Origin of the sequence: Paenibacillus sp. FSL R7-0179, from assembly GCF_038002265.1 — a bacterium.
Classification (GTDB): Bacteria; Bacillota; Bacilli; order Paenibacillales; family Paenibacillaceae; genus Paenibacillus_AQ.
This window is the reverse complement of sequence record NZ_JBBOCC010000001.1, coordinates 460452-518122: the sequence shown is the minus strand read 5'-3', so window position 1 is coordinate 518122 and position 57671 is coordinate 460452. Positions and strand designations below refer to the sequence as shown.

44 protein-coding genes, 1 tRNA gene, 1 pseudogene and 2 riboswitches (2 of these 48 cut by a window edge) are annotated in these 57671 nt (G+C 55.0%); of the genes and pseudogenes, 29 read left to right on the top strand and 17 right to left on the bottom strand.

Annotated features, from left to right (window positions below; genetic code table 11):
• From MKX63_RS02160 to MKX63_RS02150, 3 genes are all read right to left on the bottom strand, one after another.
• Positions 1 to 465, bottom strand: the 5' end (the start) of a protein-coding gene (locus tag MKX63_RS02160) for an L-lactate dehydrogenase (protein ID WP_341014964.1). Its footprint begins 498 nt before the window's first position; only the first 465 of its 963 coding nucleotides appear in the window; it begins with the start codon at positions 463 to 465; its stop codon lies beyond the left edge, outside the window.
• Between the two features lie 382 nt (positions 466 to 847).
• Positions 848 to 1354 (bottom strand): CcdC family protein, encoded by a 507-nt coding sequence (locus tag MKX63_RS02155; RefSeq protein WP_036702077.1) that lies wholly within the window; start codon positions 1352 to 1354, stop codon positions 848 to 850.
• A 168-nt stretch (positions 1355 to 1522) separates the two neighbouring features.
• A complete protein-coding gene (locus tag MKX63_RS02150) occupies positions 1523 to 1783 on the bottom strand; it encodes a GlsB/YeaQ/YmgE family stress response membrane protein (RefSeq protein ID WP_036702079.1) in 261 nt (86 codons plus the stop codon).
• Positions 1784 to 2042: 259 nt separating this feature from the next.
• On the opposite strand from MKX63_RS02150, the gene MKX63_RS02145 reads away from it, so the two are divergent.
• Positions 2043 to 3095 (top strand): lactonase family protein, encoded by a 1053-nt coding sequence (locus MKX63_RS02145; protein ID WP_341014960.1) that lies wholly within the window; start codon positions 2043 to 2045, stop codon positions 3093 to 3095.
• A gap of 102 nt (positions 3096 to 3197) precedes the next feature.
• On the opposite strand, the gene MKX63_RS02140 is transcribed toward MKX63_RS02145, so the two are convergent.
• On the bottom strand, positions 3198 to 5522 hold the full coding sequence (locus MKX63_RS02140) for an alpha/beta hydrolase family protein (RefSeq protein ID WP_341014959.1): 2325 nt from the start codon (positions 5520 to 5522) through the stop codon (positions 3198 to 3200).
• 378 nt (positions 5523 to 5900) lie between these two features.
• On the opposite strand from MKX63_RS02140, the gene MKX63_RS02135 reads away from it, so the two are divergent.
• The 4 genes from MKX63_RS02135 (at position 5901) to MKX63_RS02120 (ending at position 9236) form a co-directional block, all read left to right on the top strand.
• Positions 5901 to 7022, top strand: coding sequence for a sulfate ABC transporter substrate-binding protein (locus MKX63_RS02135; protein WP_341014958.1), 1122 nt, complete (start codon positions 5901 to 5903; stop codon positions 7020 to 7022).
• Positions 7023 to 7133: 111 nt separating this feature from the next.
• Complete coding sequence (gene cysT / locus MKX63_RS02130) at positions 7134 to 7982, top strand: sulfate ABC transporter permease subunit CysT (protein WP_341014957.1); 849 nt, start codon at positions 7134 to 7136, stop codon at positions 7980 to 7982.
• Between the two features lie 67 nt (positions 7983 to 8049).
• A complete protein-coding gene (gene cysW / locus MKX63_RS02125) occupies positions 8050 to 8913 on the top strand; it encodes a sulfate ABC transporter permease subunit CysW (RefSeq protein WP_341014955.1) in 864 nt (287 codons plus the stop codon).
• Positions 8914 to 9014: 101 nt separating this feature from the next.
• Positions 9015 to 9236, top strand: a complete 222-nt coding sequence (locus tag MKX63_RS02120; RefSeq protein WP_036702087.1) for a YezD family protein — start codon at positions 9015 to 9017, stop codon at positions 9234 to 9236.
• Positions 9237 to 9289: 53 nt separating this feature from the next.
• On the opposite strand, the gene MKX63_RS02115 is transcribed toward MKX63_RS02120, so the two are convergent.
• Entirely contained in the window at positions 9290 to 9598 is a 309-nt protein-coding gene (locus MKX63_RS02115) for a hypothetical protein (RefSeq protein WP_036732747.1), read from the bottom strand.
• A 224-nt stretch (positions 9599 to 9822) separates the two neighbouring features.
• On the opposite strand from MKX63_RS02115, the gene MKX63_RS02110 reads away from it, so the two are divergent.
• The 3 genes from MKX63_RS02110 to MKX63_RS02100 all read left to right on the top strand — a co-directional run bounded on the left by MKX63_RS02110 (position 9823) and on the right by MKX63_RS02100 (position 13472).
• On the top strand, positions 9823 to 10236 hold the full coding sequence (locus tag MKX63_RS02110; protein ID WP_341014953.1) for a GNAT family N-acetyltransferase: 414 nt from the start codon (positions 9823 to 9825) through the stop codon (positions 10234 to 10236).
• 60 nt (positions 10237 to 10296) lie between these two features.
• The gene (locus tag MKX63_RS02105; RefSeq protein WP_341014951.1) at positions 10297 to 10929 is read left to right on the top strand and encodes an NAD(P)-dependent oxidoreductase; all 633 of its coding nucleotides are present in this window, start codon (positions 10297 to 10299) and stop codon (positions 10927 to 10929) included.
• 506 nt (positions 10930 to 11435) lie between these two features.
• Positions 11436 to 13472 carry an NAD(P)H-hydrate dehydratase gene (locus MKX63_RS02100; RefSeq protein WP_341014949.1) on the top strand — a complete coding sequence of 679 codons (2037 nt, stop codon included), beginning with the start codon at positions 11436 to 11438 and terminating at the stop codon, positions 13470 to 13472.
• A gap of 696 nt (positions 13473 to 14168) precedes the next feature.
• Here the strand turns inward: MKX63_RS02100 and MKX63_RS02095 are convergent.
• The gene (locus tag MKX63_RS02095) at positions 14169 to 14624 is read right to left on the bottom strand and encodes a hypothetical protein (RefSeq protein ID WP_341014947.1); all 456 of its coding nucleotides are present in this window, start codon (positions 14622 to 14624) and stop codon (positions 14169 to 14171) included.
• Between the two features lie 67 nt (positions 14625 to 14691).
• Positions 14692 to 14984: pseudogene (locus MKX63_RS02090) on the bottom strand (SDR family oxidoreductase); the annotation flags it as partial.
• Positions 14985 to 15110: 126 nt separating this feature from the next.
• Between MKX63_RS02090 and MKX63_RS02085 the strand changes: the two are divergent.
• The 3 genes from MKX63_RS02085 to sdaAA all read left to right on the top strand — a co-directional run bounded on the left by MKX63_RS02085 (position 15111) and on the right by sdaAA (position 17263).
• Complete coding sequence (locus tag MKX63_RS02085) at positions 15111 to 15521, top strand: GNAT family N-acetyltransferase (protein ID WP_341014945.1); 411 nt, start codon at positions 15111 to 15113, stop codon at positions 15519 to 15521.
• 150 nt (positions 15522 to 15671) lie between these two features.
• Positions 15672 to 16388, top strand: a complete 717-nt coding sequence (gene sdaAB, locus MKX63_RS02080; RefSeq protein ID WP_341014944.1) for an L-serine ammonia-lyase, iron-sulfur-dependent subunit beta — start codon at positions 15672 to 15674, stop codon at positions 16386 to 16388.
• Positions 16385 to 17263 carry an L-serine ammonia-lyase, iron-sulfur-dependent, subunit alpha gene (gene sdaAA / locus MKX63_RS02075; protein ID WP_341014942.1) on the top strand — a complete coding sequence of 293 codons (879 nt, stop codon included), beginning with the start codon at positions 16385 to 16387 and terminating at the stop codon, positions 17261 to 17263. The genes sdaAB and sdaAA overlap by 4 nt, the downstream gene beginning before the upstream one ends.
• 38 nt (positions 17264 to 17301) lie before the next feature.
• On the opposite strand, the gene MKX63_RS02070 is transcribed toward sdaAA, so the two are convergent.
• Entirely contained in the window at positions 17302 to 17604 is a 303-nt protein-coding gene (locus MKX63_RS02070; RefSeq protein ID WP_209877347.1) for a hypothetical protein, read from the bottom strand.
• Between the two features lie 72 nt (positions 17605 to 17676).
• On the opposite strand from MKX63_RS02070, the gene MKX63_RS02065 reads away from it, so the two are divergent.
• A complete protein-coding gene (locus MKX63_RS02065; RefSeq protein WP_036732721.1) occupies positions 17677 to 17874 on the top strand; it encodes a YwbE family protein in 198 nt (65 codons plus the stop codon).
• Here the strand turns inward: MKX63_RS02065 and MKX63_RS02060 are convergent.
• Positions 17861 to 18646, bottom strand: coding sequence for an HNH endonuclease (locus MKX63_RS02060; RefSeq protein WP_341014940.1), 786 nt, complete (start codon positions 18644 to 18646; stop codon positions 17861 to 17863). The two genes, MKX63_RS02065 and MKX63_RS02060, sit on opposite strands and share 14 nt — an antisense overlap.
• A 295-nt stretch (positions 18647 to 18941) precedes the next feature.
• Between MKX63_RS02060 and MKX63_RS02055 the strand changes: the two genes are divergently transcribed.
• The 11 genes from MKX63_RS02055 to MKX63_RS02005 all read left to right on the top strand — a co-directional run bounded on the left by MKX63_RS02055 (position 18942) and on the right by MKX63_RS02005 (position 35408).
• The gene (locus tag MKX63_RS02055; protein WP_341014939.1) at positions 18942 to 19955 is read left to right on the top strand and encodes a LacI family DNA-binding transcriptional regulator; all 1014 of its coding nucleotides are present in this window, start codon (positions 18942 to 18944) and stop codon (positions 19953 to 19955) included.
• A gap of 109 nt (positions 19956 to 20064) precedes the next feature.
• Entirely contained in the window at positions 20065 to 21408 is a 1344-nt protein-coding gene (locus tag MKX63_RS02050) for a glycoside hydrolase family 30 protein (RefSeq protein ID WP_341014936.1), read from the top strand.
• A gap of 471 nt (positions 21409 to 21879) precedes the next feature.
• Entirely contained in the window at positions 21880 to 25107 is a 3228-nt protein-coding gene (locus MKX63_RS02045) for a cellobiose phosphorylase (RefSeq protein ID WP_341014934.1), read from the top strand.
• Between the two features lie 469 nt (positions 25108 to 25576).
• Complete coding sequence (locus MKX63_RS02040) at positions 25577 to 26284, top strand: hypothetical protein (RefSeq protein WP_341014932.1); 708 nt, start codon at positions 25577 to 25579, stop codon at positions 26282 to 26284.
• 161 nt (positions 26285 to 26445) lie between these two features.
• The gene (locus tag MKX63_RS02035; protein WP_341014930.1) at positions 26446 to 27435 is read left to right on the top strand and encodes an ABC transporter permease; all 990 of its coding nucleotides are present in this window, start codon (positions 26446 to 26448) and stop codon (positions 27433 to 27435) included.
• Between the two features lie 18 nt (positions 27436 to 27453).
• Positions 27454 to 28344, top strand: coding sequence for a carbohydrate ABC transporter permease (locus MKX63_RS02030; protein WP_340757437.1), 891 nt, complete (start codon positions 27454 to 27456; stop codon positions 28342 to 28344).
• Positions 28345 to 28443: 99 nt separating this feature from the next.
• Positions 28444 to 30126: an extracellular solute-binding protein gene (locus tag MKX63_RS02025; protein ID WP_341014928.1), complete on the top strand. Its 1683-nt coding sequence runs from the start codon at positions 28444 to 28446 to the stop codon at positions 30124 to 30126.
• Between the two features lie 65 nt (positions 30127 to 30191).
• Positions 30192 to 32090: a cache domain-containing sensor histidine kinase gene (locus tag MKX63_RS02020; RefSeq protein WP_341014926.1), complete on the top strand. Its 1899-nt coding sequence runs from the start codon at positions 30192 to 30194 to the stop codon at positions 32088 to 32090.
• A complete protein-coding gene (locus MKX63_RS02015) occupies positions 32087 to 33670 on the top strand; it encodes a response regulator transcription factor (protein ID WP_341014925.1) in 1584 nt (527 codons plus the stop codon). Before MKX63_RS02020 ends, MKX63_RS02015 begins: the two co-directional genes overlap by 4 nt.
• 205 nt (positions 33671 to 33875) lie before the next feature.
• Positions 33876 to 34679: an aminoglycoside N(3)-acetyltransferase gene (locus tag MKX63_RS02010; RefSeq protein WP_341014923.1), complete on the top strand. Its 804-nt coding sequence runs from the start codon at positions 33876 to 33878 to the stop codon at positions 34677 to 34679.
• Between the two features lie 93 nt (positions 34680 to 34772).
• The gene (locus MKX63_RS02005) at positions 34773 to 35408 is read left to right on the top strand and encodes a histidine phosphatase family protein (protein ID WP_341014921.1); all 636 of its coding nucleotides are present in this window, start codon (positions 34773 to 34775) and stop codon (positions 35406 to 35408) included.
• 776 nt (positions 35409 to 36184) lie between these two features.
• Here MKX63_RS02005 and MKX63_RS02000 read toward each other — a convergent pair.
• The 4 genes from MKX63_RS02000 to serS all read right to left on the bottom strand — a co-directional run bounded on the left by MKX63_RS02000 (position 36185) and on the right by serS (position 45798).
• Complete coding sequence (locus MKX63_RS02000; protein WP_341014919.1) at positions 36185 to 37453, bottom strand: MFS transporter; 1269 nt, start codon at positions 37451 to 37453, stop codon at positions 36185 to 36187.
• Between the two features lie 5 nt (positions 37454 to 37458).
• Entirely contained in the window at positions 37459 to 38364 is a 906-nt protein-coding gene (locus tag MKX63_RS01995; protein ID WP_341014917.1) for an ArsR/SmtB family transcription factor, read from the bottom strand.
• A gap of 255 nt (positions 38365 to 38619) precedes the next feature.
• Complete coding sequence (locus MKX63_RS01990; RefSeq protein ID WP_341014915.1) at positions 38620 to 43749, bottom strand: S-layer homology domain-containing protein; 5130 nt, start codon at positions 43747 to 43749, stop codon at positions 38620 to 38622.
• Positions 43750 to 44517: 768 nt separating this feature from the next.
• Positions 44518 to 45798, bottom strand: coding sequence for a serine--tRNA ligase (gene serS, locus MKX63_RS01985; protein ID WP_341014914.1), 1281 nt, complete (start codon positions 45796 to 45798; stop codon positions 44518 to 44520).
• A 406-nt stretch (positions 45799 to 46204) separates the two neighbouring features.
• Between serS and ssuE the strand changes: the two genes are divergently transcribed.
• Entirely contained in the window at positions 46205 to 46774 is a 570-nt protein-coding gene (gene ssuE / locus MKX63_RS01980; RefSeq protein WP_341014913.1) for an NADPH-dependent FMN reductase, read from the top strand.
• An 89-nt stretch (positions 46775 to 46863) separates the two neighbouring features.
• Here the strand turns inward: ssuE and nrdG are convergent, their stop codons facing one another.
• Both nrdG and MKX63_RS01970 read right to left on the bottom strand, forming a co-directional pair.
• Positions 46864 to 47391: an anaerobic ribonucleoside-triphosphate reductase activating protein gene (nrdG, locus tag MKX63_RS01975; RefSeq protein WP_341014911.1), complete on the bottom strand. Its 528-nt coding sequence runs from the start codon at positions 47389 to 47391 to the stop codon at positions 46864 to 46866.
• Entirely contained in the window at positions 47388 to 49373 is a 1986-nt protein-coding gene (locus tag MKX63_RS01970; protein WP_341014909.1) for an anaerobic ribonucleoside triphosphate reductase, read from the bottom strand. Before MKX63_RS01970 ends, nrdG begins: the two co-directional genes overlap by 4 nt.
• A gap of 308 nt (positions 49374 to 49681) precedes the next feature.
• A riboswitch (cobalamin riboswitch) is annotated at positions 49682 to 49912 on the bottom strand.
• 341 nt (positions 49913 to 50253) lie between these two features.
• On the opposite strand from MKX63_RS01970, the gene MKX63_RS01965 reads away from it, so the two are divergent.
• From MKX63_RS01965 to MKX63_RS01955, 3 genes are all read left to right on the top strand, one after another.
• Entirely contained in the window at positions 50254 to 50562 is a 309-nt protein-coding gene (locus tag MKX63_RS01965) for an MTH1187 family thiamine-binding protein (RefSeq protein WP_341014908.1), read from the top strand.
• A gap of 48 nt (positions 50563 to 50610) precedes the next feature.
• The gene (locus tag MKX63_RS01960; RefSeq protein WP_341014906.1) at positions 50611 to 51390 is read left to right on the top strand and encodes a sugar phosphate isomerase/epimerase family protein; all 780 of its coding nucleotides are present in this window, start codon (positions 50611 to 50613) and stop codon (positions 51388 to 51390) included.
• Positions 51391 to 51478: 88 nt separating this feature from the next.
• Positions 51479 to 51550 (top strand) — tRNA-Thr (locus MKX63_RS01955).
• A gap of 188 nt (positions 51551 to 51738) precedes the next feature.
• Here MKX63_RS01955 and MKX63_RS01950 read toward each other — a convergent pair.
• Positions 51739 to 52452: a hypothetical protein gene (locus MKX63_RS01950; protein ID WP_341014904.1), complete on the bottom strand. Its 714-nt coding sequence runs from the start codon at positions 52450 to 52452 to the stop codon at positions 51739 to 51741.
• Between the two features lie 668 nt (positions 52453 to 53120).
• Between MKX63_RS01950 and MKX63_RS01945 the strand changes: the two genes are divergently transcribed.
• Positions 53121 to 53543 (top strand): ASCH domain-containing protein, encoded by a 423-nt coding sequence (locus MKX63_RS01945; protein ID WP_341014903.1) that lies wholly within the window; start codon positions 53121 to 53123, stop codon positions 53541 to 53543.
• A 376-nt stretch (positions 53544 to 53919) separates the two neighbouring features.
• On the opposite strand, the gene MKX63_RS01940 is transcribed toward MKX63_RS01945, so the two are convergent.
• On the bottom strand, positions 53920 to 54297 hold the full coding sequence (locus MKX63_RS01940; RefSeq protein WP_341014901.1) for a hypothetical protein: 378 nt from the start codon (positions 54295 to 54297) through the stop codon (positions 53920 to 53922).
• 748 nt (positions 54298 to 55045) lie between these two features.
• Positions 55046 to 55138: riboswitch (cyclic di-GMP riboswitch) on the top strand.
• 81 nt (positions 55139 to 55219) lie between these two features.
• Between MKX63_RS01940 and MKX63_RS01935 the strand changes: the two genes are divergently transcribed.
• Positions 55220 to 57671: the 5' portion of a choice-of-anchor A family protein gene (locus MKX63_RS01935; RefSeq protein WP_341014900.1), read on the top strand. 458 nt of this gene lie beyond the right edge of the window; 2452 of the gene's 2910 nt are visible here — the first part of the coding sequence; it begins with the start codon at positions 55220 to 55222; the stop codon falls past the right edge of the window.

The window sequence follows — 57671 nt, the reverse complement described above, 5'->3', positions numbered from 1 at the left end:
TAGCCGGGAGGAGTCGATGGAGGTGCCTGTGCCGATCACCCGGTGCCGCGGCAGGCCGGAGATCTGCCAGACCATATAAGTCACAATATCTACAGGGTTCGCCGCGACGACGAAGATCCCATCGAAGCCGCCCGCCATAATCTCGGTGATGATCTCCCGGGTAATTACAGCAGCGGCATCCAGTACATCCAGCCGGGTCTGCCCCGGCTTGGGATTGGCGCCTGCCGTCAGAATGACGACATCCATCCCCGCACAGTCGCTGGCGGTGCCGGCATAGACCTTGGTGCGTGTTCCGGTGAAGTCCATGCAGTGCGAGAGATCAAGTGCTTGCGCCATGGCGCGGTCGTAGGTGCGGTCGATCATCATGATCTCATCGCATACGGCCTGATTCACCATGGAATAGGCAACACTTGAGCCAACCATGCCGGAGCCGACGATTGCTACTTTTCTCGATTTACTTTTCAATTGCCCCGTCCCCACTCTCTACAAGTATGGTACTATTCTAACTGATCTCATCGCAAGTTACCTGACATAGCACCGAAAATATCCGCTGTCCCCGTCCGTTATTTAGCCACAATTTACATGGAAGGTAAGAGTATCAGGGTTCTTATGGGTTCTTATGAACTATAATATGCAGCTGATGGGCGTTTGGGAAGGCAGAAGGAAAGGGTGCCTCCGGCAGTCATCGCTAAGGCTGCCGGGGACACCCCCCCTTGTACAAATATAAGAATGTATATGTTTCACACGTTAAATTATCCTTCTATTTCTCGCTGAAACGGTACCGTCCTTTAAAAGGACGGCAAAGCCGTTTCCACTTGATGAAATGAATGTCTTAACCCGCTTCTCCCTAGACCCGGGGCTGCGGAATCTGCGGCTCGGCAGGCAACATTCCGGTATAGTGCTTATACATGAACAGTCTCCAGTGGAGGATCATGCCAAAGGCCAGAATGAAGAATAATCCGCCGGACTGCGGAACGGATACATACCGGTTGATGAACTCATGGAGCAGGGTGCGGACCAGCAGCAGTCCAAGCAGAATGAACGCGAAGCTCTTGGAGCGCTGGGCATAGATCAGCCCTTCACGTTCTTCGAACCGTGTACTGCGGATTAGCGGATAGGCAAAAATAAACCAGCCGACCAGGAAAGCTGCGGCCGCCCACCACCAGGGGAAGCGCACTTCCGGTACTACGAACATGGCGAAGCCGGTGGACATGCCTAGCGGCGGAATCCATATTTTGCGGATGGTTACCGGGCGGGCACTGGCCTTCATGCGGATAAAAATCACCATCAGCGCCATGAATACGGCCCCCAGCGTGGAGCCCACATGCAGAAGCGAGGGGTTGATGTTACCCATAATTCACTGTCCTCTCTGTGATTTCGGTCACTATTGTCTTCATTATAGCAGATAATGAACGGATTTCAGAATGAGCAAACACAGCAAACCCGCCTGGGGTCTAACCCCCGGCGGGTCTGCTTGCGAAGTATAGTTCAGCAGCTTCAGGTAAGAATGCTGCCATAGAGCTTAAGAACGGCTACGTCCGCCAACCGAACGCAGGATCAGGCTAACGATAAAGATCAGAATTACAGCACCGATCAGTGATGGGAAGACATAGAAGTCGCTGACCTTAGGTCCCCAGCTTCCCAGCAGCATGCCGCCCAGCCATGAACCGAGAATACCAGCGATAATATTGCCAATAACTCCGCCCGGAATGTCCCGGCCCATAATCAACCCGGCCAGCCAACCTATTACGCCACCAACAATCAACATCCATAGTAAACTCATTTACTTTCAGCTCCTTTTGTGTTTGTTGTCTTCGATGGTTACTATTAACCTCATGCTCAGCGTTTAAACCAGTGTTAAATTTTGCCGGCACACATTTATTTAGTATTCCAGTCTGTCCAAATTTATGCTGTTTAACCCTAATAATGAGGTGGGTACATAAAGATGTTATAGTGAATTAAATGGAGGACCTGCTGAGTAAGAATAGGGCTGTACAGGTTATATAAGATTATATACTTTAGAACAAAAAGGAGCCGCAGCCATGCACCAGCCTAATGAAGTATTATTCTATATTGGAACGTACAACAGTAAGGAGAAAGAGGCCATCCTGCTCGGTGCGCTGGATAAGGAGACCGGAGAAATGAGGCTTATGGGCGGTACCCGGGGGACCCATAATCCCTCCTATCTGGCGGTCAATGCGGCGCAGACTGCATTATATGCCGTGAGCGAGCAGGATGAGGGTGAGATTCATGCCTATGCGATTGAACCCGGCAGCAAAGCCCTGCATCCGCTGGGCAGCAGAGCGACCGGAGGCGGCGCACCTTGTTATGTCTCGGTGGCTCCGCAGGGAGATTACATAGCCGTGTCAAACTATACGGGGGGCAACGTCAATGTGTTCCCGCTGAACCCGGACGGGTCCTTGCAGGAGATGTCTTCCCAGGTGAAGCATGAAGGCTCGGGAATCCGCAGTGACCGTCAAGAGGCGCCCCATCCCCATTCGGTGATTCCGGACAAGACAGGTGAGCATGTGCTGGTCTGTGATCTTGGTCTTGACCAGATCGTGTTCTACCGAGTGGAGGAAGGGAAGCTGGTCACTCACCGGGAGGTGAATCTTCCTCCAGGCTCAGGACCGCGCCATCTGGCAGTGCATCCTTCACGGCAATGGATCTATCTGGTCAATGAACTGAATAATACCGTAACCGTGTTCGCTAATGATGAGCCTCAGGGTAATCTGAAGCTCCTGCAGAGTATCAGTTGCCTTCCGGAGCATTATACGGCGGGAAGTGATGATACGGCTGCTGATATTCATGTATCGCCATGCGGGCGCTACCTCTACGTATCCAACCGTGGACATGACAGCATCGCACTATTCCACATCGATAATGCTACAGGTCTGCTGGAAGCGGAGGACTGGGTGATCTCCGGCGGCCGGACACCGCGCAATTTCGCTCTGATCGGCGGCATGCTGCTCGCCGCTAACCAGAACAGCGGCAATATTGCCTCCTTCCGCATAGACGCTGAGACCGGGCGGCTGATTCCTACCGGCAATGAGCTGGAAGTGACGGCCCCTGTCTGCCTTGTAGCCCTGGATTAACCTGGACAAGTATCTTTGTGCAGGAACAGCAAAGCCCCCTGAACGCCGGAGTATGGCGGGCAGGGGGCTATTTGGGCTTTTTATAGATAGAATGATGTCCGGTTAATACACGCCTGTCAGCGGCTCCTCCCGCTCATAGAAGCCAATGTCGTCCAGCATAATCTTGTCTTCTGAGCCTTGTAGATAAAAGGTGATACCCTTCAGACTGTCCGGATCAAGCTCCGGCTCTTCCTCAAGGAACAGCTCGAAGGGCAGCTTGTACGTCTGGTAGACGGCCTCCGAGAGGTTGCTGAATTTGCCGTCACTGATCCGCTCCTCCAGCCATGGGCTAAGCGTGAATTCCGTCTGCGGCAGGGGCAGAATATCCATCACCTCGTCCAGGGGGATTCTTGCGGCGGTGTCGTTGCTGTCCGTCAGCTCCACCTCCACATCGGGGGAGAGCTCAGCTTCCGGCAACGGCCCGGAATCGCCGTCCTCGTTAGGATCGGAATTATGGTTCGCCAGGGAGAAGGTCAGTCCCTCTACGGCAGGAGATTCCGCAAGCGTCTGAGTCAGCGTGTCACTGAGCCTAATGCTGTAAGCGGCCTCGGCGGCCGCAGGCTCCTGATCCGGGCTTGCGCTGCGCTCCAGCAGAATACCGTAAGAGGGCTTACTGTTCCGCTCGCGGTCCTTCGCGGCCTCTTCGCTCCATTGAAGCCCGGTAGTTGAGACGGTCCCGCCTTGAACGATGCCTCTGTTGCGGTCTTCATCATAGTCCGCCACCGTAATATAGCTCCCGCTCTGGAAGCGGTTATAGTAGGCGGTATCCGGCAGCCAGCTGGCACCGCTGCGGTAATCGCGGAACAATTGCCGGTACTCGCTCCTCCCGTGCAGCGTGGTCTCCAGGAAGGCGGACACATAGACCTTGGCAATTCTCCGCTGCTCCTCCCCGTCCATGATCCGGGAACGCTTCAGGAACAGACCGGTCGGCAGCGTCTGGTCATACAGCCCCCAGTCTGTATTGAACTGGCTGTGGTTGGCGTCGGCAATGTAGAGCGAGCTTTTGAAGCCGGGGGTATTGCCGGTGTACGAAGAACGCATATATTGCCGGTCCCCGTAGAAATCATGCACATCGCCGTCACGGGCGCCCTGCAGCGTCAGATAGCTCACATCCGTTAGGCGGGCCTGCTTGCTGTCGATCATTTTATCCGTAGGAGCTAGAGCAATGACTGAAGTAATATGAAACTGCTGAATAGCGTTCAGAGCCGGATCACTGCTGAACCAGAGCGATGCATCCGCAGCCATGGCTACTGCCTGGCCGCCGCGGCTGTGGCCGAGCAGCGCAACAGAATCGTAATCAACCTTCTGGTAAAAGGGGTTGCCAGGCTGCTCCGCGAAGCTGCCGATCTGCTGCAGATGCTTCAGAATCATCCAGGTCCGCGCCTTGAAATCGTTGTCCGGAATACCCGACCAGGCTGAATAATTCAGGAAATTCTCATCCAGGGTGACCGCGATGAAGCCCCGGCTGGCCAGTAATTCACCAAGATAAGCGTAGCCGCCCTCGGAGAAGTCCTCCATCATATGGTTGCCATGCACCATGAGCACCAGCGGGTACGGCCCGTCCCCGTCCGGCATCCATACTCTGGCATTCAGCGGGAGGGAAGCGGGATCGAAGCCCCAGAACAGGGTCCGCAGCACAGGCCAGGAAGAGATATACCCTGTAGCATCCACGGAAGCAGAGGTTAGCAGGACATCCTTGCCATACGCCTTGCGCTGCAGATCCTTGCCGCTGCCATAGGTGAAGCTGTGGAACGTATAGCCTCCCGGCTGGGCGGGATCATCTGCAAGTAAGTGAGGCACCTGTCCGTCCGCCGCCAGACTCTGAAGCGGGGGTACAGGTACCGGGCTGCTTCCCGATCCAGTGCCATAGGCCAGTGCGAACGGGGAGAGGAGGAGCGCCGCAGCCAGCAGACTGCCGCTGAGCATTCTCCGGGTCCGCAGCAGGCCGGCCGCAAGTCCCCCTATGCCGCAGGCTAAGGTTGCGATACAGGCAATTACGGCTGCTGCTTCAAGCTCCAAATCGGAAAAATACAAGATTAGCAATACAGTCCCATAGGTGCTGAGCAAAGAGCCCGCGAACAGATGCGGACAGCGGAGTCCGGTAAGGGAGAGCAGCACAGCCAGCAGATTGCTGGCCAGCGCCATAACAAGCGTTCCGGCGCCAACTGCCAGCATAATATCCGCTGCGCTTCCGAGTCCGGTAGGAATACCCATAATAACTATAGAAAAAGCAAGAATACATAGTGTCCAAGGGCCGCTGAGCGCAGTCCTCCATATAGTAGTATCATACCTGTACGTTTCCAGAATGCGTCTGCCCAGTTCTTTGAGTACGCGCCTGTGCAGCCGCGGTCCTTGCGGCGCGGGGCCATACTCCAAATCCATTCCCATGATTATTTCCCCCGGTGCTTTTTTCACTCTATTTCACTCTATTTCACTCTATTAGATGTAAGCAATGATATTACTTTGGGGCAGCAATAACAAGTGGAGCTTACAGGAACGGACGCCACTTCCTGCCCGCCTCCCGTCGATCGTAGTCTTTCATTCAAATTGAAAAAAAGGTTTGACAGCGCGGGAAGCGTTCAGTATTATATCTGTATAACCTACTAAATGGGTAGGAATAATCAAATAAGTTCTTACCGTACAGACGGAGGAACGCCTGCTTCAGGCTCGCAGATACGTGTCTATAAGACCGGTTTGACTTGCCGCAAGCGGGCTTTCCTGCGTCTATTGCTTGTTACAAGACTATTATGGGGGAGTGGACTAAGGATGACACAAGGGATCAAGAAGGGGCTTCTCGCCGGGTTTGCATTGATATTGACGGCAGGGCTTACAGCTTGCGGGAACAGTAACACAGGAAACAGTGCGGGTGCAGGAACAGCGGCCCCGGCCGTGACAGAAGCGGCGGCGAATGCGTCTTCAGCACCGGAAGCCACCCAGACACAGGCTAAAGAGCCCATCGAGCTGCTGAATGTATCCTACGATCCAACGCGTGAGTTATATGAGAACTACAACAAGGCCTTCGCCGCCTATTGGGAGCAGGAGACCGGCCAGAAGGTAACAGTCAAGCAATCACATGGCGGATCGGGCAAGCAGAGCCGGGCTGTGCTGGATGGCCTGGAGGCAGATGTCGTTACGCTTGCACTTGGATATGACATTGATGCCCTTCAGGAAGCCGGGCTGATCGGTGCGGACTGGCAGAGTAAATATGAGCATAACAGCTCCCCGTATACCTCCACCATCGTCTTCCTGGTCCGCAAAGGCAACCCGAAAGGCATCAAGGACTGGCCCGATCTGCTGAAGGAGGGCGTAGAGGTCATCACCCCTAACCCCAAGACCTCCGGCGGTGCCCGCTGGAACTATCTGGCTGCCTGGGGCTATGCGCTGGACCACAATAATAATGATGAAGCCAAGGCCCAGGAATTCGTGCAAAAGCTGTTCAAGAATGTACCTGTCCTGGATACCGGAGCGCGCGGCTCCACCACTACCTTCGTGGAACGCGGCATCGGGGATGTGCTGATTGCCTGGGAGAATGAGGCCTATCTGTCCATCAAGGAGCTGGGTCCAGACAAATTCGAGATTGTGAACCCTTCAGAGAGTATTTTGGCAGAGCCGCCGGTTGCTGTGGTAGATAAAGTAGTCGATAAAAGAGGAACCCGCGAGGCAGCAGACGCCTATTTGAAATATCTCTACACCGAGGAAGGCCAGAAGATTGCTGCCGAGAACTATTACCGTCCGACGCTGGATAGCGTGAAGGCTGAGTTCAAGGATCAATTCCCGGAGATCAAGCTGTTTACCCTGGCGGAGAAATTCGGAACCTGGAAGGAGACCCAGGCGAAGCACTTCAATGACGGCGGGATTTTCGACAAAATTTACGTACCGGGCAGCTGACAACAGAGTTCGTGAACGTTGCTGCAGAAGCGGCAAGAACATACTGACAGGCGGGATTCCGCCAGAGGCTGATCGGCCATATGCCGAAGGCAGGAAAGGATGAATGGGCAGATGAGTGTCATGACCAAAGCTGCTGCAAGGACGGTACGGCGCAGGCTGCTGCCTGGGTTCGGGATTACGATGGGGTTCAGCGTACTCTATCTGAGCCTTGTGGTCCTGCTGCCGCTGTCCGCGCTGCTCTTCAATTCAACGGGGCTGAGCTGGACGAAGTTCTGGGATGTGGCTACGGATGCCCGCGTCCTGGCCTCCTACCGTGTCAGTCTAAGTACGGCGGGTGCTGCGGCCCTGATCAATGTTTTTCTGGGACTGCTGTTGGCCTGGGTGCTGGTGCGGTATGAATTCCCCGGTAAAAGAATCTTCGACGCCCTGATCGACCTGCCGTTCGCGCTCCCGACAGCCGTGGCAGGCGTATCGCTGACCGCCCTCTATTCCCAGAACGGCTGGATCGGCTCCCTGCTGATGCCGCTGGGCTTCAAGGTAGCCTTCACTCCGCTGGGCATTACGCTGGCGCTGATGTTCATCGGCATTCCCTTTGTCGTCCGCACGGTGCAGCCGGTGCTGGAGGATCTGGAGCGGGACATGGAGGAAGCCGCCGCTACGCTGGGGGCAGGCCGGGGGCGCACCTTCCTGCGGATTGTCCTGCCGGAGCTGCTCCCTCCGCTGCTTACGGGCTTCGCCCTGGCGTTCGCCCGGGGCATCGGCGAGTACGGCTCTGTCGTGTTCATCTCCGGCAATATGCCGATGCGCACAGAGATCGCCCCGCTGCTGATCATGTCCAAGCTGGAGCAGTTCGATTACGCCGGAGCCACTGCCGTGGCGTTGATTCTGCTGCTGCTCTCCTTCCTGATGCTGCTGGTCATCAACAGCCTTCAGCACTGGGCGCGGAGGAGCTCGCGTTAAAGGCGGCGAGTTTTGTCCGGAGCGGATTCATGATGCATATACTAACAAAACTTTAGGAGGAATAAATATGGCCGGTACGGTTCCCCTGCATGTCCCCGGGCCGCGTACAGGCGCGTCATCGCCTTCTACGACGGAGTCACAGGCGGTGAAATGGGTGCTCATCTCCCTGGCCGGGCTGGTCCTGCTCTGGCTGATTGCGCTGCCGCTGATCATTGTGCTGGTGGAGTCGCTGAAGCGGGGGCTGGATGTCTACTGGGCAGCATTGACCGACCCGGACGCCGCCTCGGCGCTGAAGCTGACGCTGCTGGTGGCCGCGATTACGGTTCCGCTGAATACGATCTTTGGGGTAACGGCGGCGTGGGCGGTGACCAAGTTCCGTTTTCGCGGCAAGGGCTTTCTGATTACGCTCATCGATCTGCCCTTTGCGGTATCACCGGTGATTGGCGGGCTGATCTTCATTCTGGTCTTCGGCTCGCACGGCTGGTTCGGCCCCTGGTTAAGCGACCATGATATCAAAATCGTCTTCGCCCTGCCGGGCATCGTGCTGGCTACGCTGTTTATCACGTTCCCGTTCGTAGCCCGCGAGCTGATTCCGCTGATGGAGGAGCAGGGCACACAGGAGGAGGAGGCTGCGATTACGCTCGGTGCGCACGGGTGGCAGATCTTCTGGCGCGTAACGCTGCCGAATATTAAGTGGGGCCTGCTCTACGGCATTATTCTCTGTAATGCACGGGCCATGGGCGAGTTCGGGGCCGTCTCGGTGGTGTCCGGGCATATCCGCGGGGAGACGAATACGCTGCCGCTGCATGTCGAAATTTTGTACAACGAATATCAGTTTTCGGCATCCTTCGCGGTGGCTTCTCTGCTGCTCCTGCTGGCACTGGTGACGATGATTGTAAAAAGCGTACTTGTACGCAAAAATGCTCATTGACAGCTATTGGGAGCCGTGCTAAGTTAATTCATAGTATACAAGGTGGTAATAACGGAATTTGGGTGAAGTTACTTCCCTAACCGGGAAAGGGAGGCTTGCGAATGGCTAAACCACTGAAGGTGGATGAGGTATGGCTTGCGCGGATAACGGAACTGCTCGACGATATGGAATTCGGCTCCTTGCACATCGTAGTGCATGAAGGCCAAATCGTACAGATGGAGCGCACGGAGCGCAAACGTTTCGAGAACAGCACAGCAAATTCACGCGGTAGTGGAGAGACCGGAAGCCGGCGGACCGATACCCGTACTGGAGGACGGGGATAATGCAGAAAGACCTTCCATTGGGGAACCAATCGAAGGTCTTTTAGGTTTGACTGTCAGTAACGCGGATTGCGCCGTGATCCGCTCAGCCCTTCTACAAGCAGAATGATAGCGGTAATGGCATGCATCACCCAGCCGACAAAAGGAATCAAGGCAACCACCGAGGTGACCACGCCCACGGCATTCCCGATAATCGGACCGCGCTCTCTCAGCAGAATGATTATGGCTACGGCATGCAGCAGAAAAGCGATCCCGAGCGGCGCCCAGGCATTTGCGACAACAAAGCTTCCCCCGATAATCGGCAGCGCCAGAAAAGCCTCATAAGCGAAAGTTCCCCATTTAAACAGTTTCCCTGTAGGAGACATAATTACTTCACCAACCTTCCACAATAATAGTGTTGCTTGTCTATCCACAGTTTACCCAAGGACACGGGGTAAGAATAACCTGCCACCCGCTAGAGAGCAAGTGCTGTGCTTTGAGTTATTGTACGCCGGAGGAGGCGGGGCGTTTCAATTTTGAACAAATACATATATATTGGTATCAGTATGGCAGCGGGGCTGCGTGTAGATTGCATGACAGGAGGAGAATTATGACCAATTCAGTACAGCCGGAGATCCGGCAGGAGCTGCCCTCAGTTGAGGATTATCTGGCGCTGCGGCTGGAAGCCGGGCTTAGTCCGATGAGCATAGAGGGGGCGTCCGCCGGACTGCCTAACTCCGCTTTTGCCGTGACGGTGTATGCGGGGGAGCAACTGGTGGGCATGGGCAGGGTTATTGGGGACGGGGGATGTTTTTTTCAGGTCACAGATATTGCTGTGAAGCCTTCCTTCCAGGGACAGGGTCTTGGAAAAAGCATCATGCGGGAAATCCGCGCATTCCTGGACAGTGTCCCGGAGAAGGCGTATATCAGTCTCATTGCTGACGGGGAAGCGGCCAAGCTGTATGCCAAGTACGGGTTCGCGCCGGTAATGCCTGCTTCACAGGGAATGTTCCTGCGGCGATAAATAGAGTAAATTCGTGTAATGATAAAGGAAAGCAGATTAGGAAAGTGAGGCAGCGGGAGAATGGATATTGTAGTATTTGGAGCATCGGGCAGAGTTGGAAGTGCCATCGTTCAGGAAGCGTTAAAAAGAAAACACGAGGTCACGGCTGCGGTACGCAGACCGGAAGCCTTCGGCCTTCAGCATGAGCGGCTGCAGGTAGTGGCTGCTGATCTGCTGGACCCGGCCTCGGTAACGGCAGCGGTACGCGGGCATGAAGAGGTAATCAGTGCGTTCGGTCCGGCGGCGGGGCATGAGAATGATCTGCTGCGGGTAGCGGATTCATTGCTGGAAGGGATGCGGGCGGCCGGACTTGAGCGTCTGATCATTGTCGGCGGAGCGGGAAGCCTGAAGACGGAATCGGGAGAATGGCTGATGGACACCGCCGGATTCCCGGAGGACTACCGAGCGCTGGCTTCGGCTCATGCCAATGCCTATGAGATCTATAGAGGGTCGGAGCTGGACTATACGTATCTTAGTCCGCCTGCCGCTCTGGTAGACGGGCGCCGCACCGGCCAGTTCCGTATCGGCCTCGACCGGCTGATTGTAGATGAAGACGGCCGGAGCAGCATCAGCATCCAGGATTTCGCCGTGGCGGTCATCGATGAGCTGGAGGAAGGGAATTTCAGCAGAGCCAGGTTTACTGTAGGGTATTGATGGGGCGATTGTGCAGATCGCAAGGTGAGGAGTTGCGCGCAGTGCTTGGGGTGCGCGTGTGCGTGTGCACGGAGGAGGATGCGGGCGAGGAAGAGGAGGAAAGGACAAAGGCAGCGGCAGGTTTAATCGCATTCTGTACAACTAAAACGCCTGATTTTACAAGAATTATGCGTTTAGTTGTAGTTTGTACATTTAAAAATCCCTATGTGCCGGGATTCTCCCCAATCGGGCAGATTTAGTTGTACAAACTACAGCTAGAAGAGGCGGGCTTTGCTTTTAGTGTTTTTAGGTGTATGAAATGCAACTATGCTTATTTGATCCTCAGGACTACATAGTGGGGGTCATTACCTATCTAACATAGAGGTCCTCTTCGTAGCGGGAGGACTTTTTGCTGTTTAAGCAGATTGTTACTCGTCACTGATTGGCCGCCATGGGCTGCCTTGGTTATTTGCTTGCTGAAACGGGACTTAGTACAATCGAAGCAACTATGAAGGAGGTCTGGACCCATGGATGTAGTGACAGCGGAGGAGATGCGGGAACTTGACCGCGACACGATTGAGCGGCTGGGCATCCCGGCCATCGCTCTGATGGAAAATGCCGGACGGGCCATTGCCGAGGAGGTCATCGGCCTATGCCGCCGCCGGGCAGGCGTAGCTGGTGTGGCTGGCGGCGGGGCGTGGTGCGCTGGTGCGGGAGCGGTTGGTGGCGGAGTGTGGAGCATTAAAGCGGGAGTGCTGGGTAGCGAAGTGCAGCGTGGTGGAACAAGATCGGCTGGTGGTGAAGCACTGAGTACTGGAGCGGGTGCAGTTGATGGTCAAGCGGGGAGTAATGAAGCACGGTGGAACGGGGCAGGCGTGGCTGGGGCGGGAGCGGGAGTGAGTGTTGATGGTGCATGGAGTGACGGGTTCAGTGCCGCTGGAGGTGGAGTGCGGAGTAGCGGAGCGGTAATACCAGGAGGTGGAATGCGGTTGGACGGAACGGGAGCGATTGTTGATGGTGCACAGAATGATGGGTTCGACACGGTTGGAGATGGAGTGTGGAGTAGCGGAACGGGAGCAACCGGTGGCACAGCAGATGCGTCAAGCGGGCGTAGGGCGCCAGGCTTCGGCGCTGCGGGCTTCTCCGTCAGCGTAGATGCAGCGCTGACGCTTGCCGGTGCCGGCGGAGAGCATTGGCTCGTCCTCGCCGGCAAGGGCAACAACGGCGGCGATGGCCTCGCCGCCGCCCGGCACCTGCGTGAGGCGGGCATCGCCGTCACGCTGGTGTACGCGGCCGCGCCGGAGTCGCTGGCCGGTGAAGCCGCGCTGCAGCGTGATGCCGCTGCAGCCATGGGCATTCCTGCCGTAGTCTACGGCAGGGACGCCCTGGACCTTGCCGCATGCAGCGGCATCGTGGATGCGCTGCTCGGCACAGGCAGCGCGGGAGCGCCGCGCGGTGCCTATGCGGAGCTGATTGCCGCTGCGAACGCCAGCGGCAGAGCCATTGTGTCCGCGGACATCCCCAGCGGGCTGGATGCGGACACGGGGGAGACGCATGAGCCCTGCATTCATGCGTCAGTGACCGTCTGCCTCGCGTTCCTGAAGCGGGGGCTGCTGCAATATCCCGGCGCAGAGGCCGCCGGGCGGGTCGTGGTCCGCTCCATCGGCATACCCGCTGCCCTTGCCCGGGAGGGCGGCGTCCGAGTCAGCCTGCTGACGCCGGAAGTACTGACGGCGCGCCTGAAGGTTGACCTGGCGCGCCGCCGTTCGCCCGAGGGCCACAAGGGCACCTACGGGCATGTCCTGCTTGCAGCAGGAAGCCTGCGCATGAGCGGCGCAGGTCTGTTGTCTGCCCGCGCTGCACTACGTGCAGGCTGCGGGCTGGTAACCTGGGCGCTGCCGGAGAAGCTGCTGCCCTATGTGATCGGTTCTGTACCGGAGCTGATGCTGGCCCCGGTCACCGGAGGTGACGGGGAGTGGAACGCAGGTACAACCGCTGAAGTGCTGCGGCTGAGCACCAGCCGCGATTGTACAGCCATCGGCCCCGGCCTGGGCCGGTTCGAAGGAGATACGGAGTGGCTCCGCAGACTGTGGGAGGAGACGGAGGGTCCTATGGTTATCGATGCGGATGCGCTGAATATACTGGCAGATGCCGATTACCGGAGCTGGAGCCGCCGACATCCGGTTATTCTGACTCCTCATCCAGGCGAGATGGCCCGTCTGGCGGGGATATCTGCAGCAGAGGTGCAGCGGGACCGGATCGGGCTGGCATTGTCTTACGCAGTTCAGCATGGGGTAATCCTTGTACTCAAAGGAGCCCATACCGTAATAGCAACGCCTGAAGGGCAGGCCTATATTAACATCACCGGGCATCCCGGTATGGGAACCGGCGGTGCGGGAGATGTGCTGACGGGCATCATCTCCGGTCTGCTGGCCCAGGGTCTGGAAGCGGATCAGGCCGCAGCATTCGGAGTATATTTGCATGGGCTGGCCGGAGAACGCGCCGCCCGGAAGCGGGACCATCCTGCCGCCCTGATCGCCGGTGATATTATCGAAGCGCTGTAAGTGTAAGCACCAGCTTGATGTCTCCAACCAACATCCCTTTAACAAATTCAAGCTCGTGCTCGCTCTGGCGCACGGCCCTGCTTCGAGGTCAAAGTTTATATTAGTCCGCTGTCTGCTTTAGCGGATAATAGGTGGATTTTGTCCATCTGCTGATGAGCGGATGAGCGCTGGCGGGACGTTAGTTGGATAAACGACAATTAATTTGGCACATTTCACCCCAGGCGGCGGTACTAACTCTATTAGTTGTAGTTTTTCCACCTGCTTGCGTGTAATCGGCAGAAACGGATGAATTAAGACACATTTCTCCAATTGTTTGCTGCGGGCATACAATAGCGCGCGATGCGCCGGAGGATAGGCGTTAACACGCTATGCTTGAGGAAGGTCATCGAACCCAACGTATGCGAAAAACCGAACACAATTTGCCCGCGCGAGGTCATCGAACCCAACGTATGCGAAAAACCGAACACAATTTGCCCGCGCGAGGTCATCGGGCCCAACGTATGCGAAAAACCGAACACAATAGTCTGTGGTGTCCTCTTACTGAGCCAACCTATAAATTTAGAGGTTACTTTACTCCGTTAGCCTGGATACCAGCCTACTCAATGTTACAGCCCTAGCTGGTATACCAGCCCTCCGGCTATCCGAGCCTTACCCGCTCTCCAGCCCAGTACCCCGCCTCCCCTGAAACCGTCCAGGTCAGAATAGAACCAGATAGACCAGCGGAATGAACAGGGCGAAGAAGGGAAGCAGGATCGGGAAGCGTTCGCCCGCGATCTGGGCGATGCGGAACAGCAGCAGGATTGCGAGTCCGGTAAGGCCGGAGACGAGGGCGTCGCCGCCCTGCTCCGCAGCGAGCCACAGGCCGGCGCCATAGCCGGCAATGGCGTACAGGGCCAGCGCCGGGCTGAGCGAGGTGGAGCGGAACATGCGCAGCAGCGCATCGGCCAGGATGGCAGCCGGCAGGCCGTAGGCGTAGATGGCATAAGGCACCGATACCGGCCAGCCGGACGGAATTCCGTTCTCATAGCCATGGATCAGCATGAACAGGGAGAGCAGGATGAAGGTCAATCCGGCGGCCGACAGCTTAGCTAGAGCGTACATGCCCGCATTCAGGCGGACAGAAGGCAGGTTGAAATCGTTGTGTTGATTCATCGCTATACATCCTTTCGGGGTGGGGGATGAACACGGCCGGAGTGACCGGCTGAAGCCTGGACATAGATCAACTGGCAACCATGTCCCCGCCGTTAACATGAATGCAGGTGCGGGTTACATAAGAAGCATCGCCGCTGGCCAGGTACACATAGGCTCCTGCCAGTTCGTAAGGCTGTGCCGCACGCTTGAACGGAATCTCTGTGCCGAAGACACTGACCTCCTCCGCAGAGAAGCTGGCAGGAATCAGGGCGTCCAGACCGGACCGGGAGCTACGCTGTTGACGCGGATGCCGCTGGCGGCGAGGGACAAGGCGAGAGAACGGGTGAAGGAGACGATAGCGCCTTTGGTGGACGAATAGTCATACACAGGGTTGATCGGGGGTTACTCCTCCTTGCTGGCTCATCTCTTCCGTATATGGGTATGCATGCGCCCAGAAAAGCGTGCGGCGTGAAGCGGAGTCATTAACATAGAAATGGGGGAGAATGCATGATATATAGAGCAATGACAGGGGACGATTACGAGGCGGCTTACCGGTTATGGGAGAATACGGACGGAATGGGTCTCAGTGAAGCCGACTCGCGTGAGCATATTATCCGTTATCTGGAGCGGAATCCGGGGATCAGCCAGGTGTGCGTGAAGGAGGACGGCACCCTTATGGGCACAGCAATGTGCGGGCATGACGGACGCAGAGGCTATATGTATCATGTGGCAGTCGACAGTGGCAGCCGGGGAAGCGGTACAGGCCGTGAGCTGGTGAGGCGTTGCCTTGCGGAACTTAGGGAAGCAGGCATAACGAAATGCCATCTCATGGTGATCGAAGATAATGCCCTTGGCCGCAGCTTCTGGACAGGTATCGGCTGGCAGGAGCGGGACGGGCTATTGCTTTTCTCAAAATAAAAGAACAGCGGATAATAGATCACAATTCATGTAATAGTGTAGCTTTGGTGCGGACGCAGTATAATATATAGGTGCTGTATAATGAACAGATGTACATCAATACATCATTCGCTGTACATGGCCGAATTTAGATAGCGGGAGACCAGAACTATGAGATTTAAAGATGTATTCTCAATTATAGGTCCGGCCATGGTCGGGCCTTCCAGTTCTCATACAGCGGGAGCCGCGCGGATCGGACGGGCGGCAAGGCAGGTGCTTGGCGAGCTGCCGGGAGAGGCCGAGGTTACGTTCTTCGGTTCTTTTGCCGCGACTTATCAGGGACACGGGACAGACCGGGCGATCGCCGGGGGGCTGCTTGACTTCGCCACGGACGACCACCGGCTGCCGGATTCCATTGAGCTTGCGGCCGAAGCCGGGATGAGTATCTCCTTCGGTCAGGGAACGGGGCTGTTTCCCCATCCCAATACGGTCCGTCTGCGTCTTACAGGCAGGGAGAGCGGGACGGAGATGACCCTTACCGGCACATCCATCGGCGGTGGCAATATTGAGATTGTGGATATTGACGGCTTCAGTGTGAAGCTGACCGGCATGTACCCGACGGTACTGATTCAGCATATGGATTATCTGGGTGTGCTGGCCAGTGTTACGGATGTCATGCGGGAGGGACAGTTCAATATTGGACATATGTCACTCGACCGGAAGAACCGCAGCGGGGCGGCCTTGACGGTGCTGGAGCTGGATGAGTCAGCCACGGCGGAGCTGCTGGAGAAGCTGCGGGCGCTTCCGGCAGTGAAGAGCGTCAAGGTAGTCGATTTGAACGGCAATAGACAAGAACAGACACAGAAGGGGAAGGACATCACAACATGAATTTTCAAACACTCAGCCAGCTGGCTGTACTATGCGGGGAGCGGGAGCTTGGGATCGGCGCTCTGATGCTTGAGGAGCAGAGCGCCGAATCCGGCCGTTCCAAGGAGCAGGAGTTCGCCACCATGCGCGAGTATTACGGGGTGATGAAGGAAGCGGTGCAGCGCGGCATGACCGAAGACACCACCTCACGCAGCGGCCTGACAGGCCTGGATGCCCAGCGGGTGGCCGCCTATAATGCAGCGGAAGAGCCTTGTCTCGGGGGGCCGGCAGGCCAGGCGATGGCGTATGCCCTTGCCGTCTCTGAAGTGAACGCCTCTATGGGCCGGATTATTGCGACACCGACTGCCGGCTCGTGCGGAATTATCCCCGGTGTGTTCCTGAGCTGTCAGGAGCGCTTCGGCTGGGACGATGACTATATGGTTTCCGGTTTGTTCGCGGCCGGAGCAATAGGGTATGTTATTGCTAATAATTCTTTTGTATCGGGTGCGGAGGGCGGCTGTCAGGCCGAGGTGGGTTCAGCGATCGGCATGGCCGCAGGAGCGTTGACCGAGATGCGCGGCGGGACTCCGGCACAGGCTGTACATGCGGTAGGTCTCGCGCTCAAAAATACACTGGGGCTGATCTGTGATCCGGTAGGCGGACTCGTGGAGATTCCATGCATTGTCCGCAACGGCTTCGGTGCCGTTACGGCGCTTGCAGCGGCGGATATGGCCTTGGCCGGCGTCCGCAGCGTGATTCCGTCCGATGAAGTGATTAAGGTTATGCTGGAGGTCGGCTCTGCGATGCCTGAGAAGCACCGGGAGACGGCCGGAGGCGGGCTGGCCCAGACCCCGACCGGCCGCCGGATTATGAAGGATCTGCGGAACCCGAAATAACCGACCGGTCACAGGCGCTCCGCAGTCTGTCGTTGAATTCAGAGCATGCGGAAACGTTCCAGGTGCTCCCATAGGCCCTCCTGCCGGAGAATCTCTGCCTGCTTCGGGCCCATGAGGTCGAAGTGGGGGAACGGCTGGCGGTTATGAATATACCGCGCCGGGAGACCGTGCTTCCTGCACCACTCCCGCAGGCGGGGCAGATCGCTGCAGCCCACCTTGGTGACTGTTGTGATCTCAGGGTAGCGTTTATCGATCCAGTAATGGGTCAGGAATGCAATTTCCCCTGCGGAGACGGCCTGTTTCCAGCGGGTTAATTCCGCCCGGTTGATTCCAAAAGCCATGGCTATTCATCCTTATCTGTAAGAGTAAGTAGACGATATATTACGCAAATATTAACGGAAGGAGAGTGTATTATGAACGGACAAGTAAGAGCGGATATCCGCCCCGGCATTCAAGTAGACATCGTGCTGAAGCAGGATCAGGCGACCGGCAAGCTCACGCACGGCACAGTGAAAGACATCCTGACCAACTCGCCCCGCCATCCGCACGGGATCAAGGTGCGGCTCTCGGACGGCCAGGTTGGACGGGTCAAGAACATTACCGGCTCATGAATTGCTCCACCGACTGGTCGGCCTTCGTCTGATTGCATAAATTGCAGGCGCAGACGCAGTTATCCGGCGTAGTATGCCCGCCCTTGGCGCGGGGAAGCAGATGGTCGATGGTATCCCCGTATTGGCCGCAGAAATAACAGGTATAGCGGTCCCTCGTCAAAATATAGACGCGGAAGTCCTTGTTGCTGTACAAGCGGCGGATCGTACGCCGGTTCACGACGACGGCCGCATGCTCCTTGACCAGCGTCACGGCAAGCTCAAGGTCGATCTCCTGATGCCAGCGGCGGCCTTTATCGCTGTGTCCGCGCATGAGAATCATGCCCTTGGCCGAAGGGATCAGGGCAGAGGCATCCTGCGGATCGGGCTTCGGCCCGCGCTGCTGTGGAAGGCTGCGCCCGGTCTCGGCGGCATGCCGTGGCCGTGGCTTGCCCTTAAGGCCGGCCGCGCCCGCGCTGCCTCTGGCGTCCCGGGTACGTTCCGGCCGGGCGGCATGCCGTGGCTGGGCCATGGGCGGCTGTGCCTTCCCGGGCACAGCTGCCCCGGAGCCAGCGGCCGGTCCGGCCTGGCGCTCCGGCAGGGCAGGCTCTAGGCTTGCCCTCACCGGCGGCAAGGAAGCCTCGGCCTCGCGGAGCTTGCGGCATTCCCGGCAGGCTCCGCGCCGGGACAAGCCCTTGGCGCGCTTGCCTGTGCGCCTGCGGAATTCAGCGAGCGGCTTAAGCTGGTGGCAGTACGCGCATTTTTTGGATGGAGGTAGAGCTGTCGTCTCAGTCATAAGTGTACTTGGCAGAAGCAGCCTTAAGCCGCAACCGTCCAATCCCTTCTGTATTGTGAATGATAAATGATTCAGTAGTTGTCCTAATTGATACTAGTATAGCGTAAACCGCAGACATTCACACAGGCAGGCACATCATGCGGATTTATCGGAGGGTGAACTGGGCTGCTGATTCAGACTGTGACGCTGCTGCCTGAGGTCCAAGGATATTTTATGCTGGACGGCCGTGCCGAAAGAAGTTAGAATGTCAGTGAACATAAAAGGGCTTTCATTGAGCTGCGGGAGTGAACCGGAAATGACCACAATATACGATATTGCCAAAAGGACCGGCTACTCGCCAACCACAGTGTCCAAGGCATTCAATAACTATTCCGATGTGCGGGAGAAGACGCGTGAGGAGATTCTGCGTACCGCCCGGGAGATGGGGTATCTTCCCAATGCGCATGCACGTACACTGACGACCAAGAAATCCTGGACCATCGGTGTGCTGTTTGTGGAGAATACGGGGGCGGGGATCCGCCATCCTTTTTTCAGCGCAGTGATTGAGAGCTTCAAGCAGGTTGCCGTAGCCAAGGGCTATGCCCTCATGTTCATCTCGAAGGATGTCGGCGGCAAACAGAGCGGATATCTGGAGAACTGCCGGATTCGTGGCGTCGACGGGGTGGTAGTATTCCTATCCGATTACGATGACCCGTATTTCCGGGAGCTGCTGGAGAGTGATATTCCGACCGTGGTGCTCGATTTCGAGACAGAGCTGTCGCATACCGTCTGCTCGGATAACATGACCGGTGCCCTGCAGGCTGTGGAGTATCTGGTCAGTCTTGGACACCGCCGGATTGCCCACATCTCGGGAGGCGGGAACACCTATCCGGGACAGCAGCGGGAGCTGGGGTACAGAACGGCGATGGAGCAGCAGGGACTTGAGGTGCCGGATGAATATGTGGCAGAGGGAGCCTTCTACGCGCTGGAGAATGGTTATGGTGCAATGAAGCGTCTGCTGGCGCTGCCTGAGCGGCCGACGGCTGTTTTTGCTTCGGGTGACTTGCTGGCCTTGGGTGCGGTGATGGCGGCTAAGGATCAGGGGCTTGCGGTACCGGAGGATGTCTCGGTGATGGGCTATGACGACATTGAGCTTGCCGGATACGTCACGCCTGCGCTGACCACTGTGCGCCAGAACACCGAACTTCTGGGGACCCGGGCGGCGGAGCTGCTGCTGGCATCTATGAACGGTCCAGGTACGGCTCAGGAAGCACTTGTGCTGCCTGTAGAGATTATCGTGAGGGATTCCTGCGCACCGCCGCGCATGTGATGAAGATGCGTTCATTCAGGAATACCTTTTTTTTCGGCAAAATCGAAACCGGTTTCGATTTCTTTCGTCCCTGATGCCGCTTGGCCAAAATAATAAAGGAGCGATGAACATGACAACAGTACAAACAGTAGTGACCGCCAAAGATACAGGGGATCGCCTGAGTCCCAAGGAAGGCATTCAGTTTAGTGCAGAGGGCGCCGCGGCAAAAGCAGATATCGTGCTGCGGCCGGAGCAGGCGTATCAGACCATTATTGGTTTTGGCGGCGCATTCACAGAAGCAGCGGCGTATACCTTGTCCCGGATGAGTCCGGCGAAGCGCACAGAGGTCATCCGGCGGTATTTCGACCCGGTGGACGGGCTGAATTACAGTATGGGCCGTGTGCATATCCATAGCTGCGACTTCGCACTCGGTAATTATACGTATGTGGAGGATGGGGATACGGAGCTTAAGACCTTCGATATCTCGCGTGATCATAAGTGGGTTCTGCCGCTGATTAAGGATGCCATGGAGGTGCGGGGCGGACCGTTCACCATGCTGGCCTCCCCGTGGAGCCCGCCTGCCTGGATGAAGACCAACGGAGAGATGAACAACGGCGGCTCACTGAAGCCGGAGTATGCGCAGGTCTGGGCTCGGTATTACACCAAATTCATCGAGGCTTACCGCAAGGAAGGCGTTCCGGTCTGGGCGGTCTCTGTGCAGAATGAGCCGGCAGCGGTGCAGACCTGGGATTCCTGTGTGTATAGTGCTGAGGAAGAGCGTGATTTTGTCAAAAACCACCTCGGCCCCGTGATGCACGAAGCCGGAATGGACGATGTGAACATCGTGATCTGGGATCATAACCGCGACATTATGGTTGAGCGCGTGACCCCGATTCTGTCGGACCCGGAGGCTGCCAAGTATGTCTGGGGGACCGGTATCCACTGGTACGGCGGCGAGGAGTTCGGGAAGGTGGAGCAGGTGCATGAGCTTTTCCCGGATAAGCATATTCTCTTCACGGAAGGCTGCCAGGAGGGTGGCGTGCGTCTAGGCGAATGGTTCACGGGCGAGCGCTACGGCCGCAATATGATCGGTGATCTGAATGCCTGGACCGAAGGCTATCTGGATTGGAATCTGGTGCTGGATGAGACGGGCGGGCCGAACCATGTGGGCAATCTCTGCGATGCTCCGGTGATTGCGGATACAGCTACGGACGAGGTCCACTACAACAGCTCGTATTACTACATCGGGCATTTCAGCAAATTTATTGCTCCGGGTGCGGTGCGGATCGGCCTGGACTCGGCAGCGGCAGAGGTGCTGTCGGCAGCGTTCCGCAATCCGGATGGCAGCCTTGCTGTGGTGCTGATGAACGAAGGCGGGGAAGCCCGTACGCTGACGCTGGGACTGGGCGCTGAAACCGCCGAATGCACGCTGCCTGCGCACTCTATTGCGACCCATGTGATTACACAGGCTTAGGCCTGCGGGCTTGTGAAAAGGAGGAGTGGAGGGTGGGAGCGGTGGCTGCACCAGTGTATAGCACCAGTGCTATCACATCGCACCTGTGTCACTTACCTGTGCACTTCTTACCTGCGCCGCTCACCACACTCGCATCTTTGAATCTACGAGCAATCCCTTCCTGTGGCTGTATGAACTGTTGTACTTTGTACACTAGATGAACGCTGATTATGCCGAAATGAGTAATCTAATGTACTTTGTACAGCAGAATGTGGCGGAAGGGGCGTTTTTGGGCTGTAACCTGGAAATCTGGTGTACGAAATACAACAGAATGGTGTACGGGGCAGAGAATAGCACCTTCTGTTGTATGTAATGCAATTGCCCTGCAAGTTAAATCCCATAAGCAAGCTCCGCACTTAAGCATTGGTTGCTATAGCAGATCGATGAAGCGGAGGCACATAAGTATTCATAGATATTTTAGGAGGAGTAAAGATGAGCCATTATACTTTTGATTCAGGGAAATTTATTATTGAGCAGTTCCACGAAGGTAAGCCGTTCGCCAGCTTCCTGCCCGGCCTGGCCGGACTGAAGGGAATCCCGATGTGGACGTTCTATGTGAACCGCGGCCAAGGGATCAGCAGCTTCGGCGTGCGGGACAAAAACTCGCCGATCATGGAGTTCTCGCCGGCCAATATCTCCTACAAGAATGTAACATCGACCGGCTTCCGTACCTTCATCAAGCTGAAGGGGGCAGCAGAGATCTATGAACCGTTCCAATCGGCCCGCCCGGACCCTGAAGCCAAGCGGATCATGACCATTCTGCCCAACGGATTAACCATTGAGGAGACGCATCCCGGACATGGACTGAAGACAACGGTCCACTACTTCAACCTTCCGGGCGATGATTATGCCGCGCTGGTCCGCCAGGTGGAGATTGAGAACATCGGCGGAGCCGAACTTGAGCTGGAACTGCTGGACGGTCTGCCGGAGGTACTTCCGTTCGGGGTGGAGAACGGCAACTATAAGGAGATGGGGAACCTGCTCCGCAGCTGGATGGATGTGTTCAACCTGGAAAACGGAATCCCGTTCTACAAGCTGCGCTCCGGCACGAATGACGATGCCGAAATCGGTAAGATCGAGAGCGGGCATTTCTATCTCTCCTCCACAGCGGAAGGGGAGCTGCTCCGCCCGCTGGTAGACTATGAGGTGATCTTTGGCGGGAATACTTCACTGACCTATCCCGACCGCTTTGCGGCGCATCCGCTGGCAGAACTGCTGGCACAGGCGCAATATCCGGTCAACAAGGTGCCGTGCGGCTTCAGCGGCACAGCCCGGACCCTGGCTCCGGGGGCTTCGCTGAAGCTGAATACCATCATCGGGCATGTGAATGATATTGCCCGGATTAATGAACGGACGGCGGAGCTGTGCCGTGAGGAGTATTTTGCCGCCAAGTCCCTTGAAGCCGCTGCGCTGACCGAGGAGTTAACTGCCGATATCGCTACCCGGACATCCTCGCCGGTCTTCGACGCGTATTGCCGCCAGTCTTATCTCGACAATTTCCTGCGCGGGGGGTATCCGTTTATCTTTGACAATGGAGAAGAGGGCTTCGTCGTCCATCTCTACTCCCGCAAGCATGGCGATATGGAACGGGATTATAACTTCTTCTCGCTGGCCCCCGAATATTATTCGCAGGGGAACGGGAACTTCCGCGATATGAACCAGAACCGCCGCAACGACGTCTTTTTCCATCCCAAGGTGGGCAGCTTCAATATCAAAATGTTCTATAGCCTCATTCAGGCAGACGGCTACAATCCGCTCAGTGTACAGGGCACCAGCTTCGAGATTCTGCCGGGTGCGGAAGAGCAGCTTAAGACCTGGCTGTCCGGGGCGCTTGCGGAGCAGCATGCGGGACTTACGCAGCTCTTGGCTGGACGCTTCACCGCAGGCAGTCTGATTAACTATATTGCCGATCAGCAGATTGCGTTAACCCTGAGCGAGCAGGAATTCCTCAGCGGGGTGCTTGCGTTGTCGCAGCAGAACATTGAAGCCGCCTTCGGCGAGGGGTTCTGGTCGGATCACTGGACGTATAACCTGGACCTGGTGGAAGGATATCTGGATATTTATCCTGAGCGCCTTGCGGAGCTGCTGTTCGGGGATGAGACGTATGCGTTCTACGATTCTCCGGCCTACGTCCTGCCGCGCAGCGAGAAGTATGTGATCAGCGGCGGCAAGGTGCGGCAGTTCGGAGCTCTGCTGGAGGACGAGGAGAAGCTGCACAAGCTGAAGCGCAAGGCATCCGGCACCGAGTGGCTGCGCACGCAAGGCGGGCACGGGGAGATCTACCGGACCAGTCTGTTTGTGAAAATGCTATCGCTTGCCCTGAACAAATTCGCCACGCTTGATCCGTACGGTATGGGTGTGGAGATGGAGGCGAACAAGCCGGGCTGGAACGATGCAATGAACGGGCTGCCGGGCCTGATCGGCTCGGGGATGAGCGAGACGCTGGAGCTGAAGCGCATGCTGGTCTTCATGGCGGAAGCGCTGGAGAACAGTGCCGGGCTTCCTTCCGCAGTGGCGCTTCCAGTGGAAATGGCGGGGCTGCTGACACAGGTAGGCCAGGCTGTAACAGAGGTGCTGGACGGCTCGCTGGCTGATTTCCTGTATTGGGACCGCGTTGCCTCGGCGCGTGAGGCTTACCGGGCGGAGATCCGCTTCGGGATTACAGGCGAGACCCGTGATGTTGCCCTTACGGTGATACGCGGCATGCTGGAGCAGTGGCTGCGCAAGACGGATCAGGGGATATTGCGTGCGGTGGAGATGGGCGGCGGCCTGGTGCCAACCTATTTCCGTTTCGAGGCTACGCGCTTCCGGCCGGTTACGGATGCTGCCGGCGAGCCGGTCATCAGCGGCTATGGACTGCCGAAGGCCGTCGTAGAGGCATTCGAGGCTTCGGCGCTGCCGTATTTCCTGGAAGGTCCGACCCGCTGGCTCAAAACTCTAGATGATCTTGAGACGGCCAAGGACATATACAGCAAGGTGAAGCAGAGCGGGCTGTTCGATCCGGTCACCTCAATGTACCGCACTTCGGTATCGCTGGAGGAAGAGGGGCATGAGATCGGCCGCATCCGGGCGTTCACCGCAGGCTGGCAGGAGCGGGAATCGAACTTCCTGCACATGTCTTATAAATACTTGCTTGAGCTGCTGAAGGCGGGGCTGTATGAAGAATTCTACAGTGAGCTGAGAACATCGCTGATTCCGTTCCTTGACCCTGAGGTCTACGGACGCAGCACGCTGGAGAATTCCTCGTTCATCGCAACGGGCGGCAACCCTGACCCGCATACACACGGACGGGGATTTGTAGCGCGGCTGAGCGGCTCCACGGCCGAGTTCCTGAGCATGTGGAGAACGATGATGGCAGGCAGCAGCCTCTTCGCTATGGAGGATGGCGAACTAACCCTCGCGCTGCATCCGGCCCTTCCCGGCTGGCTGTTCGACGGGCAGGGAGAGGTCTCCTTCAAGCTGCTGGGCAGCACGGAAGTGACCTATGTGAATCCGCGTCATGCGGATACCTTCGGCGACAGCAAGGCGGTTATCCAGCAGATGAAGCTGGAATTCCGCAGCGGCGAGGAACGGAGTGTATCCGGCGGCTTGCTGCGCGGCGCAGATGCCGAGGCCTTGCGGCGCGGGGAGATTGCCGCGATCCGTGCGGTGATGGACTAACGGTTATAGAATGTATGGAGAGGAGGTCCTTGGGGGCCTCCTTTCTGTTTGTCTGGTACGTATGCGAAAAACCGAACACAATCGGCTCGCAGGATGGTCCGTGGCCCAATGTAATCGAAAAACCGATTACAATGGGCGGGCGGAGGGTGTGCGGGCCCAATGTAATCGAAAAACCGATCACATTGGGCGGGCGGAGGGTGTGCGGGCCAAATGTAATCGAAAAACCGATCACATTGGGCGGGCGGAGGGTGTGCGGGCCCAATGTAATCGAAAAACCGATCACATTGGGCGGGCGGAGGGTGTGCGGGCCAAATGTAATCGAAAAACCGATTACAATGGGCGGGTGTGGAGGAGTGCAGGCCAAATGTAATCGAAAAACCGATTACAATGGGCAGGTGTGGAGGAGTGCAGGCTGGCGCAGACTCCTACTTAGGCGCAAATTCACCAGGCCCAAAGTTAGTTTATAATAATGGGTATACGTCTGTTAACAGGAGAGGAGCAGGATGAAGGAATGAGCGAGCTTAAGATGGGACTGATTGAGAAATACTCTATAATTGTTCCGGCCGCGCAGCGGGAGGCGTGGGAGTCGAAGGGCTGGTTGGAGGAACCTGCGTTCAGGGATTTCCACTATGAGGCGGAAGAAGGCGAGGCGATGATGACCGCCAGACCCCGGACCCTTGCGGAGATGGACACGGACTCGCTGCTGGGCAGCAGGGCCGTGGGATTCTCTGCCCATCTGGGAACCTATGGCATGGGCGGTCCCGGGTTCTTCGGATTGTTGCTGGAGAAGGAGGGCATTAGGCAGTATCTTGTGTATGCCGTCTGGGCATCGGGCCAATATATTCTGCTGGATGGGAGAGTGATTGAATGCCACCTGAGATATAACGGGAGCCACCGGCCGTGGTTATCCAGCTGGGCAGGGGAGCCTGAGGAAGAGAACTGGGATGAGCTGACGGCAAAAGTAACGGGGAGCGTGGTGTCCGCTGTCCAGCTGACGGATGGGGAGCTGCGGCTTGAGCTGACGCAGGAAGGCATGCGGTCCCGGCTTATTTTCTACAAATACCATCAGGATCTGCCGCCGCTCGGTAACGGCCAGCCGCGCAAGCTTGCCTTTGAGGACGGCGTGATCGGTGATTATATTGTACTATCGGAGGAGCATGCGGTTCTGCATGTGTAACTGGCCCCGGCTTGGGGAGTTCAGAAGAACGCTCCAAGCCGAAAAATGAGCCCCTAAATACGAAAAATGAGGCCTTTAACCATATACCTAAAACGCATACAATACATACATAGAGATGAAAACGCTTCACAATAAAGATAGGTATTTTGGAGGTCCATACGATGGAGAACAAACGTAACACCAAGCCGAATCCGGCCATGGGGCCGCTCATTCCGGCGTCAATCGAAACCGGTTCAGGTCGCAAAAACACTCTGTGGAGGAAGTTTGTAGCCCAGCGTCATCTGCAGACCATGGCCCTGCTCGGCGTAGTCTGGATGATTATATTCAACTACATCCCGATTTATGGCTTGATTATTTCCTTCAAGGAATATAACATCGTCAAGTCGATTGCCGAAGCCCCATGGGTAGGGCTGGAGCATTTCAGGGAGCTGTTCGCTGACGAGGATCTGCCGAATGTCATCCGCAATACGCTTGGCATAAGCTTAATCAAGCTGTTCATCGGTTTTCCGCTGCCGATCATATTCGCTCTGTTCCTCAATGAGGTCCGTTCCATAAGGTACAAGAAGGCTATTCAGACGATCTCCTATCTGCCGCATTTCCTGTCCTGGGTTGTGCTTGGCGGGATTCTGGCTACCTGGCTGGCTGATGTAGGGATTATCAATAATATTCTGCTTGCGCTCAATCTGATTGACAAGCCGATTACCTATCTGGCTGAGCCCAGTTACTTCTGGACCATTATTATTACTTCCGACATCTGGAAGGAGCTTGGCTGGTCCGCCATTATCTATCTCGCGGCCATCGCCGGCGTATCTCCGGAAATGTACGAAGCAGCAACGATTGACGGAGCAGGACGATTCCAGAAAATGTGGTTTGTCACACTGCCGGCCATCCGGGCAACAATCAGCATTCTGTTCGTTCTGGCCGTCAGCGGGGTACTGAATTCCAACTTCGACCAGATTTTGGTCCTGCGGAACTCACTCAATGACAGTGCTTCTAATGTAATTGACTACTATATCTATCAAACGGGTATTGTCTCCAACCGCTTCTCCTATTCTGCGGCGGTCACCCTGGTCAAAGCGGTTATAGCACTGATTTTGCTGCTGATTGCCAACCAGGTATCCAAAAAAATCAACGACACGTCGCTGTTCTAGGACAAGGAGGACCTATATATGTTCGCTCTAAAACGTAAAACCAAAGGTGAAGCCATCTTTGATATCGTCAATAATCTGGTCATGCTCTGCGTCTGCTTCCTGACGCTGTATCCGATCTGGTATGTGCTGGTCAATTCCTTCAATGACGGGAACGACGCCATGCTGGGCGGCATCTACTGGTGGCCGCGGATGATCACGCTGAAGAATTTCGAGGCGGTATTCGCAAGTCCCGGCATTATGCTCGCCATGGGGATTACGGTAGCCAAGACCGTGCTTGGTGTCGCTGTCCATGTATTCTTCACCGCAATGGTGGCGTATGCTTTATCCCGCAGGGATCTGGTAGGCGGCAAAATCTACATCCTGATCGGGACCATTACGCTGTTCTTCAACGGCGGTCTGATTCCGACCTTCCTGCTGAACCGCGACCTTCATCTGCTGGATAACTTCCTGGTCTATATCATTCCGGTGATGTTCAGCTTCTTCGATCTCATTATCTTCATGACCTTCTTCCGGGAGATCCCCGAGGGTCTGGAGGAAGCAGCCCGGATTGACGGGGCCAACGACTGGTCCATCTTCCTGCGGATTATCCTTCCGGTCTCCATGCCGGTCATTGCTACCATTGCGCTGTTCCACGGCGTGTATCAATGGAATGATTATTTTGCCGGAATTATCTATATCAACAATGTGGATCTGCAGCCGATCCAGACGTATCTGTTCCGTGTAGTCGCCCAGTCCAGCTCCAATACCATGATGGTGGCTGTCCAGGGTAACGCGGCAACAAGATCCGTAACGTCCCAGTCCATCAAGCTGGCAACCATGGTTGTCACTACACTGCCTATCGTATTCGTCTATCCGTTCCTGCAGCGTTATTTCGTCAAAGGCATGATGATCGGCTCCATCAAGGGCTGATGATCTGCGTGTTATCAGGTAACTCCTCCAGCGCCCGGGTGTCTTATGGGCAACGGGGTTGAGCTTATAATTATTATTTTCTAGAAAAGGGGTAAACAAATGGGCATGAAACATAAGCCAAAAAAAATGGGTCTCCTGCTTGCAGGACTAATGCTGACCTCTTTGGCGGCAGGCTGCTCCAGCAGCAATAACGCAGCAGGGAGCAACACACCGGCGAATGCGGAAGCTACCAAAGCACCAGCCACAGAAACAGCAGCACCTGCACTGAATGCAGATGAGCCGGGCTGGAAAAGCGATACTTCACCAATCACCTTCGACTGGTACCTGAACTTTGCCTGGTTCGCCAACAAGTGGGGCGTCGACCCGACTTCGCAATATATTACGAAGAAGACCGGCGTTAACGTGAACTTCATCGTTCCTGCCGGCAATGAGAATGAAAAGCTGAATACGCTGATTGCTTCCGGCAAGCTGCCTGACTTCATCACCCTCGGCTACTGGGAAGATGCGATCAAAAAAATGGTGGAAGGCGAGCTGGTGCTTCCGCTGAACAAGCTGGCTGAGGAATATGACCCGTACTTCTTCAAGGTCTCGGATAAAGATAAGCTGGGCTGGTACACACAGCCGGACGGTAACGTCTACGGCTATCCTAACTCCTCCTCTTCTCCTGCCGACTACGAAAAATATGGTGATACTTATATTTCGAACCAGACCTTCGCTGTCCGCAAGGATATCTATGAAGCGATCGGCAGCCCGGATATGCGCACACCTGAAGGCTTCCTCGGCGCTCTGAAGGCAGCCCAGGAGAAATTCCCTGAAGTGAACGGGCAGCCGCTGATTCCGCTGGGTCTGCATGAGTTCACCGAGAACGGCAATGATTCCCTTGAAGGCTACATTCAGAACTTCCTGAACATTCCTTGGGAAAAAGACGGCAAGGTCTATGACCGTGAGACAGACCCTGAGTATGTCCGCTGGATGAAGACCCTCCGCCAGGCGAACCAGGACGGCTTGCTCGCGAAGGATATCTTCATTGACAAGCGTGCTCAAATGGAAGAGAAAATCGTACAGGGCCGCTACTTCGCAATGCTCTATCAACGTACAGACTTTGCTTCCCAGCTCGGAACGATTTTCCAGAAGAACCCTGAGCAGGTGTACATTGCAGTAGACGGTCCGGCTAACACCAAGATGGATCAGCCTGCACTGAACGGCCCCGGGATCTCCGGCTGGACCGTAACCCTGATCTCGAAGGATGTTAAGGATAAGGCGCGTGCGATCAAATTCCTCAGCTATCTGAACAGTGAAGAAGGCAACAAGGATCTTTATCTGGGCGAAAAAGGGGTCAGCTATGATACAATTGACGGTAAGGACCAGTTCCTGCCTGAAGCGAATAAGCTCATGAACTCCGACCGTGCAGCCTTCGATAAGCAATACGGCTCTTCCTTCACCTTCTGGATGCTGCAAAATACGAATATTACCGACCAGTGGAAGCCGGAATCGGTTGAGCCGTTCAAGCAACTGGAAGACTGGACCAAAGGCAAGTCGATCAATACTTCGGAGTTCCAGTTAATCGATCCTACGGGTAACTCACCGGAAGGTATTATCGCTACCAAGCTGAAACAGCTCCGCGGCAAAACGATGCCGAAGCTGCTGATGGCTGATTCCGATGCGGAATTCGACAAGATCTGGACGGAATATATTGCGAAGAAGGAAAAGGAAGGCCAAGCGACCTTCGATGCCTACCGCCAGACGAAATATGAAGAGAACAAGAAAAAACTCGGAATGTAAGTTTTTAAATATCAGACCCAAATGCCCGCGACTGCGGGCTTTTGGGTTATTTTCAAGAGGTGAGCATGCGAGAGAGAACAGGGGCGTTATGGCACTCCTTCCACTACTGGTGGGGGCGGAGGTCACTGCAGAGCCGGCTGATTGCGGCCTATATCTTCATTATTCTGGGACCCAGCCTGCTGGTGTCCTTCTATTCGTATAAGGAAATCAACAACACCTATATGCGGGATTCAATTGAGAAGAACAGCTATCTGCTGCAAATGGAGAGAATGCATGTACTCAACCAGATTGAGGCCATGGAACGGGCGCTTCAGATGGCGTATAGCGATAAAAGTGTGCGGGATTACCTGATCAGTGAGGATGATCCAACCCTGCGTGAGCTGATTGATTTCAATACGACTACCTTTTTGAATTTCAGCCAGATTCAGTTCAACAATCCGAATATCGAGCATCTCTATCTGTTCTCTGCCAGTCCGAATGTGTATGAGATATGGCCGGTTATTTTCCGTGAATCCCGGGTGTCGATGGAGCCCTGGTTCCAGCAGGCCATGAAGCTGGAAGGAAGGCGGAATCTCTGGTCCTTTCAGAATACGGACATCGATCTGATGCAGCGCTCCTCGGGGGGAGGCGGGCAAGGTCAGCCGAAGGTATCCGTGCTGCGGGAAATCAGTATTCCGGCAGGGAATCATATCGGGATGGTCCAGGTGGATATGCTGCTGAGCAAGTTCACGCCCAAGACTTATACCTCTGTGCAGGATAACGAATCCCAGATGGTCATTGTCGATGATGCGCTGAATCTGTTCACGCGTACCGACAACTCCTTCCTGACCACTGATTCCGGGCTGAGCGCAGCGATTAAGGAGCGGCTGGCTGTCTACCGCAAGACCGGGGAATGGGAGATGGATTACAAGGAGAATGGGAATTCGTACCTGCTGATTCAGGCACCGGTGGAGCAGATTGATGCCTCCCTGGTCACGGTGGTCTCGATGAAAGGCCTGATGAAGGATATTTCGCGGACCCGCAATTTGATTATCGGGGTGAATATCGGTTTTATTTTCCTGGTTACGGCGATTACGTATGTGCTGAATGCATTCATTCTGAAGAATCTCCGCCGCCTGACAGAGACGATGAAGAAGGTACGCCGGGGCGAGCCGTATGGCAGTATTAAGGTCAGCGGGGGCGGGGAGGTCGGAGAGCTGGCGCATCATTTCTCCAAGCTCATGAATACGATCAATACGCTGGTTGCCCAGGCGGTCTATAAGCAGGCGCTGTCCAAGGAAGCGGAGCTGCGGACGCTGCATAATCAGATCGATGCCCATTTCCTCTACAATACGCTGGAGAATATCAAGATGCTGGCCGAAATTGAGAACCAGCGGACCATCTCGGATGCACTGACCCGGCTGGGCGGGATGATGCGTTATAATTTCAAGTGGACCGGGGAATATGTGAAGCTGAGAGACGAGCTTCGCCACATCGAGAATTATATAGAGGTCATGAATATCAGGTTCGAACACACCATTCAATTGGAGCTTCATATTGACAGCGCTTATCTGGAAGTGGAGGTGCTTAAGATGTCATTGCAGCCGATTGTTGAGAACAGCGTGAAGCATGCCTGGAATGCAGACGGCGTGGAGTTAACGGACCGGATTGTGAAGATCGAGCTTACAGAGGCGGAGGGGGATATCTTCATTGTCCTGCGCGATAATGGGCTGGGGCTGACGCAGGAGCAGCTGGTAGAGCTGCATGAGGCGATTTATGCGAAGGAGGAGCCTGGAGCGGACGCCTCCGGGATCAGCAGCGGCGGATATAAGGCGGGAGGCGTCGGGCTGCGCAATGTGCATCAGCGGCTGCAGCTCTTTTACGGGGAAGCCTATGGACTGGAAGTGCAGAGCGAAGCAGGGAAGTGGACAGCGGTGTATATGTCTCTGCCCAAAGTTCTATTGACGGGGGATAATCAGCGATGACAAATCTGATGATTGTGGATGATGAGAGAATGATCCGTCAAGGTCTGAAGGCGATGATCGAACGGGAATATCCGTCGGTCTACAATATATCGATGGCAGGAAACGGTGCAGAGGCACTGGAGCAGTACAAGCGGGAACGGCAGGATGTGATTATTACGGATATCCGGATGCCGATCATGGACGGGATTACGCTGTTGGCGCGGCTGTCTGCGGAAGCAGGGGCGGGCGGAGCTCCGGCTGTCATTATTCTCAGCGGTCATGATGATTTCGAATATGCCAAAAGCGCGATCCGCTACCGCGTCAAGGACTATCTGCTGAAGCCGATCCGCCGCGAGGAGCTGTTCGAGATTCTCGAACGCATAGCTAAGGAAGTGGCGGAGCGGGAATCCAGCAGCCATAAGCAGCTGCAGGAAACAGAGGGCTACCGCCGCGAGCTGCGGGCGGCCCGTCTGCGCAGTCTGCTGATGCAGCAGGAGGGCGAGGTATCGGCGGCCCAGCAGGAGGAGCTTGCGGGGCTGACGCTGCCTTTTACAGTAGGGGTGCTGAACTATCATCACAGTGACGGTACACGGATGAAGCCGGCAGAAGTGCAAGGGCTGCTGGAGCAGCTGAGCGGACCGCTGGAGCACAAATTCACGGAGATTCTGACAGACGGGGACGGCAAGCTGGTGCTTGTCGGAGAGGGGGAGAGCTTCCTGGAGCTGGCCAGGAAGGCAGAGTCCAAGGAGCTTACGCGGCTGCTGCTCGGAATCAGCAGGGAGAGCCGCAGCGCCGACCAGTTCCGTACCTGTTATCTGGAGGCTTGCCGGGCGCTGCAATACACCTTCCTGTCGCCGCAGGCCAGCTTCGTGGACTATGCGGATATTCAGGCCGGACGGCTGAGCTTCCCGCTCCCGGAGGAGGAGCTGCGCAAGCTGCTCAATATGCTGGGAACCGGGCGGGAGAAGGAGATCAAGGCGCTGCTTGGGGTTATTTTCCAGACGGAGCATCTGCTGAGGCTGGATCTGAGTTACCTGGAGAATGTAGGGCGGAGTATGAATGAACGTGTATTGGATGAGGTGTTCCGTACACACGGCGAAGCTTCGGTGGAGGTACTGAAGCTCTACCGCCAAGTGGGCAACCTGCATAATTTCCGCCATTTCCACGACTATTACCGTGCGCTGGAGCATCTGCTTCTAAGCGTTAACGATTATATTATAGGCATCAAATCTGCTCATACTGAGCATGCCGATATGGAGGAAGCCATGGCCTATATCGAAGCGAACTACGCCCGCCCGCTGAACATGGCGATGGTCAGTAATTACGTGTCTCTCAACTATTCTTATTTCAGTGAGGCGTTCAAGGCTTATACCGGGGAGAGCTTCGTGCTGTATCTCAAAAAAGTCCGCATCGGCCACGCCAAAGAGCTGCTGGCCGATAACCGGGTCAAGCTGGCCTCCGTCTCCGAGTCCGTCGGCTTTGAGAACAGCAAGCAGTTCGCGCGGGTATTCAAGGAGCTGGAGGGCATCTCTCCCGGGGAATACCGGGCCAAGCTGCTGATGGGACGTTATCCCGGACAGGCTGAGGATAAGGAGTCTTAGGGTTAGGGCAGAGGCAGGAATGATGGCAGGCATAGGATTAGGTCCGGGTAACAAGACTTGCGGTTCAAATATAAGAATTCATATGTTTCACATGATAAATTATCCTTCTATTTCTCACTGGAACGATACCGTCCTTAAAAGGACGGCAAAGTCGTTTCCACTTGTGATCTATGATAGGATAGATGGAAGGTCTGGAGGTATTTGTATGGAAGAGATCCAAGGAACACTGATTACGGCAGATAGGCTGGCCGCCGATTTCCGGCGGCTGGGTGTGCAGGAGGGCATGACGCTGCTGCTGCATTCCTCCTTCAAGTCACTCGGGCAGTGGGTGGCCGGCGGACCCGTTGCCGTGATCCTCGCGCTGGAGCAGGTGCTGGGCGAGGAAGGGACACTGGTGATGCCGACGCAATCCTCGGATCTGACCGATCCGTCAGGCTGGAGCAGACCGCCGGTGCCGGAGGCCTGGTGGCCGGAGATCCGGGAGCATATGCCGGCGTATGACCCGGACCTGACGCCTATTCGCGGCATGGGGATTATCCCGGACTGCTTCCGCAAGCAGCGGGGCGTGCGGCGCAGCAGCCATCCGATTGATTCTTTTGCCGCCTGGGGGAAGCACCGGGATGTCATTATTGACGGCCATGGCCTGGAATATGCCTTCGGAGAGCGTTCGCCGCTGGCCCGGATCTATGAGCTGGGTGGAAGCGTGCTGCTGCTGGGCGTGGACCATGGGAACAACACCTCGCTGCATCTGGCGGAGCACCGGGCGGATTATGCCGGGAAGCAGGAAGTGATCGCAGGCGCTCCGATGCTGGTAGACGGTGCCCGGCAATGGGTAGAGTTCAGCGATTACAACTGGAATTCGGATGATTTCGCTCAGCTTGGCGCGGACTTTGACAAGGAGACCGGGCAGATTGCCAAGGGCTTCATTGCAGCATCTGCGGCGCAGCTGGTCCCGCAGCGGGAGATAGTCGATTATGGGGTGAAGTGGCTGGAGCGCAGCCGCAGGTAGACCTTGCGGATACGGCGGGCAGAGGCTGGTGTGATGCCGGAGCGGCATGATGTAAACATCGATACATAATTGGGTAAAGGGGAATCAGAGTTCATGACTACTACGGTGTATATTACAAGACACGGGCAGACGGAATGGAATGTGCAGAAGCGGATGCAGGGCCATCAGGATTCGCCACTTACACCGCTTGGGGTGCAACAGGCAGAGTGGTTAAGTCAGGCTATGCAGGATGTCCATCTGGACGCGGTCTATGCCAGCTCCAGCCCCCGGGCGCTGCGGACGGCAGAGATTATCCGGGGCGGCCGGGAGATCCCGCTTACCGCCTATGACGAATTCAAAGAGATTAACCTTGGCGTCTGGGAAGGCCGGGAGGCCGGTGAGCTGGAGGAGCAGTACCCGGAGCAGCACCAGCTATTCTGGGGTGACCCGGCGCTGTTCAGCATCAAGGGCGGCGAGACCTTCGCCGCCGTGCAGGAGCGTGCACTCGGCAAGCTGCGGGAACTCATCCACCGGCATGAAGGCGGCACGATTCTCATTGCCACCCATACGGTAGTAGTGAAGGTGCTGATGGCTTATTTTGAAGACCGTGCCATGGAGAAGCTGTGGGATCTGCCCTACATCCACCCTACCTGCCTATGCAGAATTGATATTACAGACGGCGTGCCGGAGATCGTGCTGCACGGAGATACCAGTCATTATGTGACTAGTGAGGGCGGCCTGGAGTCCTAAGCGGCAGTTACTGGATAGCAGCACAGCAGGTGCAGTTACGATAAACAGGCGATGCGCATGTGGCATCGCCTGTTTGGCATGGGGCGGGGCAAGGCCTGGGCGGAAGCGCTGCATAAAGTGCAACAATGCAGCACGATAGGAGCGACGAGGGCGGAGATCCTGCATGAAGTGCAACACTGTCGGCTCTAGAGGGGCGACCTGGGCGGAAATCCTGCACGAAATGCAACAATCCAGCTCCCGATAGCCCGTAATCGTTCGAATTCCTGCAAAAGTTGCAACAATGTGCCGTATCCAGTAACAAATTTAGAAAAATCCTGCATGAAGTGCAATACTGCTAGTACCTCATCAGATTTGAAATAATGGAGTAGAATAAATCACTCTTAAAATTACATATTTTTCAATATACAGATTTTATCTTTTTTGGGTACGCTTGGATTTTCGTAACGGACTGAGGTGCTCTTATCCAGGAAGAAAGTCATCACTTGGGCGATTAGCGGACCGTAAGGACCTTATCCCCTGCAATTCAGCTCCAAAACGTCTCGCAGAAAGACGATAAGCTCCACTGAGTCCGTTACGCTGCAAAAGGTGGCGTTCTCGTGAGGATAAGGTCTCTTCGGTCCGTTAGATTTTTGGGATGATAGGGTTTCATTACACGAACACCTGAGTTTCAAAAGCTTATCCACCCTTTTAAATCTGGCACTGTACTAGGACTCCATAGGAGTAACCTGCGCGGAGATCCAGCACAAAGTGTAACATTGCTAGCTCCTTGGGTTCATCTACACAGAGACATTACCCGTCAGCGCAGCCTCCTGGCGCTGGCGGTCCCGCTGCTCCAGCACAGACAGGTCGCCATCCAGCGCTTTCAGGCCGGGCAGGCGCAGGGCCACTCCGGCATACAGCGCCGGAAGCAGGCCTGCAGCAAGCAAAAGCACAGGAACTCCATACAGCTCGGCGACCGTACCCGCTGCCAGGGCGCCAATCGGCGACAGGCTCCCGCCAATCAGGAAGCGGACCGAATTCACCCGGCCCTGAAGCTGGCCGGGCACGAGCCGTCCGTGCAGGGACGAGCTTAAGGAGCTGAAGAAGGGCCCCATCAGTCCTGCGGCGAATACGGCGAACAAGGCGAAGGCATAGCTGGGGATGAAGCCCCACAGCATGGTGACGATGCCCGATAAGCCCAGGCTGCCAAGCATGACGGCACGCCGCTGTTTAATCTCACCCATGATGGAGATGGCCCCGAGTCCGGCGAGATAGCCAAACGCAGACACTGTAGATAGCGTGCCTACAGCCGCCGCATCGCGGTGCAGCACCTCGCGGACATAAGGGACCATCATCGTCCATATAGCTGTGGAGCTAAGGTTGCTGACGGCAGCCATCATCATGATCGTCAGCATGGCCGGGAAGCGCCGGTAGAACGAGAAGCCTTCGGCCACCTCCCGCAGATAGCCGGACACGGAGACGGCAGCAGGCGGACCGGCGGGCTTGCTCATCCGGGGCAGCCACAGCAGCATGGCGATTGCAGCCATATAACAGACGGCATTGACCCCGAGCGCCGGCAAAGCCCCGCTGGCCGCGGTCAGGATGCCGGCAAGCGCCGGTCCAAGCAGTGCGGCGGCCCCCTTGCAGCCGTCAATGATGGCGAAGGCGCGCATCAGCTTGCCGGTCCCGGCGATCCCGGGGATAATAGCCATAGCCGTCGGCAGGAACAGCGCGGAGCAGGCTCCGCTCAGGCTGGCGGCCGCGAACAACTGCCAGAGCTGGAGATGGCCGGCGAGTCCCATGCCGAGCGGAAGCAGGAGCGCCAGCAGCCGCAGCACGGCAAGACAGGCCATGAAGCGCACGCGGGGCAGCCGGTCGGACAGCGGCGAGCCGAGCAGGCGGAGCACCTGCTCAGGAATCATGGAGCTGAGCGCAAGCGCCCCCATCGCAACCTTGGAGCCGGTCAGGTCATAGACCAGCCACTCCATGGCCAGCAGCCCAAAGGCATCGCCGAAGGCGCTGAGTGAAACTGTGGATAACAATCCGTAATAGCTCCGTTTCTGCAACCCGCTCACCCCTTCAGGTAATCCTCAATTTGCCCGGGCAGATCATCCAGAGCCTCCAGCCGCAGGCTGTAGGAGACACTTTTGCCGCTGGTGTGAACGATGACCAGACCTGCAGCGCGCAGCGCGATCAGGTGGTAGTGAATCGTGCTTTTGGACAGCTTAACTGCTTTCACAATCTCTGTGAAATTCATCTGTCGTCCGGTAAGCTGCCGGAGAATGAACAGCCGGGTCTCATCTGATAACGCCCGGGTAAGCCGCAGGAGCGCGGCAGCAGGACGTCCTTCTCCGGGTGGTAGCGCATCGCAGGAGTAGCTGGTGAACACAAACTCATCATATTGAGAGGAGATGACCAGCGGACGGGCATGATACTGCGGAGTGATAATAACATGCTTCAGTGTCTCCGACGGATAGAGCCGCATCCCTTCGGTAGCTGCCTCGTAGACGGCCATATCATTCGTGCCGTTCAGCATCGCTGCGCGTGCTCCGGCCTCCTGCCTTAACCCTTCTATAATGGCCGGATCAATGCTGCTGAAGTAGCTGTCATTCCACACCCGGATCACTTCAGCCGCAGCATCCCGCAGCCCGGCAAGATTCGCAGGCACACTCTGCCCGAATCTCCCGGCAATGTCGTAGAGCTCTCCCGGTGACAATTCTTCGAACCAATGCAGGAATTCCTCCGGCGTACGCTCTCCGGGACAGCTCCAGATGTAGGGGGATAGACTGAAATCATCGGTGAGCTTCAACACCTCCTTCATACGCTGGAGCATGACAGGGGCGAACTGCGTCTGGACCTGGCGGACCCAGGGAGTACCGGCATCCATAGCCGTATGATTTTGCTTGCCGATAAAAGCGTTGAGGCTGGTAATACATTCATATATAGGCGCGAAGTCTACAGTTAATTTATATTCCATAAGGAATTCCTGCTTTCTGGTGTGGTAAAGGTGTTGGTTCTATATATATAGAACATTTATTAGTTTTATAATAAACGAACATTTCTTCTTTGGCAAATGATTCTTTTGACGGAGGATGTGGCTCAGGCGCTTTGCGGGGACTCCAAAACATAAAAATACTTATCTATCAAAAAAGGCGGTTCCCGCAGCGCATCATGCGCCTTGGGAACCGCCTTTACTGATTTAAACCTCGTATAACGCTGTGGCGTGCGTGTGTTAGTTAATGAATTGCAGCGACTTCAAGGTCTTCTCCAGCATCGTAGCTGCTTCCGCACGGGTAGCCAGCTTCGCCGGAGCGAACGCACCATCAGGGGTTCCCTGAATAATGCCTGCGGCGGCGATCTCTGCTACCGCTGCTCTGGACCAGGCCGGGATGCTTGAGGCATCGCGGAATTTAGCCAGTACAGCCGGATCGGACGTCAGGGTCTTGCCGGTGTATTTCATGGCTTTGGACAGGACGGCTGCCATCTCCTGCCGGGTAATCGGGCTGCCCGGCTTGAAGCTGCCGTCGGTATATCCGGTAATCAGACCTGCGGAAGCCGCGGTCTGTACAGCATCCGTGTACCATGCGCCTGCACGGACGTCACTGAAGGCCGTTGCTGTTGCTGCCGGGGCAAGGCCCAGGGAACGGGTAATCAACGCTGCGAACTCGGCCCGTGTTATGGACTGGGCAGGCGAGAAAGCGGTACTGCTGGTGCCGGTAATCACCAGCTTCGAGGCCAGCAGCTCAATAGCGGATTGTGCCCAGTGTCCGGTAGTGTCACCGAAGGTCTTGGATGACTTCACCACAGTATAATAGCTGTTGCTGTTGCGCTTGATCGTTACTTCCGTATGTCCGTCTGCCGGACTAGCGAAGACCGAAGGCACGAAGGATAGCTTACCTGTGGCCGGGTCAAAGGCGACACCGGTCGCGCCCTTGGCATCAAGTGCACCTGTAGCCGTGAGGGTCCGCTTCACATAAATGCTGCCGAAGCTGTTCAGCGGAACGCTTGTAGTGCCTGCCTGGGCAGTAACACTGAATTCAATGACTGGTGCAGCAACAGTGATCGTACCTGCCTGCGCGGCGATAGCTTTGTTCAGGCTGTCCAGTATAGCGGTATCTGCCTGAAGCAATGATACGGTAATTGTGAAATCACTGGTGCCAAGCCGGGCGGCCAGAGCCGTCCCGTTGATAAGACTCAGCGGCAGGGAATAAGAAGCACCGCCGGTAGAGATGAAGGTCAACACTGTGTCCGGTTGTGCCGCCGCCTGCTGCACCAGCACGCTGCCTGGCAGCACAGCCTGGGCGCCGCCTGCTGAAGCCGTGAGCGGAAGCTTCAGCTCATTCGTACCGGCGGGCAGGGCTGCAAGCTTAGCGGTGAGATCCGCTGCAGTAAATGTGGTAATCTGCGGCGCTGCTCCCGCGCTTGGAGCAGGGGTGGCCGATGGCGTTGCCGTAGGCGTCACTCCCCCGGAGCCTCCCGGATTAGATCCTCCCGGATTCGTGGTTGGTGCCGGTGTTGTAGTCGGACTTGGATTTGGAGCGGCTCCCTTCAGATCAGTGATCCGTCCTTCAAGCTTGGAGGTGACCGGTTTATGGTTCTTCAGATAAGCCAGCAGCACCTCAAAGTCAGGCAGGCCCAGCTCGTAATAACGTCCATCCGCCTTGGCTGAAGCCAGTGCACGGTAGAAGTCTCCGCCGCCAGCCATGAAGGAGTTCGTGGACAGAATATAATAGCCTGCCGGATCAACCGGCAGATAAGTCCCGTCCGCCTGCTTGATCTCAACGGAGATGATGCGCTCCCCGGTCTGGGTCACCTGACCGGTCAAAGAACTCACAATCTCCGGCTTTTTGGTCGAATCATACGTGTATTTCATCCCTGAGACATGAGCGAACCGTCCCTGGTCGGACTCCAGGCCGCTGACTGCGTTCTCCAGGGAAGAGATGATCTCTGCGCCAGTGACCTTCAGGGCAACCAGGCTGTTATTGAATGGGAGTGTGGTCAACACCTCGCCCATCGTAATATCGCCCTTGTCAATCGCTGCGCGAATGCCTCCGCCGTTCTGGATGGCGACGACGCCTTTGATCGTACTCTGGTCCTCCTTGGACACGAAGTTAGGCATTAGCTCGGTTACTTTCTCCGCAACACTGTCAGCAATCATGTTGCCGATTGGGGTCTCTTCCTTACGCACCACACGGACGGATTTCCCGTCAATGTCACGGTTGGTGTAGAGATCAACGTCCGAGCGGCCTACAACCTGGCTACGGACTGTTTCCAATTCAGCATCGTATGGGGCAAGAATTTTTTTGGCAGCAGCATCTTCACCGAACAGATTCACATCCAGCAATTTGCCTTGATAAGCCTTAACCTCGCCTTGGTCATTAAAGGTCACATCCAGCTCACCGAGGAACTGGCTGTATTCGCCGGTCTGCACAATCAGGACCTTCTTGTCCGTACCTGCAATTACCACAGGAGTTGGCGGGTTATCGATCTTCGTATGGGAATGTCCGCCGACAATAATGTCGATCCCCGGAACGGCCTTGGCCAGCTCCTGATCCACTGTGTACCCCAGATGTGTGACGGCGATAATCTTGTTGATGCCCTGGTCTTCAAGCGCCTTGACGGTACGCTTCGCGCTGTCTACATGATCCTTGAAAATAATCTTGTCGCCGGGAGACGCCAGGCCAACGGTATCCTCAGTTGTCAAGCCGAAGATTCCGACCTTCTCTCCATAGACGTCCTTGATGACAGAAGGGTAAATATGGCCGTCTTTGGCCGTACTCTTGGTCTCATCTGTCTCAAGAATACCGGTCATCTCATGATAGAGATCGGCAAGCTCGCTGCCCTTCGTAGTGAAATCAATATTGGAGCTGGCGAACGGGAACTTGGCCGCCGTCACGAAATTCCGCAGGATTTCCGGATTCTCCTTATTCATGTCAAACTCATGATTGCCGAAGGTCATCGCATCATAGCCGATATTGTTCATGAATTTGATGTCTGCCTGACCCTTGAACTGGTTGAAATACAGGGTTCCGGAGAAGACGTCACCCGCATCCAGCAGCACCGTATTGCCTGTCCGTTCACTGCTGATGGCGGAGGTACGCTTGGTGATATTCTCCAGATGGCTATGGGTATCGTTCGTATGCAGGACGCGCAGATTGAAATCTGTAGTACCGAAGTCAATCTGTGCGAGCAGCGGGTCATGGTCGCTGATCCGGATGCCGTCGGCATCAGATACAGTGCCCTTCGGATAATCTCCCGGATCTGCAAAATCGGCATTAATATGCACGATATCAAGCTTGCTGGCAGAAGCCAGCCGGTTATTGACGAGGATATGATCCAGCGTCTGGGAGTTGCCCTGGAAGTTGTAGGAATACCGTTCATTCAGCGGCAGGGTATTTACAAGATTCGTAAGTGCACTGCCCTTGAGGATATTGAGCGTATCTGAGAACTGGAAGTCATTCAGATCGCCCAGCACGACAAGATTGGCCTTAGGGTTCTTCTGAAGCACATCCTCAGCGAAGCTGCCTACCACCTTGGCAATCTTGGCCCGCTGAATTTCAGTCGAGAAGACCGGAGGCTGAACGGAACCGAACAGATAGCTGTCGCTGCTCTTGGAGTTGAAGTGATTAGCAATGACGATAATTTCTTTACCCCCGAAAAGGAACTCGGCAGCCAGCGGCTTGCGCGACTCTTTGAAGGCTTCATTCTCCGGATCAATGCGGCCCGGATTCAGGCTGAGGCCAGAGCCTGCGGCATAGCTCACAGCGTCTGTAGCTGTTCCGGGTGTGCCCGGTTTCAGAGTGACGCGGTTCATATTGTACAGGAAGCCTGAGCGGATATTGCCGTCTGGAACGCCGCCATCCTGGTTGTTCTGCGGGGCGATATCCGTGTAACCATAGTTAGATGCACCGCCGTCAATGGCTGTAATGGCAGCGATCAGGGCTTTGTAGCTTTCGCTGGCATCTGTTCCGCCTTTGCCGGTTCCATCGTTATCCTGCACTTCTGTCAGGCCGATAATGTCCGGTGTTTTGAGATTGACGACGATGTCCTTAGCCACGTTGGTGATTTTGGCTGGATCATTGTGCTGGGAGAAGTTCTCTATATTAAAAGAAGCAATATTGAGCTTGTCCGCTTCTCCCGAAGAGAGGGAGGTTACTTCCCGCTTCAGCTTGCTTGGGGAGACATCCGGCAGGCCGTCTGTTTCCGTAGAAATCAGGAATTTGCCGTAGTCATAGGTCAGAATACCGGTGACATTGCCCAAGAACTGTTGGCCTGTAGTGAGTACCGGAGCGGTCTTCACCGAGAGAATCAGGCGCTGCGGGTTAAAGTCGGCACCCGTCAATACCAGTCCGCCGGCAGGGGAAGTCACTTCAGTCGTGTTGCCCGTACCGTTGACGGTCACCACCGGGATTTCAAAAGTACTGCTGGAAGCATAGTAGACTGCCGGGCCCACGGTGGTCGGCTTGGCAAGCTCCAGCCGCATCCCTTCCAGGCTCTCATAGAAGTCGATGGCATCGGTGGCTGGCTCGAACTTGGCCGGATTCAGGCCATCATCGTCGATTACAGCCGTTGGGATGAGGCGTCCGCCGGTGCCCAGCAGGGTGGGGGCCGGAAGCGGATTACCGCTGCTGACAACCGTGGTTTGGCTGGCGGTAATCTGTGTGGCAGATAATTGTCCGGTGCGGCCAAATTCCTTGACAACTCCGTCTACCGTGACTGCATCGCCTGGTTTAACGGCACTGCTTTTTCCCTTCTGATAGATTTGAATGGCTTCCGAGGTCTTGATATCGTTATCCATATCAGCGGCCGCAGACTGGATATAGAAGCTGTCTGCATCCTTAATGTAGGTAACGATTCCCTTAACGTTAGTGACCATAGCATCCACATAAGGGGAGATATGTCCTGCGCCTTGAATCTGGTTAATCTTCAGACCTGCGAGTGCAGGGGCTACGCTGTATTCAAAAGTGGATGTTGGACCTTTCTCTGAATCGGGTAATAAGGAATAAGCTGTAATCTTAAGAGAGGTAATACCGGAATGAACGCTGATTGGGGCAGTATACAATTGGTCTGCAACTTCTGCGGTAGTGCTGTTGTCAGCATAGACGCTGTAGTACACGCTTGCCGTTACAGAGGTGTTTAAAGTAATCTTTGACCCTGTAGCGATCTTAGTGCGTGCGGCAGGGGATGCCGTAACCGCTGGAGCTTGGATGGCGGCAGTGACCGCAGCAGTGTCGGCTGCTATGATCGGCTCTGCCGAGGCCGTCCCTGAGCCTGTGGACAATCCCGGGAAGATCCCGGTTAATAGCAATGCTACCGCCAGGAACAGACTGAGCGGCTTCCTGCATTGTGAAGAAAGTTTCATGTGAGTATACCTCCCCATAAAATATCATTCGTACTCTATTATAATAGAGATAATATGAATCTAGCGCAATTTTTCGTCAATATTTGTTAAAGTTGCATAAAATCTTAACTGGAAACAATGAATAATATAAAATTTTAATAGATTTTAGGCGAAGGTAGTTATGTTTTCTGAAAATCATGTAAACTACATGTTATTTATATGCTGATAAACGGCGTCTCCCTCTTGGGCGAGGGAAGCGCCGTTTATTGTTGTTTTGTTGTTAAGGAAACTATAGTCATCTTTCCGCTTCCCCTCAACTCTTCTACATGCACCTTATCCACCACAAACGTAAATGTGTGGGCGGAATGTATGCGAAAAACAGTATACAATTGGGTTGTGTGGGGACGAGCGGAATGGATGTATACGGAAAACAGTATACAATGGGCCTGTACGGGGCTGTGCGGGCTGGATGTATGCTGAAAACAGTATACAATGGGCCTGTACGGGTCCGAGCGGGCTGGATGTATGTGGAAAACAGTATACAATGGGCTTGTATGGGGCCGAGCGGGCTGGATGTATGTGGAAAACAGTATACGATGGGCTTGTATGGGGCCGAGCGGGTGAATGTAGGCGAAAAACCGATTACAATGTGTTGGCAGGAGGGTGCGTATGACGGGTGTAGCTCAAAAAAGGGAAAAATCAGGAGCAGTATTACTCCTGATTTGGCTGAATACCCTAGGGCAGGGTACCCCCGAATGCCCCCAGAAGGGGGCGATGGGTAAGGGGAAGTCACTTGAGTTCAATCCGCTCCGCCCCGCCCATATAAGGCCGCAGCGCCTGCGGAATATAGATCGAACCGTCCTCCTGCTGGTGGTTCTCCAGCAGCGGAATCAGAATGCGGGGCGTGGCCACCGCTGTGTTGTTCAAGGTATGGCAGTATTGCAGCCGCCCGTCTTCATCACGGTAGCGGATGCCCGAGCGGCGGGCCTGGAAGTCGAGCAGATTGGAGGCCGAGTGGGTCTCCCCGTAAGCTTCCCTGCCCGGCATCCAGGTCTCGATGTCGTACTGCTTGTGGGTCTTCATCGCCATGTCTCCACTACAGACGGCGACCACCCGGTAAGGCAGCTCCAGCAGCTGGAGAATATGCTCGGCATTGCCGAGAATCTCCTGGAGCATCTGCTCCGATTCTGCCGGATCATTCTTGCACATGACCACCTGCTCGATCTTCGAGAACTGGTGTACCCGGTACAGCCCGCGCACATCGCGGCCTGCCGAACCCACCTCGCGGCGGAAGCAGGCCGACATTCCGGCCAGCCGCAGCGGCTGGTCCAGCTCCAGAATCTCATCGCTGTACAGCGAGACCAGCGACACCTCCGAGGTCCCGGCCAGCCAGCGCTTCTCGCCAGTCAGCTCGTAGGTCTGATCCCGCCCGCCGGGGAAGAACCCGGTCCGCTCCAGCGCCTCCGGGCGGACGATCACGGGCACGTCCATCGCGGTGAAGCCGCGCTGGATCAGCACATCCAGCGCCAGCCGCTGCACGGCGAGGTGCAGCAGCAGTCCGGTCCCCTTCAGCACATAGCTGCGGGGCCCGCCTGCCTTGACGCCGCGCGGAATGTCAATCATGTCGTGCAGCTCTCCGAGCTCGACATGGTCCCGCGCGCGGAACCCGAACACCGGCGGCGCGCCATGCCGCCGCAGCTCCACATTCGCGCTCTCATCCGGTCCGATCGGCGTATCCGCCGACACGGGATTCGGCGCGAGCAGCAGCAGCTCCCCGCAGCGGCGTTCTGCCTCCAGCAGCTCCGCCTCCAGCAGAGTCAGCTGGCCGTTGATCACCCGCACCTGCTCCTTGGCCAGCTCGCCACCCGAAACGTCGCCCCCGCGCAGCAGGCGCTCCACGTCCTTCGTCAGCGCGTTGCGCTCCGCCCGGCGTTGCTCGGTCTCCCGGCGGGCCACCCGCCGCCGGTCATCCCATTCCAGAAGTTCCTCCAGGGGGAACTTCAATCTTTTCCACTCGGCCGTCTTCCGTACAATGTCCTCATTCTCCCTGATCCAATTCATATCCAGCATCTGCATCCGCTCCTTAAGTGTGGGTAAAAAAACGCAAAAAACGCCCTCATCCATGGGACGAGGAGCGTCAGCTCGCGGTGCCACCCAGGTTGACCTCATTCACATCATGCAACTAAAATGTGCGGAATAAGGCCCTCTTTGGTCTTCGCGGTAACGGGCGAAACCCGGTAAACTTAGGGAACAGGAAGCTGCTCCGGTCGCAGACGCCTCGCGGTTGGATGCCGGTCGTTGGCCTGGTCGGGATATAGGTTTGCCGTTTATTATAACCAGAGCGGTAGCAGTTTGCAAGCAAATTGAGGTTTGACAATATTCCGTGTAGTCTGCTAGGATTATTACTAATTTAAAGTATTGATGCCCGGGAAAGTAACCCGGTTTATCCTATTATACGGACAAAAGAGGTGCGGAAATGGCCAAAATAGTCGTAATTAACGGAACACCCTCCCTGGTCTCACGGATCAATGCCGTGATTGAGTATGCAGAGAGTGCCCTGCGGGAGCGCGGGTATGAAGTGGAGCGGATCAATGTGGCAGAGCTTCCGGCGGAGGATCTGATTCACACGAAGTTCGAGAGCGAAGCGATCGTCAAGGCGAATGGTCTGGTGGCGGAGGCCGACGCGGTAATTGTAGTTAGTCCGGTGTATAAGGCCTCCTATACCGGAGTGCTGAAGACCTTCCTGGATCTGGTGCCGCAAAAAGGGCTGGCCGGTAAAATCGTCCTGCCGCTCTTCATGGGCGGAAGTCTCGCGCATCTGCTGGCGATAGACTATGCGCTGAAGCCGGTACTGTCCGTGCTTGGCGCCCGCTACATTCTTGGCGGCGTCTACGCCGTAGACTCCCAGGCGGTGCGTAACGACCAGGGCGTCGTTGAGCTGGCGGAAGAGCTGAAGCTGCGCCTGGACAGCGTGCTGGAAGAGCTGGCGGAAGAGACAGAGCATAAGGTGGGGCGCAAGGCAGGGCAATCAAGAGACGCAGAATAGCGGATGCTGGCGGTTCAATCTGTCCCGTTTCACAAAAAGGCACTAAACCACCCGCTTTCGGGCGTTTAGTGCCTTTTTACATTTAAATTTCATACCCCTTGAAAGCTCAGCTCCGGCTCCCACAGAACAACCGAATCTCCCGCCAGACTCGCCGGAATATCGATAATGCGCTGGTTGCTGCTTCCCCGGTAGGAGAGGGTAAGGTCTTTGAGCTCTTCGACGAACCGTCCGTCGATCACGACCTGGCACAAGGCCAGCAGCTTCCATTCCGCAGAGCCCGGCGAAGCCGTAAGCTCCTCGTACGTATAGCCGGTATAGATCCAGACCGGGAAGCCCGGCAGCTCGGTGCGCAGCTCGTGAATGAAGTCTGCGGCCTCCTCAGCCGAGAAAAAAGGGTCCCCGCCCGCCAGCGTCAAGCCGTCCAGCAGCGGATTGCCTGCAATCTCCTCTATGATCTCGCGCCGCCGCTCCGGGGTGAAGACTTCCCCGAAGCTAAAGTTCCAGGTCTTCGGGTTGAAGCAGCCCGGGCAGCGGTGGCGGCAGCCGCTGATGAAGAGGACGGCCCGCAGGCCCTCGCCTTCATTAATCGACTCCGGGTAATATCCGCAGATGTTCATAGATGCTTAACACGGTCCCGGACTTCGGCTTGCTTGGCAGCATTGAAGCGGGTCTGATAGTCGCCGGTCAGATACCCGGTAACCCGGCGCAGACGGCGGATATGGGTGGTATCCTCATGGGCATTGCAGGTCGGGCAATTCGTGCCGATGACCCCTTCATAGCCGCAGCCGGAGCAGCGGTCAATCGGATGGTTAATGCTGAAGTAGCTGATATCCTGCTCCAGCGCGTATTTGATGATTTTGACGAAGGCTGACGGGTTGCTCCGGGCATTGCCGTTCAGCTCGACATAGGAGATCGCTCCGGCGTTGCAATATTCATGGAACGGAGCTTCCAGGCTGATCTTCTTGGCTGCGCTCAGTTCATGGTAGACCGGAATGTGGAACGAATTCGTATAGTATTCACGGTCGGTTACCCCAGGGATAGAGCCGAGCACCTTGCGGTCAATCTTCGTGAACTTGCCGGAGAGACCTTCAGCTGGTGTTGCGAACAAGGTGATGTTGAGATCAAGCTCCTCGCTCTTGCGGTCACAATATTCACGCATATGGCGGACGATGGCTACAGCCTTGGCATGGATCTCCATATCTTCGCCGTGGTGCTTGCCGTACATGGCTTTCATGCATTCTGCCATTCCAATGAAGCCCAGCGACAGACTGCCGTGCTTCAACAGTTCGCCTACACTGTCATCGGGGGCAAGCTGCTCGCCGCCCTCCCAGACGCCTTCCCGCATCATGAAATCGGAGGCTTTGGCCTTCTGGGAAGCCTGGATGCGGAAGCGGTGCAGCAGACCGTCGAGCGCAATATCCATATAGTGATTGAGGTCGTCGAAGAACCCTTCTTCATCAGCAGCGAGGCGGCGGCCGGTTATCGTGCCGTGGGCCAGTCCAAGACGCACCAGGTTGAGTGTGTTGAAGGACAGGTTGCCTTTGCCGGAGCAGTGATTGCGTCCGAAGCGGTCTCCAAGCACACGGGTGCGGCAGCCCATCGTAGCGAACTCGGTATCCGGGTCAGCCGGATCATAATATTGCATGTTCAGCGGAGCGTCCAGGTTGGCGAAGTTCGGATACAATCTGCGCGCCGAGCACTCCGCTGCCTTCAGGAACAGCTCGTAGTTAGGATCACCCGGCTGCTGGTTGATGCCTTGCTTGCATTTGAAGATCTGAATCGGGAACACCGGCGTCTCCCCGCTGCCCAGTCCATTCATCGTGGCCGTCAGCAGCGAGCTGATCACAAGCTGCCCCTCCGGGGAGGTGCAGGTGCCGTAGTTGATGCTGGTAAAAGGAATCTGGCCGCCGGAGCGGCTGGACATCGTATTCAGGTTATGTACCATACTCTCTGCGGCTTGCAGGGTCTCGCTCTGCGTCTCCTTAAGGGCAAAACGGAAGGCGCGCGGATACTGCTCGGCCAGATCGCTGCGGCTCATCGTAATCTCCCCAAGCCCAGACACCTCTGCATTCTCCTCGAAATACTCCAGACCTTTGCGGAAGAGCTTGGAGAAGGATTTGGTGACATAAGGGGCCAGATCATAGTCCAGCTTGTTGGCGGATACGCCGCCGTATTGCGCATTCTGCTGCGACTGGAAAATAATCGCCACCAGCGACATCGCCGTCATAATCGAGTTGGGAGGCCGTACGCTGCCGTTGCCGGTATTGAAGCCTTCACGGAGAAGCCGTTCAAACGGAATAAAGATGCAGTTCGTGGTTCCAATGGCGTATTGATCAAGGTCATGTACATAGACGACATTATCCAGGGTAGCCTGTACCAGCTGTGGCGGCATGGTGAAGTTGCGGGCATACCATTTGGAGTACTCACTGCCGAACTTGCTCATTTTGCCGGAGAAGCTCTCCCCGTTCAGGTTGGCGTTCTCGCGCAGCAGATCCAGATCCCGGCTGTCGATAATATCCCGTCCCAGATGAATGACCTCTTCCAATAGAACCTCTTGTGCAGCTTGTCCTTCGTTATAACGTTTCTCCAGCAGCGTCATTATATAACTCTCTCCTCTCGGGTATTGTAAGCGTTAAAAAAGCACCCCCGGCCGGGAAGGCCGGAAATGCCCGAATGCAGGATGCAAAGCTCCGGAAAGCGGAAATTTGCCTGTGGTCTGGGTAGAACATACGAGCAGAAACGGGGCAATAGCTTACGCCAGTTCTTGTATATTCCGCAGAGCCGATACCTGAAGATAATCCGCGATCGTCCTCAGGTATCGGCAGCCTCTGGCCCGATTGACGGAAGGCTAACTCTGCAATAGCAGGCCGCATACGGGCACCTCCCCTGTTCCTCGCAGGAGTCTAAGCGGTGCCGCCGAAACAGGCAGGTCTCCTGGCTTCCGGCAACTCCTCCAGCGCCTTCCCGGGGGGCTTATTCCGCCCCTTAGTGGCAATTAGCCGGAGAATGCGGCCCTGGGTATCGCACCCTGGGAGCATCCGGTTACAGTGGCGGGACCGCAGCGGTTTTGCACCGCGCTTCCCTATTAAGTCTCACCTCTATTACTAGGGGTGAAACACCTGTTTCTACTATATTTTGTTGTTATCTATTAAAGCTACCGCAATATATTGTGTTTGTAAATGTTTTTTTGCAATCCCGCACGGGGAGCGGGTTCGGCGCTTTTACTCACAGCTGATCCACAGTTAGTCCACAGGTAATCCACAACTTTCCTCTAAATCTGCCTTGAATTTTTCATAAAATCTCCGAAAATACGCCACAAAGAATCCATAAATAGAGTGCGTCTAATCCTGGTAATCATTTTGACGGATATTAATAGAAAAGAGAGGGTGCAGGTGATTTGTGGCGAGCCTGGCGAAGCGTTACAATAAGGGAATAAGTAAGCGGCAGGCACACCAGATACTTTAGGGAGGGAAATAGCAATGGCAATTGGCGAAGTGACCGTTATTCCGATTGGGACAGGCAGCACCAGCCTTAGCAGCTATGTGGCCGAGATGCAGCGCGTGCTGGAGACGGTGGAGGGCATTACGTATGAGCTAACTTCTATGGGTACGATTATTGAGGGACCGGTGGGGCGGATTCTGGCTGCGGTAGAAGCGCTGCATGAGTCGCCGTTCACCGCCGGGGCGCAGAGAGTCTCCACCTCGCTCAAGATCGACGATCGGCGCGACAAGACCTCCACCAGCCGCAGCAAGCTGGAATCCGTAGAGCGCAAGCTTCAGGGGAAATAGAGTGAATATAGTATCCAACCAGAAATGATGATAAGGAGCGGATTCTTCATGGCAGAAGCAGCGCGGCAGATCGGAATTCAAATGTATACACTGCGTGACCAGACGGAGCGGGATTTCCTTGGCACACTGGGCAAGGTAGCAGAGATGGGATACCAGGTGGTGGAATTCGCCGGATATTTCGGCGTAGCTGCCGGGGTACTTCGTCGCAGGCTGGATGAACTGGGTCTTGCAGCGCCTTCGGCGCATGTGGGTCTGGACTTCAGCAGCCTGGAACAGATGGAGCGGGCATTGGCCAGGGAGATCGAGTACGCGGCGGAGCTGGGAATTCAATATATTATCACCCCGTCAGCGCCGCTTCCGCCCAGCCCTTCCATCGACGATGTAACGAGGTTAATTCCATTCTTTGAGAAGGCTTCCGCGATGGTCCGGGCAGCGGGAATGCAGTATGGCTACCACAATCATGATTATGAATTCGCTGAGGTTGACGGCAAGGCGGTCATTGATATCTGGCTGGAGCAGATTCCTGCGGAGCATATGCTGGCAGAGTTCGATCTGGGCTGGGTATACAGGGGCGGAGCCAACCCGGCTGATTATGTGTCACGGTATGCCGGACGTGTTCCGCTGGTCCATATTAAGGATTTTGGAGCCAACCAGGAGGAGACCGATCTTGGAAAGGGAGAGGTCGATTTTCAGAGCGTCTTCGAGATAGCGGAGCAGAGCGGAATTCTCTACTATATTGTGGAGCAAGAGGCCTACGAGGAATCCTCTCTTGCAAGCGCTAAGCTCGCGCTGGATTATTTCCGCAGGCTGGGGCTCATGCACGGCTGATGACACAGCTGCCAGCGGAAAAAGGGGTTGCGTTTTCCGCTGGAAGAGTTATAATATTTTTTGTTTGGCAGGCTAACAAAGCCTGTAGGCTGGTGTAGCTCAGGGGTAGAGCAACGCACTCGTAATGCGTAGGCCGGGGGTTCAATTCCCTTCACCAGCATATTTGTGAAGTTGATAGTGGCGCGGGTTCCTGGAGTTTTGGGAACCCGCTATTTTTCGTTGAATTGCTGATAGGGATTTCCTAGTAGTAACCTTGGTGCAGTCCAAGGTTTAGGCCTGGTACAAAAAAATTTACAGTATACATAAAATAAACCTGCCAGACAAAGGTCCGGCAGGTTTTGCTGTTATTTATTGACCAAAAGTGATGTTATAAGCTGCGTTTCTTACTGTGTATCTGTTATATCCGTCTGCACCTAAAGTGAATGAAAAGGCTCCAAGTGAAATCCCAAAAGCAGAACTTTTATGTGTAGAAAATACTACAGTTCCTGTTGTTGTGATTTTATTAGTAGGGAAGGTGTTAGTGTTTCCAGTTGGTTGCGATTGTTGATGTGGAGCCTCTAATGTGAAGTCTGCATTACCAGGCATTGGGGACCAGTATGTATCAGATACAGAATTGATTTGACCAAAAGATCCACTCTGCCAGCAGTTATATACTGTGTATAAGTCAGCTCCTGCAAAGTGTTGGCCGTTAACTCCTGGATCCGTGAATGTTCTGTAAGCAGTTCTGGTAGTATAGGTACCACTTGCCATGATAGACACTCCAGCCGGTTTCATGTGAGCTTCGATTTTTTCACCGATAGTCTCTACAATACGACCGGAATTCATGTCAACCACTTTAACAATAACTTCGCTAGGCGATTCAGATCTTTGGAAACTGTAAAGTGAAGGATCATAAGGGGTAGAAATTGTAGTAAGTTCATCAAGTTGTAGTGGGAATTCTTGTTGGACGGATTGAGCTACTCCTGTGGGAGCTGTTGCTGTATCAGCAGAGGCAACAGCTGTAGATGTGAGCAGTAAAGCAGCGGCTAAAGAAGTGGAAAGAATTTTCTTTAATTCTAACATATTAAGTATACCTCCATAAAATGAATTTTATTACAAAGAAAATATTACCATTGGAAAATTATTCTTTAAGTGAGAAAAGTTATGGTATAAAATTAAATATAAAAACATAATAAGATATTAAAACTGTTTGAGGAGGAAAAGATTTGAATTCAAATGATTTAGTTCAACCAATTAATAATGTAGCGAATCAAGTTAGCAATCTAAATTCGACAATGGTATACACCAGCAACGAAACCGCAAAAAGTATAGATAAACTAAATTCATCATTAGCAATGACTAATATTCTTCTTGTTGTACTCGTTCTTTTTGTTATAATTCGTTCTATTGTAAAATGGAGACGTAAGTCATAATAACCATTTGATTTACGAAAATTTATAATTTCCTGGACACACAGTTGGGGTCCGGGCTTCTTTCCTTAAATGGATAATGAAAACATCTCAAGAAAAGGCCCAAGGGATTCCCTTGGGCCTTTTCTTGATCTTCAAACAGTTCAATATCAATTCTTCTAACCTGGACATGATTATATTTGACACCTAGCTTATATGTGGTATCCTCATTGAATAATTTTCATTTTTAATACCCCGTACTCTTGACCTAATTTGTTACCTATATTTTATCTGTCTTCCTTCTTAACTATTATTCTATCACCAGAGGAGGCAAGCTACATTATGAAATGCCTGACCATTCGCCAGCCGTGGGCCACGTTAATTGCGCTGGGAGAAAAACAAATCGAAACCCGGACCTGGCGGACTGCCTACCGGGGAGAGTTAGCCATTCATGCCGGGATGCAGGTGAATAAGGCGATCTGCCGGACGGAGCCGTATCAGTCGTTGCTGGCCCGTCATGGCTACACTGCGGACAATCTGCCAACCGGCAGGATCATTGCGGTCAGCCGCATTGCGGATTGCTGTGAGGTGACGCCGGAGCTGGCGCAGCAAGGCTGGCCGGACGGCAATGAATATATATTCGGCAATTATGCCGAAGGAAGGTATGCCTGGAAGCTGGAGGAGGTTGTTCCGCTGGTACATCCCATCCCTGCCAAGGGACGTCTGGGGTTCTGGGAATATCCTGTGCTGGAAGAGGAAATGTGAATTTTCTGACGGCATTGTTGAAGATATAATGCTCCGGATTGGCTGTCAGCTGGTATAATTGGGATATTCGGCGGGGAATCTTCCTATATAAGTATATAAGGATAGTTGTGCTCTGAGGCGGTCTACCGCTGGAGAGGGGCAGGAATGCCGGGAAGGAGCGTATGCATAATAGATGGGAAGCCTTCTAATTGCATGGCTTTGTATGCTTTGTTTGTTTCTTGCGTTCAGGGATCAGGTAAGCCGTAGAATCCTGTACCCGGTAGCTGTGGTGGTTATATGCGGCACGCTCGGGTATTGGACGTTGTTAATGTAACCGCATCCGGGTGATCATTTAATGCAGAAGTCTGCCGCTTGCGGCAGGCTTCTTTTGTTAACCTTACTTCGAACCGCCGCCCTGCTCCGTCTTCTCCATACCCAGATATCTCCGCATATGCAGAGTGGCCTGGGCGGCAATCACATCATCCAGCAGCAGCATCCGCTCGTGATAACCTCTGCAGACGAATCTGGCTTCAACGCCCGCCTCCAGCCGCTGCTGTTCATAGACCTTCAGACCACGGGCGCGCATCCCGGCACGAATCTCCCGCAGATCGGCAGAAGCGGCATGGACGGCCCTCTGGATCACCTCCAGATAAGGCGCGGGCGTGCGCAGCTCTGAGGATATAGCAGAAGCATCGCGCTCAAAGGCGGATAGTATAAGCGGCAGCAAAATATAGGATTTGACCAGCAGGTTATCCTGACTCTCTGCTCTATGCATCTCTCTCAACCCCTCGAAGAGAACGTATATTCGCATTGTAACTCATTTTTCAAAAAATAATCAATGGGTTTAATAAATTACTCAAATAATGTGATTTTTTTCGCAATAAAATAAAACGAATTATTATATATTAAAATTGAAATAATAAAGATTGAAAAATAAATCAGCTCAAAGGAGAATGGCAATGAGTCATGAAGGAAGTCTCCGCCGTGGTTTGGTATTCGGGATTATTCTAAGTGTTCCGCTCTGGGTATCGATGATTGGCTGGGTTCAGCTGTTCGGGTCTGCCTAGGCGACATTTTTATTCAAAATATATGAATTCTATTAGCAGGTGTCGTCCTTATGGGCGGCACTTTTTTTCAGTTGAGATGCCTATAAATAGGTAAAATTGCTTTGAACAGGAGCAGATGATGAGTGGAGCTGGGCTGAGGGTGATGAAATAGGACAAATGCATCAAATTTTAATAATATAAATTGATACAATTGTAGGGAGAAGAGATAAACGGCTACAGCCGATTCTCTGATTTCTCGACTTTTTTCGTCAGCAGATAAACAAGAGACTCGCCCGTTAAGCCTTATGGTACAAGGGTTCAATAAGAAATCATTGCGAAAATAATTTCAAAAAATATACTGGGAATGGATTGACAATAGGGTGGGGGAGCGGATAAACTAAAATTAGTACAAAAGTAACAAATGTCATAGACTCAACCATGAATTTACATAAGCGAATCTCAATTTCATACCGAAATCATGTACAAACGCAAACCGTATCGAAAGAACGGGACGCAAAGTCAGGAATCTACTGTCTCTAAAGTTGAGGCTAGGGTCGTCCGGCCGCCGTGAAGCTAACCCTTCGTGGCGGTCTTTTTGTTGTTATAGTCGCGTGACAGATTCATAGAATAGTAACTAGGAGGTGTGGACTATTGAAAAAAAGAGTACGTAAAACAGCCGCCATCATTATGGCGGGCCTATTGACTTTATCCAGTGCCTTTACATGGGGGACGGATGTTAGAGCAGCTTCAGGGGTGCCGTATACGCCAACACCGGTTTTAGGAGTTGCAGGGAATTTTAATGCTTTTATTTTCGGGGATTTTGTGCAAGGCAATGATCAGATTGAAGGCCGCCTGGCAGCGGCAGGGAACATTACCCTCACCGGAGGTTACGGAGTAGCCAGAGCATACAGGGATGCTGCTCCGACGGATGTACTTGTGGCCGGTAAGGATTTTGTACATTCGGGCAGCGGAGAGATCTATGGAAATGTGGTATTTGGGAATAGCTTTACAGCCAATGAGCCTAGTGTCAGCATTAAAGGCGGGAAGAAAAATGCCAGCCCGATTGATTTTGCAGCCGAGCAGCAGATGCTGATCTCCCGATCCACAGAGTATGGAGCCTTAGCCGGCACGAATGAGATTGGCGATAATCATTATGGGCAGCTTACAATCAATGCACCGGATGCCTTCAATGTCGTTCATCTGGATGCCGCTACTCTGGCAAAAACGAATTACATCCAATTCAATATTGCCCCGAACGCAACGTTGATTATTAATATTAGCGGGTCTACAGTCAATGTGCCAAGTTTTGCAATGAATAATGGCAGGGCCAGTCAAGTATTGTTCAACTTTTACGAGGCTTCTGAGGTGAATATCGAGTATACGTCCTTCTACGGGACGATTCTCGCACCCAGAGCGGATATTCATTATAAGGGAGCAGAGCTGTACGGGACCCTGATTGCAAAATCTTTTAGCGGTGGTGTTGAGATGCACCTTGGAATGTACGAGGGAGAGGGGCCGCCGCCGAGTCCGACGCCGACCGTAACGCCGACACCCACAGTGACACCAACACCAACGCCAACGCCAACACCGACAGTGACACCAACACCAACGCCAACACCGACAGTGACACCAACACCGACTCCAACTGTGAAGCCTACACCGACTATAAAACCTTCACCTACACCTGTGTGCACCCCAACTCCAACGCCAACACCGACAGTGAAGCCAACGCCAACACCAACTGTGAAGCCAACACCAACCGTGAAGCCAACGCCAACACCGACAGTGAAGCCAACGCCAACACCAACCGTGAAGCCAACGCCAACACCGACAGTGAAGCCAACGCCAACACCAACCGTGAAGCCAACGCCAACGCCGACTGTGAAGCCGACCCCGACGCCGACTGTAAAGCCGACGCCAACGCCAACTGTAAAGCCGACGCCAACGCCGACTGTGAAGCCGACCCCGACGCCAACTGTGAAGCCGACGCCAACGCCGACTGTGAAGCCGACACCGACGCCAACTGTAAAGCCGACGCCAACGCCAACCGTGAAGCCAACACCAACGCCGACAGTGAAGCCGACACCAACGCCGACAGTGAAGCCGACACCAACGCCGACAGTGAAGCCAACGCCAACACCGACGCCGACAGCAGAGCCGACACCAACGCCGACAGCGGTACCAACACCGACACCAACGGCAGTGCCGACACCAACGCCGACAGCAGTACCGACACCAACGCCAACGGCAGTGCCGACACCGACGCCGACAGCAGTGCCAACACCGACACCAACGGCAGTACCGACACCAACACCAACGGCAGTACCGACACCGGCACCAACGGCAGAGCCAACACCAACGCCAACGGCAGTACCAACACCAACACCAACGGCAGTGCCGACACCAACGCCGACAGCAGTGTCAACACCGACACCAACGGCAGTACCGACACCGACACCAACGGCAGAGCCAACACCAACGCCAACGGCAGTACCGACACCGACACCAACGGCAGAGCCAACACCAACACCAACGGCAGAGCCGACACCAACGCCAACGGCAGGACCGACACCAACACCAACGGCAGAGCCAACACCGACGCCAACGGCAGAGCCAACACCAACGCCAACGGCAGAGCCAACACCGACGCCAACGGCAGAGCCAACACCAACGCCAACGGCAGTACCAACACCGACGCCAACGGCAGTACCGACAGCAACACCAACACCGACAGCAACGCCAACAGCAACACCAACAGCAACACCGACAGCAACACCGACAGCAACGCCAACAGCAACACCGACAGCAACGCCAACAGCAACACCGACACCTACAGCAACGCCAACAGCAACACCGACAGCAACGCCAACAGCAACACCGACACCTACAGCAACGCCAACAGCAACACCGACAGCAACGCCAACACCGACAGCAACGCCAACAGCAACACCGACAGCAACACCGACACCGACAGCAACGCCAACAGCAACGCCAACAGCAACACCGACAGCAACACCGACAGCAACACCGACACCGACAGCAACGCCAACAGCAACGCCAACAGCAACACCGACAGCAACACCAACAGCAACACCAACAGCAA

Excerpts from the sequence above, each read along its gene's own strand:
- MKX63_RS02060 (WP_341014940.1), bottom strand. The coding sequence starts at position 18,646 with ATGACTGAGACGACAGCTCTACCTCCATCCAAAAAATGCGCGTACTGC.
- MKX63_RS01970 (WP_341014909.1), bottom strand. The coding sequence starts at position 49,373 with ATGACGCTGCTGGAGAAACGTTATAACGAAGGACAAGCTGCACAAGAG.
- MKX63_RS02140 (WP_341014959.1), bottom strand. The coding sequence starts at position 5,522 with ATGGGAATGGATTTGGAGTATGGCCCCGCGCCGCAAGGACCGCGGCTG.
- MKX63_RS02155 (WP_036702077.1), bottom strand. The coding sequence starts at position 1,354 with ATGGGTAACATCAACCCCTCGCTTCTGCATGTGGGCTCCACGCTGGGG.
- ssuE (WP_341014913.1), top strand. The coding sequence starts at position 46,205 with ATGGCCAAAATAGTCGTAATTAACGGAACACCCTCCCTGGTCTCACGG.
- MKX63_RS02035 (WP_341014930.1), top strand. The coding sequence starts at position 26,446 with ATGGAGAACAAACGTAACACCAAGCCGAATCCGGCCATGGGGCCGCTC.
- MKX63_RS02145 (WP_341014960.1), top strand. The coding sequence starts at position 2,043 with ATGCACCAGCCTAATGAAGTATTATTCTATATTGGAACGTACAACAGT.
- serS (WP_341014914.1), bottom strand. The coding sequence starts at position 45,798 with ATGCTGGATATGAATTGGATCAGGGAGAATGAGGACATTGTACGGAAG.
- MKX63_RS02110 (WP_341014953.1), top strand. The coding sequence starts at position 9,823 with ATGACCAATTCAGTACAGCCGGAGATCCGGCAGGAGCTGCCCTCAGTT.
- MKX63_RS02040 (WP_341014932.1), top strand. The coding sequence starts at position 25,577 with ATGGGTATACGTCTGTTAACAGGAGAGGAGCAGGATGAAGGAATGAGC.
- cysW (WP_341014955.1), top strand. The coding sequence starts at position 8,050 with ATGGCCGGTACGGTTCCCCTGCATGTCCCCGGGCCGCGTACAGGCGCG.
- cysT (WP_341014957.1), top strand. The coding sequence starts at position 7,134 with ATGAGTGTCATGACCAAAGCTGCTGCAAGGACGGTACGGCGCAGGCTG.
- MKX63_RS02045 (WP_341014934.1), top strand. The coding sequence starts at position 21,880 with ATGAGCCATTATACTTTTGATTCAGGGAAATTTATTATTGAGCAGTTC.
- MKX63_RS02005 (WP_341014921.1), top strand. The coding sequence starts at position 34,773 with ATGACTACTACGGTGTATATTACAAGACACGGGCAGACGGAATGGAAT.
- MKX63_RS01960 (WP_341014906.1), top strand. The coding sequence starts at position 50,611 with ATGGCAGAAGCAGCGCGGCAGATCGGAATTCAAATGTATACACTGCGT.
- MKX63_RS01950 (WP_341014904.1), bottom strand. The coding sequence starts at position 52,452 with ATGTTAGAATTAAAGAAAATTCTTTCCACTTCTTTAGCCGCTGCTTTA.
- MKX63_RS02070 (WP_209877347.1), bottom strand. The coding sequence starts at position 17,604 with ATGGCTTTTGGAATCAACCGGGCGGAATTAACCCGCTGGAAACAGGCC.
- MKX63_RS01995 (WP_341014917.1), bottom strand. The coding sequence starts at position 38,364 with ATGGAATATAAATTAACTGTAGACTTCGCGCCTATATATGAATGTATT.
- MKX63_RS02015 (WP_341014925.1), top strand. The coding sequence starts at position 32,087 with ATGACAAATCTGATGATTGTGGATGATGAGAGAATGATCCGTCAAGGT.
- MKX63_RS02055 (WP_341014939.1), top strand. The coding sequence starts at position 18,942 with ATGACCACAATATACGATATTGCCAAAAGGACCGGCTACTCGCCAACC.
- sdaAB (WP_341014944.1), top strand. The coding sequence starts at position 15,672 with ATGAGATTTAAAGATGTATTCTCAATTATAGGTCCGGCCATGGTCGGG.
- MKX63_RS02115 (WP_036732747.1), bottom strand. The coding sequence starts at position 9,598 with ATGTCTCCTACAGGGAAACTGTTTAAATGGGGAACTTTCGCTTATGAG.
- sdaAA (WP_341014942.1), top strand. The coding sequence starts at position 16,385 with ATGAATTTTCAAACACTCAGCCAGCTGGCTGTACTATGCGGGGAGCGG.
- MKX63_RS01945 (WP_341014903.1), top strand. The coding sequence starts at position 53,121 with ATGAAATGCCTGACCATTCGCCAGCCGTGGGCCACGTTAATTGCGCTG.
- MKX63_RS01965 (WP_341014908.1), top strand. The coding sequence starts at position 50,254 with ATGGCAATTGGCGAAGTGACCGTTATTCCGATTGGGACAGGCAGCACC.
- MKX63_RS02010 (WP_341014923.1), top strand. The coding sequence starts at position 33,876 with ATGGAAGAGATCCAAGGAACACTGATTACGGCAGATAGGCTGGCCGCC.
- nrdG (WP_341014911.1), bottom strand. The coding sequence starts at position 47,391 with ATGAACATCTGCGGATATTACCCGGAGTCGATTAATGAAGGCGAGGGC.
- MKX63_RS02095 (WP_341014947.1), bottom strand. The coding sequence starts at position 14,624 with ATGAATCAACACAACGATTTCAACCTGCCTTCTGTCCGCCTGAATGCG.
- MKX63_RS02105 (WP_341014951.1), top strand. The coding sequence starts at position 10,297 with ATGGATATTGTAGTATTTGGAGCATCGGGCAGAGTTGGAAGTGCCATC.
- MKX63_RS02135 (WP_341014958.1), top strand. The coding sequence starts at position 5,901 with ATGACACAAGGGATCAAGAAGGGGCTTCTCGCCGGGTTTGCATTGATA.
- MKX63_RS02150 (WP_036702079.1), bottom strand. The coding sequence starts at position 1,783 with ATGAGTTTACTATGGATGTTGATTGTTGGTGGCGTAATAGGTTGGCTG.
- MKX63_RS02025 (WP_341014928.1), top strand. The coding sequence starts at position 28,444 with ATGGGCATGAAACATAAGCCAAAAAAAATGGGTCTCCTGCTTGCAGGA.
- MKX63_RS02030 (WP_340757437.1), top strand. The coding sequence starts at position 27,454 with ATGTTCGCTCTAAAACGTAAAACCAAAGGTGAAGCCATCTTTGATATC.
- MKX63_RS02120 (WP_036702087.1), top strand. The coding sequence starts at position 9,015 with ATGGCTAAACCACTGAAGGTGGATGAGGTATGGCTTGCGCGGATAACG.
- MKX63_RS02085 (WP_341014945.1), top strand. The coding sequence starts at position 15,111 with ATGATATATAGAGCAATGACAGGGGACGATTACGAGGCGGCTTACCGG.
- MKX63_RS02100 (WP_341014949.1), top strand. The coding sequence starts at position 11,436 with ATGGATGTAGTGACAGCGGAGGAGATGCGGGAACTTGACCGCGACACG.
- MKX63_RS02050 (WP_341014936.1), top strand. The coding sequence starts at position 20,065 with ATGACAACAGTACAAACAGTAGTGACCGCCAAAGATACAGGGGATCGC.
- MKX63_RS02020 (WP_341014926.1), top strand. The coding sequence starts at position 30,192 with ATGCGAGAGAGAACAGGGGCGTTATGGCACTCCTTCCACTACTGGTGG.
- MKX63_RS02065 (WP_036732721.1), top strand. The coding sequence starts at position 17,677 with ATGAACGGACAAGTAAGAGCGGATATCCGCCCCGGCATTCAAGTAGAC.
- MKX63_RS01940 (WP_341014901.1), bottom strand. The coding sequence starts at position 54,297 with ATGCATAGAGCAGAGAGTCAGGATAACCTGCTGGTCAAATCCTATATT.
- MKX63_RS01990 (WP_341014915.1), bottom strand. The coding sequence starts at position 43,749 with ATGAAACTTTCTTCACAATGCAGGAAGCCGCTCAGTCTGTTCCTGGCG.